52 protein-coding genes, 5 tRNA genes and 2 pseudogenes (1 of these 59 cut by a window edge) are annotated in these 56,935 nt (G+C 56.0%); 7 read left to right on the forward strand and 52 right to left on the reverse strand.

Annotated elements, in window-relative coordinates; translation table 11 throughout:
• Positions 1 to 78 precede the first annotated feature (78 nt).
• Entirely contained in the window at positions 79 to 1,026 is a 948-nt protein-coding gene (locus tag DWX39_RS00005) for a DUF6273 domain-containing protein (protein ID WP_147336352.1), read from the reverse strand.
• Positions 1,027 to 1,188: 162 nt separating this feature from the next.
• On the opposite strand from DWX39_RS00005, the gene DWX39_RS11290 reads away from it, so the two are divergent.
• Together DWX39_RS11290 and DWX39_RS11295 are read left to right on the forward strand one after the other, a co-directional pair.
• Positions 1,189 to 1,521, forward strand: a complete 333-nt coding sequence (locus DWX39_RS11290) for a DNA adenine methylase (protein ID WP_117758049.1) — start codon at positions 1,189 to 1,191, stop codon at positions 1,519 to 1,521.
• Positions 1,522 to 1,567: 46 nt separating this feature from the next.
• A pseudogene (locus DWX39_RS11295) lies at positions 1,568 to 2,056 on the forward strand (DNA adenine methylase); the annotation flags it as partial.
• A 521-nt stretch (positions 2,057 to 2,577) separates the two neighbouring features.
• Here the strand turns inward: DWX39_RS11295 and DWX39_RS00020 are convergent.
• The 20 genes from DWX39_RS00020 to DWX39_RS00115 form a co-directional block, all read right to left on the reverse strand.
• Positions 2,578 to 2,654, reverse strand: a tRNA-Pro gene (locus DWX39_RS00020).
• An 80-nt stretch (positions 2,655 to 2,734) separates the two neighbouring features.
• A complete protein-coding gene (gene coaBC / locus DWX39_RS00025) occupies positions 2,735 to 3,949 on the reverse strand; it encodes a bifunctional phosphopantothenoylcysteine decarboxylase/phosphopantothenate--cysteine ligase CoaBC (RefSeq protein WP_233508827.1) in 1,215 nt (404 codons plus the stop codon).
• A gap of 2 nt (positions 3,950 to 3,951) precedes the next feature.
• Positions 3,952 to 4,671: a zinc ribbon domain-containing protein gene (locus DWX39_RS00030; protein WP_117758051.1), complete on the reverse strand. Its 720-nt coding sequence runs from the start codon at positions 4,669 to 4,671 to the stop codon at positions 3,952 to 3,954.
• The gene (locus tag DWX39_RS00035) at positions 4,668 to 5,477 is read right to left on the reverse strand and encodes a Nif3-like dinuclear metal center hexameric protein (protein WP_117758052.1); all 810 of its coding nucleotides are present in this window, start codon (positions 5,475 to 5,477) and stop codon (positions 4,668 to 4,670) included. Before DWX39_RS00035 ends, DWX39_RS00030 begins: the two co-directional genes overlap by 4 nt.
• Positions 5,474 to 6,652: a cysteine desulfurase family protein gene (locus DWX39_RS00040; protein ID WP_117758053.1), complete on the reverse strand. Its 1,179-nt coding sequence runs from the start codon at positions 6,650 to 6,652 to the stop codon at positions 5,474 to 5,476. The genes DWX39_RS00035 and DWX39_RS00040 overlap by 4 nt, the downstream gene beginning before the upstream one ends.
• Positions 6,653 to 6,658: 6 nt before the next feature.
• A complete protein-coding gene (gene rpe / locus DWX39_RS00045; RefSeq protein ID WP_117758054.1) occupies positions 6,659 to 7,330 on the reverse strand; it encodes a ribulose-phosphate 3-epimerase in 672 nt (223 codons plus the stop codon).
• 18 nt (positions 7,331 to 7,348) lie between these two features.
• Positions 7,349 to 8,356 carry an NAD(P)H-dependent glycerol-3-phosphate dehydrogenase gene (locus tag DWX39_RS00050; RefSeq protein WP_117758055.1) on the reverse strand — a complete coding sequence of 336 codons (1,008 nt, stop codon included), beginning with the start codon at positions 8,354 to 8,356 and terminating at the stop codon, positions 7,349 to 7,351.
• Between the two features lie 9 nt (positions 8,357 to 8,365).
• Positions 8,366 to 9,049 (reverse strand): glycerol-3-phosphate 1-O-acyltransferase PlsY, encoded by a 684-nt coding sequence (gene plsY / locus DWX39_RS00055; protein ID WP_117758056.1) that lies wholly within the window; start codon positions 9,047 to 9,049, stop codon positions 8,366 to 8,368.
• Positions 9,042 to 10,376, reverse strand: coding sequence for a ribosome biogenesis GTPase Der (der, locus tag DWX39_RS00060; protein WP_117758057.1), 1,335 nt, complete (start codon positions 10,374 to 10,376; stop codon positions 9,042 to 9,044). Before der ends, plsY begins: the two co-directional genes overlap by 8 nt.
• Before the next feature lie 10 nt (positions 10,377 to 10,386).
• Positions 10,387 to 11,829 carry a DUF512 domain-containing protein gene (locus tag DWX39_RS00065; protein WP_117758058.1) on the reverse strand — a complete coding sequence of 481 codons (1,443 nt, stop codon included), beginning with the start codon at positions 11,827 to 11,829 and terminating at the stop codon, positions 10,387 to 10,389.
• 2 nt (positions 11,830 to 11,831) lie between these two features.
• On the reverse strand, positions 11,832 to 12,731 hold the full coding sequence (locus DWX39_RS00070) for a 4-hydroxy-3-methylbut-2-enyl diphosphate reductase (protein WP_117758059.1): 900 nt from the start codon (positions 12,729 to 12,731) through the stop codon (positions 11,832 to 11,834).
• 2 nt (positions 12,732 to 12,733) lie between these two features.
• The gene (locus DWX39_RS00075; protein ID WP_117758060.1) at positions 12,734 to 13,462 is read right to left on the reverse strand and encodes a lysophospholipid acyltransferase family protein; all 729 of its coding nucleotides are present in this window, start codon (positions 13,460 to 13,462) and stop codon (positions 12,734 to 12,736) included.
• Between the two features lie 3 nt (positions 13,463 to 13,465).
• Positions 13,466 to 14,152: a (d)CMP kinase gene (gene cmk, locus DWX39_RS00080; protein ID WP_117758061.1), complete on the reverse strand. Its 687-nt coding sequence runs from the start codon at positions 14,150 to 14,152 to the stop codon at positions 13,466 to 13,468.
• Between the two features lie 66 nt (positions 14,153 to 14,218).
• Entirely contained in the window at positions 14,219 to 15,184 is a 966-nt protein-coding gene (locus DWX39_RS00085; RefSeq protein ID WP_369832154.1) for a pseudouridine synthase, read from the reverse strand.
• Positions 15,171 to 15,899 carry an SMC-Scp complex subunit ScpB gene (gene scpB / locus DWX39_RS00090; RefSeq protein ID WP_117758063.1) on the reverse strand — a complete coding sequence of 243 codons (729 nt, stop codon included), beginning with the start codon at positions 15,897 to 15,899 and terminating at the stop codon, positions 15,171 to 15,173. The genes DWX39_RS00085 and scpB overlap by 14 nt, the downstream gene beginning before the upstream one ends.
• 11 nt (positions 15,900 to 15,910) lie before the next feature.
• Positions 15,911 to 16,723 carry a ScpA family protein gene (locus DWX39_RS00095; protein ID WP_117758064.1) on the reverse strand — a complete coding sequence of 271 codons (813 nt, stop codon included), beginning with the start codon at positions 16,721 to 16,723 and terminating at the stop codon, positions 15,911 to 15,913.
• Positions 16,724 to 16,807: 84 nt separating this feature from the next.
• Positions 16,808 to 17,491, reverse strand: coding sequence for a site-2 protease family protein (locus DWX39_RS00100; protein WP_117758065.1), 684 nt, complete (start codon positions 17,489 to 17,491; stop codon positions 16,808 to 16,810).
• 9 nt (positions 17,492 to 17,500) lie between these two features.
• Positions 17,501 to 17,797 carry a hypothetical protein gene (locus tag DWX39_RS00105; RefSeq protein ID WP_233508826.1) on the reverse strand — a complete coding sequence of 99 codons (297 nt, stop codon included), beginning with the start codon at positions 17,795 to 17,797 and terminating at the stop codon, positions 17,501 to 17,503.
• A complete protein-coding gene (locus DWX39_RS00110; protein WP_117758066.1) occupies positions 17,784 to 19,817 on the reverse strand; it encodes an ABC-F family ATP-binding cassette domain-containing protein in 2,034 nt (677 codons plus the stop codon). The genes DWX39_RS00105 and DWX39_RS00110 overlap by 14 nt, the downstream gene beginning before the upstream one ends.
• A 75-nt stretch (positions 19,818 to 19,892) precedes the next feature.
• Positions 19,893 to 19,965, reverse strand: a tRNA-Ala gene (locus DWX39_RS00115).
• A gap of 621 nt (positions 19,966 to 20,586) precedes the next feature.
• Here DWX39_RS00115 and DWX39_RS00120 point away from each other — a divergent pair.
• Positions 20,587 to 20,662, forward strand: a tRNA-Ile gene (locus DWX39_RS00120).
• A gap of 210 nt (positions 20,663 to 20,872) precedes the next feature.
• On the opposite strand, the gene DWX39_RS00125 is transcribed toward DWX39_RS00120, so the two are convergent.
• The 9 genes from DWX39_RS00125 to DWX39_RS00165 all read right to left on the reverse strand — a co-directional run bounded on the left by DWX39_RS00125 (position 20,873) and on the right by DWX39_RS00165 (position 26,544).
• Positions 20,873 to 20,945 (reverse strand) — tRNA-Ala (locus DWX39_RS00125).
• Positions 20,946 to 21,408: 463 nt separating this feature from the next.
• The gene (locus DWX39_RS00130; RefSeq protein WP_147336354.1) at positions 21,409 to 22,230 is read right to left on the reverse strand and encodes a hypothetical protein; all 822 of its coding nucleotides are present in this window, start codon (positions 22,228 to 22,230) and stop codon (positions 21,409 to 21,411) included.
• 722 nt (positions 22,231 to 22,952) lie between these two features.
• Positions 22,953 to 23,027: transfer RNA gene (locus DWX39_RS00135), tRNA-Val, on the reverse strand.
• Between the two features lie 138 nt (positions 23,028 to 23,165).
• The gene (locus DWX39_RS00140; RefSeq protein WP_117758068.1) at positions 23,166 to 23,954 is read right to left on the reverse strand and encodes a DUF3825 domain-containing protein; all 789 of its coding nucleotides are present in this window, start codon (positions 23,952 to 23,954) and stop codon (positions 23,166 to 23,168) included.
• A gap of 45 nt (positions 23,955 to 23,999) precedes the next feature.
• Positions 24,000 to 24,512 carry a Fic family protein gene (locus tag DWX39_RS00145; protein WP_158561588.1) on the reverse strand — a complete coding sequence of 171 codons (513 nt, stop codon included), beginning with the start codon at positions 24,510 to 24,512 and terminating at the stop codon, positions 24,000 to 24,002.
• Positions 24,512 to 24,697: a hypothetical protein gene (locus DWX39_RS00150; protein ID WP_117757177.1), complete on the reverse strand. Its 186-nt coding sequence runs from the start codon at positions 24,695 to 24,697 to the stop codon at positions 24,512 to 24,514. Before DWX39_RS00150 ends, DWX39_RS00145 begins: the two co-directional genes overlap by 1 nt.
• Before the next feature lie 11 nt (positions 24,698 to 24,708).
• Positions 24,709 to 25,398, reverse strand: coding sequence for a helix-turn-helix domain-containing protein (locus tag DWX39_RS00155; protein ID WP_099431747.1), 690 nt, complete (start codon positions 25,396 to 25,398; stop codon positions 24,709 to 24,711).
• On the reverse strand, positions 25,379 to 26,047 hold the full coding sequence (locus DWX39_RS00160) for a DUF3990 domain-containing protein (protein WP_117758070.1): 669 nt from the start codon (positions 26,045 to 26,047) through the stop codon (positions 25,379 to 25,381). The genes DWX39_RS00155 and DWX39_RS00160 overlap by 20 nt, the downstream gene beginning before the upstream one ends.
• Before the next feature lie 290 nt (positions 26,048 to 26,337).
• Positions 26,338 to 26,544 (reverse strand): nucleotidyltransferase family protein, encoded by a 207-nt coding sequence (locus DWX39_RS00165; RefSeq protein ID WP_117758071.1) that lies wholly within the window; start codon positions 26,542 to 26,544, stop codon positions 26,338 to 26,340.
• An 884-nt stretch (positions 26,545 to 27,428) separates the two neighbouring features.
• Between DWX39_RS00165 and DWX39_RS00170 the strand changes: the two genes are divergently transcribed.
• Positions 27,429 to 31,088, forward strand: a complete 3,660-nt coding sequence (locus DWX39_RS00170; RefSeq protein WP_117758072.1) for a hypothetical protein — start codon at positions 27,429 to 27,431, stop codon at positions 31,086 to 31,088.
• 433 nt (positions 31,089 to 31,521) lie between these two features.
• Here the strand turns inward: DWX39_RS00170 and DWX39_RS00175 are convergent, their stop codons facing one another.
• The 4 genes from DWX39_RS00175 to DWX39_RS00190 form a co-directional block, all read right to left on the reverse strand.
• A complete protein-coding gene (locus DWX39_RS00175; RefSeq protein ID WP_117758073.1) occupies positions 31,522 to 31,860 on the reverse strand; it encodes a hypothetical protein in 339 nt (112 codons plus the stop codon).
• Positions 31,861 to 31,949: 89 nt separating this feature from the next.
• Complete coding sequence (locus tag DWX39_RS11325) at positions 31,950 to 32,117, reverse strand: type II toxin-antitoxin system YafQ family toxin (protein WP_369832155.1); 168 nt, start codon at positions 32,115 to 32,117, stop codon at positions 31,950 to 31,952.
• Between the two features lie 128 nt (positions 32,118 to 32,245).
• Positions 32,246 to 32,521 (reverse strand): type II toxin-antitoxin system RelB/DinJ family antitoxin, encoded by a 276-nt coding sequence (locus DWX39_RS00185; protein ID WP_055310766.1) that lies wholly within the window; start codon positions 32,519 to 32,521, stop codon positions 32,246 to 32,248.
• Positions 32,522 to 32,729: 208 nt separating this feature from the next.
• Positions 32,730 to 33,815, reverse strand: coding sequence for a hypothetical protein (locus tag DWX39_RS00190; RefSeq protein ID WP_117758074.1), 1,086 nt, complete (start codon positions 33,813 to 33,815; stop codon positions 32,730 to 32,732).
• 537 nt (positions 33,816 to 34,352) lie between these two features.
• Here DWX39_RS00190 and DWX39_RS00195 point away from each other — a divergent pair.
• Positions 34,353 to 34,928, forward strand: coding sequence for a hypothetical protein (locus tag DWX39_RS00195; RefSeq protein WP_147336355.1), 576 nt, complete (start codon positions 34,353 to 34,355; stop codon positions 34,926 to 34,928).
• Between the two features lie 296 nt (positions 34,929 to 35,224).
• Here DWX39_RS00195 and DWX39_RS00200 read toward each other — a convergent pair whose 3' ends face one another.
• Genes DWX39_RS00200 through DWX39_RS00210 form a run of 3 tightly spaced genes read right to left on the reverse strand, consistent with a single transcriptional unit; the run spans position 35,225 to position 37,787 of the window.
• Positions 35,225 to 36,928 (reverse strand): DUF2326 domain-containing protein, encoded by a 1,704-nt coding sequence (locus DWX39_RS00200; RefSeq protein WP_117758076.1) that lies wholly within the window; start codon positions 36,926 to 36,928, stop codon positions 35,225 to 35,227.
• Positions 36,929 to 36,956: 28 nt separating this feature from the next.
• A complete protein-coding gene (locus DWX39_RS00205) occupies positions 36,957 to 37,202 on the reverse strand; it encodes an ABC-three component system middle component 6 (RefSeq protein ID WP_117758077.1) in 246 nt (81 codons plus the stop codon).
• 6 nt (positions 37,203 to 37,208) lie between these two features.
• Positions 37,209 to 37,787: a hypothetical protein gene (locus tag DWX39_RS00210; RefSeq protein WP_233508825.1), complete on the reverse strand. Its 579-nt coding sequence runs from the start codon at positions 37,785 to 37,787 to the stop codon at positions 37,209 to 37,211.
• A 982-nt stretch (positions 37,788 to 38,769) separates the two neighbouring features.
• Between DWX39_RS00210 and DWX39_RS00225 the strand changes: the two genes are divergently transcribed.
• On the forward strand, positions 38,770 to 39,006 hold the full coding sequence (locus tag DWX39_RS00225) for a hypothetical protein (protein WP_117758080.1): 237 nt from the start codon (positions 38,770 to 38,772) through the stop codon (positions 39,004 to 39,006).
• Positions 39,007 to 39,480: 474 nt separating this feature from the next.
• On the opposite strand, the gene DWX39_RS00230 is transcribed toward DWX39_RS00225, so the two are convergent.
• The 3 genes from DWX39_RS00230 to DWX39_RS00240 form a co-directional block, all read right to left on the reverse strand.
• Entirely contained in the window at positions 39,481 to 40,131 is a 651-nt protein-coding gene (locus tag DWX39_RS00230) for a hypothetical protein (protein WP_117758081.1), read from the reverse strand.
• A 224-nt stretch (positions 40,132 to 40,355) separates the two neighbouring features.
• Positions 40,356 to 41,183, reverse strand: coding sequence for a DUF2971 domain-containing protein (locus DWX39_RS00235; protein ID WP_117758082.1), 828 nt, complete (start codon positions 41,181 to 41,183; stop codon positions 40,356 to 40,358).
• Between the two features lie 243 nt (positions 41,184 to 41,426).
• On the reverse strand, positions 41,427 to 42,665 hold the full coding sequence (locus tag DWX39_RS00240; RefSeq protein WP_147336356.1) for a hypothetical protein: 1,239 nt from the start codon (positions 42,663 to 42,665) through the stop codon (positions 41,427 to 41,429).
• 336 nt (positions 42,666 to 43,001) lie between these two features.
• Here DWX39_RS00240 and DWX39_RS00245 point away from each other — a divergent pair.
• Positions 43,002 to 44,213, forward strand: a pseudogene (locus DWX39_RS00245) (IS256 family transposase).
• Positions 44,214 to 44,741: 528 nt separating this feature from the next.
• On the opposite strand, the gene DWX39_RS00250 reads toward DWX39_RS00245, so the two are convergent.
• The 12 genes from DWX39_RS00250 to DWX39_RS00305 all read right to left on the reverse strand — a co-directional run.
• Positions 44,742 to 46,121 carry a Gfo/Idh/MocA family oxidoreductase gene (locus DWX39_RS00250; RefSeq protein ID WP_117758084.1) on the reverse strand — a complete coding sequence of 460 codons (1,380 nt, stop codon included), beginning with the start codon at positions 46,119 to 46,121 and terminating at the stop codon, positions 44,742 to 44,744.
• Positions 46,122 to 46,123: 2 nt separating this feature from the next.
• Positions 46,124 to 47,185 (reverse strand): histidinol-phosphate transaminase, encoded by a 1,062-nt coding sequence (locus DWX39_RS00255; protein ID WP_117758085.1) that lies wholly within the window; start codon positions 47,183 to 47,185, stop codon positions 46,124 to 46,126.
• A gap of 110 nt (positions 47,186 to 47,295) precedes the next feature.
• Positions 47,296 to 48,006: an IspD/TarI family cytidylyltransferase gene (locus tag DWX39_RS00260; RefSeq protein ID WP_117758086.1), complete on the reverse strand. Its 711-nt coding sequence runs from the start codon at positions 48,004 to 48,006 to the stop codon at positions 47,296 to 47,298.
• A 2-nt stretch (positions 48,007 to 48,008) separates the two neighbouring features.
• A complete protein-coding gene (locus tag DWX39_RS00265) occupies positions 48,009 to 49,577 on the reverse strand; it encodes a phosphotransferase (RefSeq protein ID WP_158561589.1) in 1,569 nt (522 codons plus the stop codon).
• Entirely contained in the window at positions 49,570 to 50,790 is a 1,221-nt protein-coding gene (locus DWX39_RS00270; protein WP_158561590.1) for a CDP-glycerol glycerophosphotransferase family protein, read from the reverse strand. The genes DWX39_RS00265 and DWX39_RS00270 overlap by 8 nt, the downstream gene beginning before the upstream one ends.
• 5 nt (positions 50,791 to 50,795) lie before the next feature.
• Positions 50,796 to 52,211 (reverse strand): lipopolysaccharide biosynthesis protein, encoded by a 1,416-nt coding sequence (locus tag DWX39_RS00275; protein WP_117758089.1) that lies wholly within the window; start codon positions 52,209 to 52,211, stop codon positions 50,796 to 50,798.
• Positions 52,198 to 53,475 carry an O-antigen ligase family protein gene (locus DWX39_RS00280; RefSeq protein WP_147336358.1) on the reverse strand — a complete coding sequence of 426 codons (1,278 nt, stop codon included), beginning with the start codon at positions 53,473 to 53,475 and terminating at the stop codon, positions 52,198 to 52,200. Before DWX39_RS00280 ends, DWX39_RS00275 begins: the two co-directional genes overlap by 14 nt.
• 72 nt (positions 53,476 to 53,547) lie before the next feature.
• Complete coding sequence (locus tag DWX39_RS00285) at positions 53,548 to 54,156, reverse strand: DapH/DapD/GlmU-related protein (protein WP_117758091.1); 609 nt, start codon at positions 54,154 to 54,156, stop codon at positions 53,548 to 53,550.
• 15 nt (positions 54,157 to 54,171) lie between these two features.
• Positions 54,172 to 55,209: a glycosyltransferase family 2 protein gene (locus tag DWX39_RS00290; protein WP_117758092.1), complete on the reverse strand. Its 1,038-nt coding sequence runs from the start codon at positions 55,207 to 55,209 to the stop codon at positions 54,172 to 54,174.
• A 208-nt stretch (positions 55,210 to 55,417) separates the two neighbouring features.
• On the reverse strand, positions 55,418 to 55,714 hold the full coding sequence (locus tag DWX39_RS00295; protein ID WP_147336359.1) for a hypothetical protein: 297 nt from the start codon (positions 55,712 to 55,714) through the stop codon (positions 55,418 to 55,420).
• Positions 55,715 to 55,772: 58 nt separating this feature from the next.
• The gene (locus DWX39_RS00300) at positions 55,773 to 56,639 is read right to left on the reverse strand and encodes a phosphorylcholine transferase LicD (protein WP_117758094.1); all 867 of its coding nucleotides are present in this window, start codon (positions 56,637 to 56,639) and stop codon (positions 55,773 to 55,775) included.
• A gap of 1 nt (position 56,640) precedes the next feature.
• Positions 56,641 to 56,935, reverse strand: the 3' portion of a protein-coding gene (locus DWX39_RS00305; RefSeq protein ID WP_158561591.1) for a glycosyltransferase. 764 nt of this gene lie beyond the right edge of the window; only the last 295 of its 1,059 coding nucleotides appear in the window; its start codon lies off the right edge, out of view — the gene reads right to left on this strand; it ends in the stop codon at positions 56,641 to 56,643.

Genomic DNA, 56,935 nt, shown 5'->3' on the forward strand with positions numbered 1-56,935 from the left:
TCACCTATATGTCAATTATGGTCTAACAGAGCCAATAGAAAAGCCCGCACAGGCTACGCGGGCTTTTCACTAGACGGGCTAGAAACAGAAAGCGGGAAACAAGTGGAAGGCGTTCGCCGAGCCGTAGTAGCTGATCAAGGTGCCGCTATCGAGGACATAATAGAAGCTCGTGGATTTGTTCGGGTCAACAGAACGAGTCCAGTGATACTCGCTCGACGATGAAGCCTCGTAATGGTTCGACGTCGTCACGCGCTTGGATTTGTAGTACTCGTACTGGCTGCCATCGGACTGGAGGTCACCATAGATTTCCGCCGTCGAGAGCAGGAAGACCTTGTCGGTCGTGGCCGAGGGGGTGCCGGCGCTGCCGCCGCCCTTGTTATCGGTCATCTTCGTGACGGACTTCACCTTGGACTGGAGCTCGGAGGGCAAAAGCGCCCAGAGGTCGCCGGAGCTGAGGCGGCCGCGGAGCTCCGACTTCTCCCATCCGCCGGCGTTGGTAAGCTCGGCGTTCATACGCTGTCTGCCCATGGCATCGTTTGTCGCCTCGAACGTCAAACCGGCCTTGCCGGAGCCGTCCGCAAGGTCATCGTGGTTGATGCCAACTATACGGTACGCGAGCGTCTGACCGTTCGTCAGCTTGGTAGAGAATATCGTGCCTGCGTCCATGACCGCCTTGGCCTTGGAATACGCAGGCGAGGCCTCTCCCTTGGCGGCGATGTCTTTGGCGACTGCCTCCTGCTCATCCAGCGTCCAGTCCTTCGCGTCCTTGGCGATGGCCGCCTGGACGGTCGCGGAATCGGCCCCGCCGGACGCGCCGCCTCCCTCGGTGCCGCCTGTCGTCCCGCTGTTCACCGTGTTGCCCACCAGGTTGAACTGGTTGCGGATGGCCCCGACCACGCCGGGCCCCGCGAACACAATCACCAGACCGATCACCGCGATGATCAGGACGTACTCGATGATTGACTGTCCTCGGAGGCGGGTATTTCTAGGAGATACCCCCCCCCCGAAGGTTATTTGCCGCTGCATGCATAGGCGACACTCCCTTCGTATGGGGATTGATATTGCATGCAGGAAGTTACTATGGGCCAAACAGATTAGGGCATAACGTGCCGCAGCGGCATTAGTCAACTTTGGTTATCTGAACCGTGGGAAAGTCTCGGGACGTAGTTCCGTTGAGAGGACAATTCCATGGCTCAGTCCGCAGGTGCAGAAAACATGAAGGGCGCCGAGAAGGTCCACGTCCCGCCCATCAAGACACAGGGCATCAAGACGAAGCACGTCCCGTGGATCGCGCGGTGCGCCCCATCCGCTGCCTGGACGGTCTGGGTCGAGCCGTTCATGGGCTCGGGCGTCGTCGGCTTCAACCTCGCCCCGAGGCGGGCACTGTTCTCGGACACGAACGTCCATATCATCAACTTCTATCGGTCCATCCAGGACGGACAGCTCACCGCCGCCGGCTGTAGGAAGTTCCTTGAATCCGAAGGCGCACGCCTGAAATCGAGGGGGGGATTACTACTATGAGGTCCGCGACCGGTTCAACGAATCGCATGACCCATATGATTTCCTCTTCCTCAACCGGTCTTACTTCAACGGACTCATGAGGTTCAACCGCCAGCACCGCTACAACGTCCCATACGGGCATAAGGACGACCGATTCTCCAATGCGTACATAACGAAGATCGTGGACCAATTCGAACACGTACAGGGGAAAATCGCCAAAAGCGATTGGAAGTTCGCGGCCATGCGCTATGAGGATGCGATAGCCGCGGCTCCGAACGGTTCGTTCATCTACTGCGACCCGCCCTACATCGGACTCACAAGCACCTATTACGACTCCTGGGACGAGGAGAAGGAAACGAGGCTGCACGATTCGCTCATGGAAAGCGGCCACAAGTTTTTGGTCTCATCGTGGGGCAGCAGCGACTACCGGAGCAATGGTTTAATCGAGTCGCTCTGGGCGGATTGTCACGTCAGCTCCGCAAATCATGTCTATATCGTCAACGGGAAGCATAGGCCCGTGCTCGAGGTGCTCCTGACGAACTATACGGTGGAGTGAGGGCAGGTCGAAACATACGGATACCGATCAGCCATCCCCTGTCTCGGAGCCTCAGAGGCGATTTGAGGGACTGTTTGCTGTCTGGGGGTGTCCCATTGGGATGTCGGCTTGAAAAGGACCCTATTTAGGGTCCTGCTCGGTCATACCGATATCGGACACGGATGCAATCTGTGCGCCCGCGGCCATCTGCCGATGGCGCACGATTCGCGGGCTGGCTTGCACCGATTTTGGGGGCTTTCGGTTTGTGTCCACGGCGCAAGTAGCCGCAGTAGATTGGCGCAGGCAAATTGATTACGCATAAGTAGACCAGACAGACGAAATAGTTTGCGTATGCGGAATCAATAGATTCCGAAATATGGAATAGAAGTGGAGGGGGGATCCATTAAAATCACGATTCTACAAAACCGCAGGTAGATGGGCATGTCCTTATTAGCTAAAAAACAGCCGTTGATTCTTTTTTGATTACCTTGTTGATTCCTGATAAAAAAGGTCAGGCACTAGGTGCCTGACCTGCAAACTTCTGGTCGGGACGACTGGATTCGAACCAGCGACCCCTTGACCCCCAGTCAAGTGCGCTACCAAGCTGCGCCACGTCCCGAAGCTTTTGTTTGTTGCTCTGCTCTCGCTCGCAACAGGGAGTATATTAACCCGAAACTTTGTCCTTGTGCAAGAACTTTTTTACAAATTTTGAAGCAAGTCCAAAATTGTATCTGCGAGCTGGGGTTTTGTTAGTACGGGTAGTTCTTGCGTACCCGCTATACTCACGATCCAAGCCTTGTTGGTGTCGGTTCCAAAGCCCGAATCGGCGCGTGAGACATCGTTGGCAATAATGGCATCGCAGCCTTTGCGGGTCAATTTGCGCTCGGCGTACTCGACGACGTTATCAGTCTCGGCTGCAAAGCCGATTACGAGGCGATCGCCCTTTTGGCGTGAAAGTTCGGCCAAGATGTCAACGGTCTCGACGAGCTCGATTCGATCCAGGCGCTCGTTGGCCTTTTTGAGCTTATGGTTGGCAGGGGCCGCGGGGGTGTAGTCGGCGACGGCCGCAGCGCAAATGGCAGCGTCGGCCGTCTGGAAGGCGTTTAACGCCGCCTGCAGCATTTCAGCGGCGGTCTGCACGCGCACGCACTCCACGCCGTGGGGAACGTCGAGCGATGTCGGTCCCAGCACGAGCGTGACGGCGGCACCGCGACGTGCGGCCTCCCCCGCCAGGGCGATACCCATCTTGCCCGAAGAACGGTTGCCAATGAATCGCACCGGGTCGATCGGCTCGTGCGTGGGGCCGGCGGTGATGACGATGCGCTTGCCCGTCAGGTCTTGCGGCACGGGATTGAGCACCTCGCAGACGGCCTCGACGATGTCCTCGGGTTCGCTCATGCGGCCCGTGTCCACGTCGCCGCAGGCAAGGTAGCCACTGCCGGGTCCCACCACGTGGACGCCGCGCTCGCACAGCGTGGCCATATTGGCCTGCGTGGCCGACGCCTTCCACATGCCATTGTTCATGGCCGGCGCGATAACGACGGGCCGCGGTGTCGCAAGCAGCGTTGTGGAGATGAGGTCATCGGCGATGCCGTTGGCCATCTTGGCGATGATATTGGCCGTCGCGGGCGCCACGACCACCAAGTCGGGCTCCTGCGCCAGCGAGATATGGTGGATGGGGTCAGAAGGGTCGTCGAATAGCCCAACCGCGACCGGCTCATTGGTGAGCGCGCGGAAGGTGAGCGGCTCCACGAACTCAGTGGCATGCTCGCTCATGACGACCTTGACGTGCGCGCCGCGCTTTTGCAGCAGGCGCACGATATTGCACGACTTATAGGCGGCGATCCCGCCGGTAATGCCCAGCAGGATCGTTTTTCCCTCAAGTTGCATTGAATTGTTGGATGCCGCCGTCATCGCTAGGCTTCCTTGCTCGGGAGCACCAGGAGGCGGTGGCAGTACGGACAGTGCGTAATCTCGCTACCGTCGTGGTTGAGGTCGCTCATGGACGATGCCTGCAGCGCGGTGTGGCAGACCGTGGGGATGTTGCCCTGGATGGTCTCGACGGCCAAGCCGCGGAACTGCTTGAGCAGACGCTCGTAGTCGGTGAGCACGTCGGCCGGCAGCGTGGCGGCAAGAGCGGTGCGCTCCTTAGTGGCGGCTTCGATCTGAGCCTGCAGGTCGGCAGCCTTGGCGCGGGCGGCCTTGGTATCGGCCTTCACGCCCTCCTCGAACTTGGCGATGATGGCCTGCGCGCGGGTCTCGCGGTCGAGCGCCTCTTTGTGGGCGACAACGACATCCTTGCGGGTGTGCTCAATCTTGTCCAGGCGCTTGGCCAGGGTGGCGAGCTCGTTTTCCAGGTCCTGTACCTCGCGGTAGTCGGAGCCGTCAACGTGGCGCTTCTTAGCGGCCTCGATGGCGTTATTGGTCTGGATCTCGGTGGTGTTGAGATCGTCGAGCTCAATATCCAGGTCCTTGCGTTGGGCGTAGAGCTTGGTCATTTCGGCCTTGAGCTTAACGTAGGTCTTGCGCTTGGAAGCGAGCTCCTTGAGCTCCGGCATATTGGCAAGTTCGCTCTTGTTGCGGGCGAGCTCCAAATCGATCTGTTGCAGCTTGAGTAGCGTAGCGCCGGCGCTCATAAGTTCTCTCCTTTTGTCACAGTCCACCATTGGCAAGGGTTCAGTATTTTAATCGCATGACGGGGGTCGACCCCGGCGTCAACTGCAGAGTTCATCAATATATCAACGAACGGCTCCTCGGAGCGGTCGTGGCCGAGCAAGATCACCGGCAGCCCGCGCAAGGCAAGGTCCTGTGCCACGTGGTAGCCCGCCTCGCCCGTCACGATGACATCCGCACCGGCGGCGATGGCAAGCTCGCCAAAGTCACCCAGCGAACCGCCCAAAATTGCGATGGTGCGGCACGGGTGATCGGCCTCGCCCCACACGCGCGGGTCGCTGCCAAACGCCGCTGCGGCGCGTGCGGCAAGGTTGCGCAGGCTGCAGGGGTCGTGGAGGGTCGCGAGTGCGCCCAGTCCGCAGGCCTCGGGGTCGTCCACGTGCTCCAACGAGCTTGCGGGCGCGGCGTCCAAAAGCCTACTTAGGCAGATACGTGCCTCGTGCGAGCGGTCCAGGTTGGTGTGGAGCGAGATAATGCTCACGCCGCAACGGGCTGCCTCGTAGAGCGCCGCGCTGCATTGGGGGCGCGTCGCGCCGGGCGGGCAAAACGCCTCGGGCGCCTTGATATAGATGGGATGATGCGTCAGCAGCACGTTGGCTCCGGCCTCCTGGGCGCGGTGCACATTGGCTTCGGTCGCATCGAGTGCGCAGGCAACACCGGTAATCTCCGCGGCAGGGTCGCCGACGGAGAGTCCTACATGGTCCCAACTCTCGGCATTGGTCTTGGGATAGCGTGCCAGCAGCGCGCGCTCAAGCTCGGCGACGATCATACGGCACCCACGATCGAGAGCAGCGTTTGGGCGAACTCGTCCAGATCGCTCGGATTTACGCGGTCATCAAAGGAAATGCGCAATGCTCCCAATGCCTGCTCGCGACCGATGCCCATCGCGCTCATAACGTGGCTGGGGTCCATACTACCGCTCGAGCATGCCGAGCCTGCCGATACCTCAAAGCCGGCGGCGTCGAGCTTGATGATGAGCTCCTCGGAGTCCATGCCGTCAATGTAGATCGAAACCATACCCGGCAGACGATCGGCCTGCGCGTAGTCGCCCATCGTGGCGTGAATGCGAGGATGGGCCGTAAGCGTGGCATAGAGCTTGTCGGAAAGGGTTTGCAGCGTCGCACGCTCCTGGGCCACATGGGGCGCCAGCGTGCGGGCGGCAGCGGCAAAAGCCAGCTGTGTACGCAGGTCCTGCGTGCCCGCGCGACGTCCGGCTTCCTGTCCACCGCCAAAAATGCGGGGGCGCAGTGGCGTGCGGGTCTTAAGGTAGAGAGCGCCGGAAGCCACGGGGCCGCCGATCTTGTGCGCGGCAACGGTCATAGCGTCGACGCCCAGCTCGGTGACATCGAGCGGAATATGCAAGTAGCCCTGGATGGCATCGGTGTGGAACAGGGCGCCTGCGGTATGCGCGGCCGAGGCAAGCTCGCGGATAGGTTGTACCACGCCGGTCTCGTTGTTGGCGGCCATGATGCTTACGAGCGCCACGTCGTCGCCGAGCAGCTCGATGAGCGCGGCAGGTTCAATGTAGCCCGCACGGCAGGGTTGCACCAGATCGACGGTAAAGCCGGCGGCGCGCAGCAGCGGCAGGTTGTCCAGAATCGAATCGTGCTCGATGGCAGATACGATCACACGGTTACGCTTGCGATCGCGCTGACGAGCGCCCTCGGCAAGACCGAGCAGCGCCAGCTGGTTGGCCTCGGTGCCGCCGTTGGTAAGGATGATCTCGGACGGGCGAACGCGTGCGCCAAAGCTGCGGGCGATCTCGCGACGGGCGACTTCCAGGCGTGCGGCGGCCTTGCGGCCAAGTGAGTGCAGCGAGTTGGGGTTGACGCCGGCGAGCTCGCTATCATCGTACTCACGCTGCGCAAGGAGCGCCTCGGCGCGCATGGGCGTCGAGGCGGCATAGTCAAGATTCACGGGTATGCGGTTTTGACCTGCGGTCATAAGGGTTTATGCCTCCTGTGCGGCCTCATTGCCCAGCTTCTGCAGCAGCGCAACCTCGGCGGCGGGATCTTCGGACTTAAAAACGGCGGAGCCGGCTACGAGCACGTTGGCGCCGGCCTTGACGACCTCGGCGATGTTCTTGGAAGAAATACCGCCATCGACCTCGATCAGGGGCGACACGCTGTGACGCTCACACATGGCCGTAAGCTCGTGCAGCTTAGGCAGCGTGCCCGGGATAAAGCTCTGGCCGCCAAAGCCCGGGTTCACACTCATGAGCAGCACCATATCGACGACGTCGATGATGCTCTCGAGCACGCACACGGGGGTGGCGGGGTTGAGCACCACGCCGGCCTTGACGCCGCGCTGCTGCAGATGGGTGAGCGTGCGGTGCAGGTGCGTGGAAGCCTCGTAGTGCACGGTGATCATGTCGGCACCGGCGTCGGCGTACCAATCGACCGTCTCGTCGGGGTTCGACACCATCAGGTGCGCGTCGACCGGCACGTCGGTGGAGCGCTTGACGGCCTTGAGGATGTCAACGCCAAAGGTGAGGTTGCCGGTAAAGTGGCCGTCCATTACGTCGAAGTGCACGTAGTCGGCACCGGCGATCTTGTCGAGTTCGCCCTTGAGGTTGGCCATGTCGGCCGAGAGGACGGACGGAGCGATTTTAATGGAACCCATGGTAGTAGCCTTTCTGCACTAGTCGGTGAGTCCGTAGAACTCTTGGGAGGGTACGCGGTCGGTAAGAATCTCGAGCGCCCTATCCAACGTAACACCGTTGTAGAGCGTTTGCTCCACGGCAAAGGTGAGCGGAATGTCTACGCCCAGTGAACGGGCAAGCTCACTGACGCTGCGGGCCGCGACGGCGCCCTCGACCACCATATGCGTACGTGCCTGGTACTCGTCGAGCGAGACGCCGTGGGCAAACTCGTAGCCAAAGGTGCGGTTGCGCGAATGCTCGGAGGTGCAGGTGGCAATGAGGTCACCCATGCCAGCAAGACCCATGCAGGTCATGGCTTGACCGCCGCGGGCGTGCACCAGACGGCTGATCTCGGCCAGGCCGCGCGTCATGATAAGGGCAAGCGTGTTGTCGCCCGCACCAGAACCGGCGGAAATGCCGCACACGATGGCGATGACGTTTTTCATGGCGCCGCAAACCTCGACGCCGGTCATGTCCTGCGACAGGTAGATGCGGAAGGCCGTGGATAGGAGCAGGTCCTTAAAGGTCTCCCCTACCTGCGGATCTTTGCTGGCGATGACGGCGGCAGAGAGCCCACCGCGGCAAATCTCCTCGGCATGGTTGGGGCCCGAGAGGGCCGCCACACGCCGCTCGTTGCCGATCTCGCTGGCAATGACCTCGCTCATGAGCAGGCCAGACTCGGGCTCAATGCCCTTGGTGAGGCAGAGCACCGGGGTGTCGGTGGCGATACAAGGTGCCGCCTGATGGCATACGCTGCGCAGGTGCGTGGAGGGCACGGCAAAGATGATGGCCTCGACGCCGTCGAGCGCCTGGGCCAGATCCGTCGTGGCGACGACGTTTTCCGGCAGCACGTAATCCACCAGATACCGGGGGTTGCGATGCTCGCCGTTAATGCCGGCGGCCGTCTGCTCGCTATGGGCCCACATGGTCACGCGCTCGGCTCGCGCGGCGGCAAGGCCGGCGACGGCGGTTCCCCAGGAGCCGGAGCCAATCAGCGCAACATTCATGACTCTCTCCTACTTATCGTCGGGCTCGGTGACGCGCTTGGTAAACGAGAGCTTGGACTCCTTACCAGTCATGAGCTTTTGGATATTCGCGCGATGGGCCCACACCACGGTGATGCCGATCATCGCCATGCAAAACTTAAGTCCCAGGCTGCTGTACGGAAAGACAGCGCAGACGGCGATGGGAAGACCGATGGCCGCGGCAAGCGAGCCCACCGACACAAACTTGGTGATGGCGACGGCCACGATAAACATGCCCAGCAGCGAAAGTCCGATGGGCCAGTACCAGGCGAGGATGACGCCCAAGCCCACGGCGATACCCTTGCCGCCATGGAAGTTGAGGTAGGGCGAGAAGATGTGCCCCCACACCGCAGCCAGGCAAATGACGCCGAGCATCCAGTCGCCGGGGGCTCCAGGCGCCATGATGCTCACAGGGAAGCCATAGCCCACGCCCGCGATAAGCGGACGGGCGATAAGGACGCATATGGCGCCCTTAAGACAGTCGAGCAGCAGCGTGAGCGCAGCCACCTTGGGGCCGGCTACGCGCAGGGCGTTGGTGGTGCCGATGTTGCCGGAACCCGCCTTGCGAATATCGGTGTGGTTAAACACGCGGCCCAGGATCAAGCCAAACGGAATCGCTCCGATAAAGAACGAGACCACGGCGCAGATGGCGGTCAGCAGAATCGGATTATGCATCCTTTTGCTCCTTCTTCCTAAAGAAGAGTCGAATGGGCGTGCCGGAAAAATCGAAAGTCGAGCGCATGCGGTTTTCCACATAGCGCTGGTAGGTGTCGTTGACCAGGTCGCTATGGTTGACGAAGAACGTGAACGTCGGCGGGTTGACGCCCGTCTGGGTCACGTAGTGCATGCGCAGGCGGCGCTTGCCGTCCACCACGGTATGACCGAACTCGCGCAGGTCGGTGAGGAACGTGTTGAGGCGCGAGGTGCTGATCTTCTGCGAGCGCGTCTTTTCGGCGGCGTCGACCATCGCCCAGATCTTCTCGACGCTGCGGCCAGTGAGGGCAGAGATGCGCAGGTACTGGGCCCAGGGAGCCATGACGCCCAGACGGCGGTCGATGGTCTCCATGCAGGCCTCGCGCTTGCGGTCATCGTCGAGCAGGTCCCACTTGTTGAGCAGCACCACGATGGCGCAGCCGCGCTCGATGGCCAAGCCCATGACCTTCTGGTCCTGCTCGGTGACGCCCACGGAGGCGTCGACGACGAGCAGCGCCACGTCGGCGCGGTCGATGGCGCGCAGACCGCGGACCATGGAGTAGTACTCGATGTTCTCGTACACGGTGCTCTTCTTGCGGATGCCCGCGGTATCGACCATGCGGTAGTGCTTGCCGTTGCGCTCGACGACCGTGTCGATGGCATCGCGCGTGGTGCCGGCAATGTTGGACACGATGGAGCGGTCGGCGCCCAGGATGCGGTTGAACAGCGAGGACTTACCGGCATTGGGGCGGCCGATGATGGCCACGTTCAGCGCATCGGGGAACTCGTCGGCGACTTCATCCTCTTCCTCGGGAAGCAGGGCCACGATATCGTCGAGCAGGTCGCCCGTGCCATGACCATGCAGGGCCGAGAGCGGCGTGGGCTCACCGATGCCGAGCGAATAGAACTCCCAGATGCTGTCGTTCTCGCGATCGGGGTTGTCGAGCTTGTTCACCAGCAGAAAGACCGGCTTGTCGCAGCGCTTGAGCATGCGGGCGACAGACTCGTCCTCCTCGGTGACACCGGTGCGGCCGTCGACCACAAACAGGATGACGGCGGCTTCCTCGGCGGCGGCGAGCGCCTGGTCGCGGATGGACGTGGCAAAGACGTCGTCGCTCTTGAGCGGCTCGATACCGCCCGTGTCGACGATGGTGAACTCGCGGCCGTTCCAATCGGCGGTATGGTACGAGCGGTCGCGCGTGACGCCGCGGGACTCGTGGACGATGGCGTCCGAGGTCTGGGCCAGGCGGTTAACGAGCGTGGACTTGCCCACGTTGGGGCGTCCGACGACGGCGACGATAGGTTTCATCTGCTCTCCTTTAATGGGTAGGGTCAGTGGAAGTGTTAGAGTCCGCGGGCACAATGCCAAGGATGTGCTCCAGGGTATCGAGCAGCTCATGCGGCATGGTCGACACCACATGAACCTCGGCGCCGCGACTGGTAAGGCTTGCGAGTAAATCGTCACGATGATACTCGTCAAGCGTCATGCCGTCAGCGTTGAACATGAGCTTAGGCACAAAGAGCATAACCCCCGACAGGTCTTGTGGCAGCTGCTCCAGAATGTCACACGCGACGATGAGGCCGGTCACGTCCACGTTGCCGCCAAAGTAGCGGTTCTTGATGGCCGTGACAGTGCCGCCGAGACCATGCGGCGACTCCACAAAGCGCGCCACGGTGTCGCGCGCGCTGGCGCCGGAGAGGCACAGCAGGTGCTGGCTGCGGGCGGCGATGGCCTCGCGGACGCGGGCCAGTCGCTCGGCATCGGTAGCCAGCACGTCGTCGGTCTCGTCCAGATACGAGCGGATCATGCCGATGCCGTCGTAGTACTGCGGGTAACCGTCGTAAAAGTCCGCCTCGGGAGGATCGATGCCGGCGTCCAGATAGAACTCGTCGCTCATCTGGAAGGTGTGGCGGCCAAAGCGCTCGTAGGCGCGGTCCTGGAACGGTCGGATCATGGCAATGGTCTCGCGCGCTAGCTCGGGCTTGTCGCTGTATGACCAGCTAAAGCGGTTTTGGTGCTTGGTAAAGCCGAGCGGCACGATGCCCAGGCTTGTGATTTGCTCGTGCTCCTCGCAAAAGCGCAGGGTCTTTTCCAGCTCCTCGCCGTCGTTCATGCCGGGGCACAACACGATCTGCGCGTGAATCTCGATGCCGGCGGCCATGATGGCTTCGAGTACGTCCATGCCGCGCTGGGCGTTGCGGCCCATCATGCGGCGGCGGACGTCGGGGCTTACGGCATGGACCGACACGTTCATGGGGCTCATGTTGCGTTGGATGACGTTTTGAACATCTTTGTCGGTGAGGTTCGTGAGCGTGACGAAGTTGCCCTGTAAAAAGCTTAGGCGATAGTCGTCGTCGCGAATATAGAGCGTGGAGCGGCCGCCCTTGGGGAGCATCGTCATAAAGCAGAACACGCAGGCATTGACGCAGGTACGCATGCCGTCGAAGATGGGGCCATCGAACTCCAGACCCCAGTCCTCGCCGGGAAAACGGTCGAGCTCGACGGGGTTGACGGTGTTGTCGCGCGGGTCGAATACCTCCAGCTCGACGGTGTCGTCGTCTGCCTCCCAGAGCCACACGATCATATCGGTCAGCTGCTCGCCGTTGACCGTGAGCACGCGCATGCCCGGCTCGATACCCACATCCCACGCGGGTGATTCGGGACGCACGTTCTTTACGAGCGCGCCCTCACCCGGCTCGGGGTCGCGGCTGCGCCCGTAATCGGCCACCTCGGAGGCGTATGCGGGTACGGTCTGGTCCATGGTTAGCGGCAAAGCTCCTTGATGCGCGTGACGGCGCGTTCGATGTGTTCTTGTGGGGTGGAGGCTCCGGCGGTGATGCCGATGTGGTGAGCGCCGGTAAACCACGCGGTCTGGAGCTCGGAAGCTTCCTCGATGTGATGCGTGCGCTCGCAGGCATCGGCGCAGATCTGTGCCAAGCGGCGGGTGTTGCCCGAGTTCTTGCCGCCCACGACGACCATGCAGTCGCAGCGGTTGGCAAGGGCGGCGGCTGCCTGCTGTCGCTCGCTCGTGGCGGCGCAGATGGTGTTGATCACGCGCAGTTCCTGCACGCGTGGGGTGATGGAGGCCACAACCTCGGCCAGGTTCTGCGCGGTCTGGGTGGTCTGCACAACCAGACCTACCTTGCCCTTGAGCGACAGCTCGTCGGCGTCGGCGGCACAGCTCACGACCTGTGCGTCATCGCCGGCATGGCCCAGGATGCCCTCAACCTCGGGGTGACCCGGCTCACCCACGACGATCACGCGGTAGCCCTCGCGCACCAGGCGCTCGGCCGCCACATGGACCTTCTTCACGTAGGGGCAGGTGGCGTCGACCACGGTAAGGCCGCGCCCGCGAGCGGCATCGATGACCTGCGGCACCACGCCGTGCGCGCGAATGATCACGGTTCCCGATGCGGCGTCGTCCAGGGTCTCTGCCAGACCGATGCCCGCCTCGGCGAGCTCGCGTACCACGATGGGGTTATGGATGAGCGGCCCCAAGGTGTGGACCTGAGCGCTCTCCCCTGCTTGCGGCGCGGCGGCCAGCGCCATATCGAGCGCACGCTGTACGCCATAGCAAGTGCCGGCGTGGGCGGCGATCTCGATGGTAGGCGCGGTTGCCTGGTCGAACGCAGTCGCGGCGGTGTTCGTCACGTTCTCGTTCATGGCTAGAACCTGCCCGGATGCTCGGCGCACAGATCGTCTCGCATGGAGTAGACGCGGTTCATGGCCTCGGACTCAAACCATTCCAGGCGCTCCGTGCGCTTAAGCCCGGCCGGTGCGTCGGAAAGCGAGATGGCCTTGCCGGCGCGGATCCAGCACTTCTTGGGACGCATGAGCTTTTTGCCCGCGGGCGTGATGTCGGACCAACCGCAGATGGCGAGCGGGTTGACGGGCGCCTTGCCCATCTGGGCGATGAGCGCAAAACCGCCGTGGACCTCGGGCTTGATCTCGCGCGAGCGGATGCGCGTGCCCTCGGGGAAGATCAGGACGTCCTCGCCGCGTTGCAGCGCATGCTGGGCGGCGCGCAGGCACTTCATATCGGCAGTACCACGCTCCACGGGGATGCCGCCAACGCGGCTAAAGGCCCAGCGCACAATCTTGCTCTTGGCGAACTCGGACTTAAAGATGGGACGAATGCGGCGCCCCCCAAAGAACAGCGCCGTCTCCACGGCCAAGAGCTCGGCCATCGAGGTATGGTTGCAGATGACCACGCTTCCGCGGCCGTCCTTGCGCTCAAACAGCAGATTGGCATCCTCGACCTTCCAATGCCACATGAGCTTGGAGAAGGCCCAAAGGATGGCCATGACTACGACGACGGTGCCGCGGATGAGCGCTGGGAACTCTGCATAAGGAGCGTTGTAATAATCCTCGGGCGTCTGCTTAAACAGGCGCATGGCCTACCTCCTTTGGTTGATGAGGTCCTCGATGATCGAGACGACCTCGTCGATGGTGTGGGCGGTGGAGTCGACGTGCACGGCGTCCTCGGCGGGAACGAGCGGCGCGACCTCGCGGCTGCTGTCGAGCTTATCGCGCTGTTTGAGGGCGTCGAGGGTCTCGTCGACCTCGGCCTCGAGCTGCTCGGTAGTGAGCGGCTGGGCGTCGTTTTGGTGGCGCTGCAACACGCGGCGACAGGCGCGCTCGCGCGGGTCGGCGGTCAGGAATATCTTGACCTGCGCGTTGGGGAACACGACGGTTCCGATGTCGCGACCTTCGGCGACGATATCGCGGTCCTCGGCGGCGCGGCGCTGGTGGATGAGCATGGCCGCGCGTACGCCCGGGTAGGCCGAGACTTTGGACACGTTGGCGTCGACCTGCGGGGTGCGGATGGCAGCTGAGGCGTCCTGGCCGTCGATGGTCAGGCGCGTGTCCTCGCCGGTGCCGTTGGTAAAGCGAATCTCGATCTGCTCGGCGAGGGCGTCGATGGCCGCCTCGTCGTCCAGATCGATGCCGCGGTCGAGCGCGGCGAAGGTGACGGCGCGATACATGGCGCCTGTGTCGAGCTTATTAAAGCCCAGCTGGCGGGCGATCTCCTTGGCGATGGTGGACTTGCCGGAACCGGCGGGGCCGTCGATGGCGACGATCATGCAATGCTTCCTTTCGATGGTTGACGTGCTGCTATGGTTCGCGGGCGCTGGGGCGCGGCGGGTTGCCTAGCCCGTGTAGCGCTCGCGGTAGGTGTTGCGCTTGGGTGCGGAGCCGTGGCTGCCGTGGTGACGCGTGCGGGCCGCGGGCGTGTCCTGGGGCTTGCCGCCGTTGCGCATGGCGCTCGCCTGCTTGGGCGGGATGCCGCCCGCTTTAAGGATCTGCACCTCGCGGTCGGTGAGCTCGCGCCACGAGCCCTTGGCCACGTCCTTGAGCTCCAGGCCGGCAAAGTTGCAGCGATGCAGACGGATTACAGGATGGTGGATCTTGCTCAGCATGCGCTTGACCTGGTTCTTGCGTCCCTCGCGGATGATGACCTCCACGGCGGTGGTACCGGGCTTTACGCCCTGGGGAGCTACGGCCTCGGCCTCGCGTGCGGTGATGACGCGGCAGATTGCCGGCTGGCACAGGCCGTCGTCGAGCTCGATGCCACGGCGGAGCGGCGTGAGATCGCGGTCTGTCAGCTGCCCGTCCACGAGCGCCTGGTAGGTCTTGTAGACGTGCTTGCTGGGGTGCAGCAGGTCCTGCGACAGGTCGCCGTCGGTGGTAAAGAGCAAAAGGCCCGTGGTATCGCGGTCCAGGCGACCCACCGGGAACAGACCCGGAAATCGGTCGCGGGGAACCAGATCTGCCACGCAGGGGCGCTCCTGCGGATCGCTCATGGTGGTGAGGTAGCCGGTCGGCTTGTAGAGCATCAGGTACACGGCGCCCTGGTTGAGCTTGACAGGCATGCCGTCGACCTCGATATGGTCGCGATCGACGTCGACCTTGGTGCCCAGTTCGGTCGCGACCTGGCCGTTGACGGTCACGCGGCCGGCGGTCATCAGGTCCTCCGAGCCGCGGCGGCTCGCCACGCCCGCGCGAGCCAAAAAGCGCTGTAGGCGCATCGTGTGTGGGTAGACGGGCTGTGCGTCGGTTGCGGGTGCTGCGTTGCCCATGGCACGCGTCTCCCCTACTTCGTTAGTCCTCGTCATGCAAATCCTCCGAGGTCTCGTCGACGGCCAGGGTCTCCAAGTCCTCGACTGCCTCAACATCTTCAACATCGGTATCGAGCAGTTCGCGCTCTTCGTCCAGGTCCTCAGCCTGCTCTTCGAGCGTGGACTGAATACTGCGGCCGCTCAGGCGCTCGCGGATAAACTGACGCGACTGTTCGTCGGGGGCAAACTGCTCCAGGTCGGGCAGGTCGCGGGTGGAGCGCAGACCGAACTTTTCCAAGAAGGCGTTGGTCGTGCCGTAGATGATGGCTTGACCGCGCTGGGGGTCGCGGCCGAGCTCGCGCACCAGACCCTTGTCGACGAGCGACGCGATGACGCCATCGGAGTTGACGCCGCGGATACCCTTGACCACCTCGCGCGTCACAGGCTGGTGGTATGCGATGACGGCCAGGGTTTCGAGCGCCGCTTGCGACAGCTTTTGCGTGTCCCAGCTCAACACATAGGCCTCGACTACGTCGTGATAGGCGGGGTGCGTAAACAGGCGCCAGCCGCCGGCGACCTCGCGCAGCTGAAAGCCGCGGTTGGCCTCCTCGTACTCAACCTTGAGCTCGGCGAGCAGCGACGCGCACTCGCCGGGGGCGATATCCAGCGCGCCTGCCAGCGCGGGCGCGCTCACCGGGTCGCTCGACACCAGCAGAAGCGCCTCGAGGGCGCCTTTGAGGCTGTTTGCCTCCAGCGTGGAAAGGGTTGACATGATTGCGGCTCCTATTCGGTGAGCTCGGGGCCCTCGCCGGGCACGTATGCCTCGGCGCCCTCGACTCGGTTGATGCAGATGGTTCCAAAGATCTCGTCCTGGCTCAGCGTGAGCGAGCCGCGCTTGGCGAGCTCAAGCATAGCTAGGAAGGTGACGACGAGCTGCTCGGTGGTAGCATCGCCGTCCAGTAGCTCGCGGAAGGTGCAGGTTTGGTGCGCCATGGTAAAGCGGTCGACTGAGGCCACGGTCAGGTCGAGCGGCACGCGATGCGGCGCCACGTGCTCGGCTTCCAGCAGGAAGGTCTGGCGCTTGCCATCCAGGTCGGCACAGATAACGGCCAGGCCGCGCAGGGTGATGCCAGCCAGGTAGTCGGGCATAAGGCCTAGGAACTCGGGGTCGGGGCCGGCCACGCGCGGATGCATGCGGCTTTCGGCCTGCATGCGCGCACCGAGGGCCGCAGCCGCGCCCTTAAACTGTTTGTAGGCAATCAGGCGCTGGATCAGGACCTCGCGCAGGGCGTCGCCGTCGAGCGCGCTAAGTTCCTCGAGGTCTTCGTCGAACTCGTCATCGTCGTCATCGGCTTTGCGCGGGGCCTCCTGCGGCACCAGAGAGGCAGCCTTGATGTCCAAAAGGGTTGCCGCGACCAGCAAAAAGTCGCTCGCCACGTCCAAGTCCAGCGCCTCGATGCGCTCGGCCTCGGCAAGGTACTGCTCGGCCACCTCGCTTATGGAGATGGCGCCGATATCTACTTTTTGGCGGGTTACCAGCTGCAGCAGCAGGTCGAACGGTCCGCTGTAGACCTGCGTCGACACGCGATACGACATCTTCGACCTCCTTTGACGGCGCCTTCGCGGCGCGGTTTGGGTGCATGTTACGACCGTTTTGCACGGTCGACCTGTAAGTTTACCTTAGATGCCGGCGATTGCGAAGTTGAGCAGCTGCTCAGCGAGCGGATACACGGTAACGTCGAAATAGCGGCCGATTACGTCGATGCCGGTCCACATGGGCAACAGGTACAGAACCAGGATGAGGATGGGCATAGCGTATTGCTGCAGACGGTAATAGTTGTTGAGTGCCTTGCCCTTGAGGAAGGGCACGATGATCGACGAGCCATCGAGCGGCGGAATCGGGATGAGGTTAAAGAACGCGAGCGATAGGTTGACCACGATAAAGGTGGCGCCGAAGTTCATGATCTGTGACGCCAGGGCAAAGGACATGCCGGTATAGAGGCTGCCATATGCCGCCTGCATGAGGGCGGCAGCGAGGCACGCGAGGGCGATGTTCGATGCGGGGCCGGCAACGCTCACCAGGACCTCGTCGCGCTTGGGGTGCTTGAGGTTGTTGAGGTAGACAGGCACCGGCTTGGCAAAGGCGAACACCGGGCCTCCGGCGGCGAGCATGAGCAGCGGCAGGATGATGGTGCCAAACGGGTCGATGTGGTTGAGTGGGTTGAGCGAGACGCGTCCGCGCGAACGGGCCGTCTTATCGCCGAGTGCCCAGGCCGCGGCGGCGTGCGCGCTCTCGTGGATCACAATGCCCACGATGACGGCGACGGCGCTGGCGAGCAGGTTCATGAGGTAGCTGCTGGACATGGCGCTCCCCTAGCGGACGCTGCGCGAGGCGCGCGTGAGCAGGTAGTCGGCTACAAACAGAATTACGGCAACGATGGCATAATCCAGGCGGAACACGCCGCCAAAAGGCGACGTGATGACGCCGTAGCCGGCGATGGCGCTCGGAAGCGAGCGCGAAAGCTCAACGACAAAACCCACGATCTGCAGCTTGGCGGTGAGGCCGCTAAAGCACAGCAGCACGGTCATCGCGCTCATAAAAATGCCGCAGATGCGACAGGCGATGGCGATGATGCTCATCGCCACGGCGGCGGCCTTACGAGAGTTCACGCGCGATCTCCTCTTCGATCTGAGTGGAAAGCTCCAGCCATTCGTCCTCGAGCTTGGGTAGCTCTTGCTTAAGGCCGTTATATTCCCCCAGCGCGGTGTTGAACTTGTCCTGATCGGCATAAAGCTCTTCGCTTGCCATCAATTCCATAAGCTCGTCATAGCGGGCACGCTTTTTGTCGAGCTCCGTCTCGATCTTCTTGAGCTGGTTACGCACGCCCTTGAGCTTTTTGTTGAGCGCAGCGCGGGCCTGGGCCTCGGCGCGCTTTTGCTCCTTGGTCTTTTTGCCTTCGGCAGGCTTGGAAGCGGTGGCGGGGGTGTCGGGCTGGGCCGCGGTGACCTTAGCGGACTTGGTCGCGGCCGGCGCACTCTCCCCTGCCGCTTCGGCGGCGGCGCGGGCCGCGAGGTCCTCGCGCTTGTAGAGGTAGTAGTCGTAGTCGCCGTCGTAGACCGTGACCTTGCCGTCGCGGATGTCGATCACGCGGTTGGCCACGGCGCGCACCAGGTGCTCGTCGTGGCTGATCAGCACGATGGTGCCGGGGAAGTTTTGCAGGGCGTTCTCGAGCATGTCCACCGAGTCGATGTCCAGGTGGTTGGTGGGCTCGTCCAGGCACAGGAGCGCCTCGGGGGCCACGAGCATCTTTGCCAGGGCCAGACGCGCCTTTTCTCCGCCGGAAAGGACGCGTACCTGCTTTTCGATTGCGTCGTTGTCGCTAAACAGGAAGGCACCCAGCAGGCTGCGCTGCTGCGGCATAGTCCACTTGGGCGTGACGGTGTCGATCTCTTGCAGGACGGTATTGGACTCGGTCATGCCTTCGAGTGCGTGCTGGGCGTAGTAAGCCACGCCCACGTTGGTGCCCAGATCGCGGGTGCCGGTGGTGGGCGCCTCCAGGCCGGCGAGGATCTTCATAAGCGTGGACTTGCCGGCGCCGTTAGGGCCGACGAGCGCCACATGCTCGCCGCGGTAGAGCTTGAGGTCGATATCGCTGTAGATGTGCTTGTCGCCGTAGGACTTGGATACACCCTCGAGGCCCACGACCATGTCACCGGAGCGCGGCGGGTCGGGGAACTTAAAGTCGATGTGCTTGTGGCCCTCGGGCAGGATGACGAGCTCCTTTTTGATCTGCTCGATCTTGCGGATGCGCTCCTGCGCCTGGGCGGCCTTAGTGGGCTTGTAGCGGAACTTGTCGACGAAGACCTGCATATGGGCGATGTCGCGCTCCTGGGCGGCGCGCTTGGCGCGCATCTGCTCCAGGTTGTCCTCGCGCTGCTTGAGGTAGCTGCTGTAGTTGCCGGTGTAGGTGGTCACGCGGCGGTTCTCGAGGGCGGCGACGTGGTCGACGCAGGCGTCCATGAAGGCGCGGTCGTGGCTGACGATGAGGACGGCGCCGTCGTAGTTGGCGATAAAGCCGCGCAGCCACTGGACGCTTTCGAGGTCCAGGTGGTTGGTGGGCTCGTCCAGCAGCAGCAGGTCGGGGTGGCGCAGGAAGAGCTTGGCGAGCGCGATGCGCATCTGCCAGCCGCCCGAGAACTCGGAGCATGGGCGCTCAAAGTCGGTGACCTTAAAGCCCAGGCCGGAAAGGATTTTGCGGGCGTTGCTCTCGAGCTCGTAGCCGCCCAGGTGCTCAAAGCGGTCCTGGACCTGGCCGTACTCGTTAAGGAGTGCGTCGACGTCCTTGCCCTGCTCGGAGAGCTCGGTGATCTGGGCCTGCAGCTCGTTAGCGCGCTCGCCCATGCGGCGGATTTCCTTGGCGGCGGCCATGACCTCGGCAAGGATGGTGGTGTCCTTGTGCTCCAGATTAGTTTCCTGCTCTAGGTAGCCCACCTGGCAGTCCTTGGCGTACTGGACCTGGCCGGCGTCGGGGCTGTCGATGCCCATGATGATTTTGAGCATGGTGGTTTTGCCGGCGCCGTTTGGGCCCACGAGCGCGAAGCGCTCGCCGGGGTTGATCTGGAAGGACGCGCCGCTAAAGAGGACGCGCGCGCCGAAGCTTTTTTCGATCTTGTCGACCAGGAGGATCATGGTGCCGCCTTTGACCTTGTGTGCCTATATGAAAAAAGGCCCCAACTTGCGTTGGAGCCTCATTCAATGCTCGGGTGGAGACGAGGGGGATCGAACCCCTGACCTCTTGACTGCCAGTCAAGCGCTCTCCCAGCTGAGCTACGCCCCCGTGCAAAAAATTACTATACGGGAACTCGGACGGCGATGCAAGGACAATTTTGAAAAAAAACTTTCGCGAGTGCCGGCGCGCTCGGGACCGCGCCAACCCGCGGGGCGCCTGGCCCCCGCACGGCCCGTACGCCGGCCGACTTGGCGCGTGGAACACGACGCACCCCGTTCAACAGGGTTTTCCGTGCGCCTCCAGTCCCATTATCGGGTCCGATTGCGAAGCGCCCCTCCCCAGCGCCCCAGAACCATGCCGGTTTACTACGATAAATCAGAAATGTCCGACCATACACGCCTTTTCGTGCAACTGGCGGGCTACCTACCTGCGGTTTTGCAAACGGAGAACACACGGTGCTCGGGGGGTCGCCGATTCGTCGTAGTAAACCGGCATGGTTTTGAAATGGCATCAGGTTGATTTCACGCAAAAGTGTGTTGGAGCCCTGAATTAAAGGCCTTAACTTATTTAGATCGCTTCTATTCTGCGACGCGCCTAGATTAGCTGTTGTTTAGCATCGGACTTGATCTTGCGTTGTGCGACTTGCTCGTGCATGGTAGTATTTCACAACGTGAAGCGAAGAAATTAGGTCTGAGTTGCCTTTGTTAGAATTGCATTCACCGTTCATAAGGGCTCTTGGCGCAACGGTTAGCGCAGGGGACTCATAATCCCTGGGTTCTGGGTTCGAATCCCGGAGGGCCCACCAGAATCGTTCGAGGCCGGGCATGCTGCCCGGCCTCTTTACATTACGGTGATACTAAATTTTTCCCTACATAGACGTGAAACACTTTTAATCATTCCTCTTTGCAATTTAGGATAGATTTTCGCCAAGCAGCCACTGGGCAAAAGCATATTATTGGCCAATCAAAATGAAAAAAGGCCCCAACTTGCGTTGGAGCCTCATTCAATGCTCGGGTGGAGACGAGGGGGATCGAACCCCTGACCTCTTGACTGCCAGTCAAGCGCTCTCCCAGCTGAGCTACGCCCCCGTGCGTTGAAGTACTATACGGGAACTCCCCCGCCGATGCAAGGACAATTTTGGACAATTTTGCGTCGCGTGGAACGGGCGCGGGGCCGAGAGGACCCACGGTACCCGACATAGTCCGCGGGGCTCGGCATGTCGCCCCAGGTGCCGCCGGCCAGACCAAAGCGATCCGCGGTGCTTCCGGGGACCTGAGCCCTTCCGCACGCCTTCGGACCATTTTCGGAACCGTGCGTAGCTCGCCCAAGCTGGTCGCTTCATAAACGGACCGGTTTACTACGCCGATTCCCGGATTACTGACCTCACGCCTACTTTTGCAAAACGGGCAGGCGATCTACCTGCGGTTTTACGAGCGGCGAATTCGGTGTGCTCAACTACTCCCAATCCAACGTAGTAAACCGGCGTGGTTGTAAAATGGCATTTAATTACTGGCAGCATTTAAAGTATTAAAAATGCTCAGTTGGGCATTATTACTTACCAATATCAAGCCAATTGCACAGAACGTTGGCCCGCAATCTGGTCTCAGCGCATCTCATCGCTTCGGTTTTTGGCTTGTAGCGCAACTCTAATCGCTCACACACACTGTGGATGATGGCATCAAGTTGATCGTGATCATTGAGCATGTCATGGGTTACAAGAAATACGTCGTATCCCATGCTTTGCAATGCTGTCATTCGGGTGGCATCGTGGTCAAGCACGGCGCCCGACCCATGGATAACCTCTCCTTGAAGTTCGATAATCACAGCCTTCATTGTTATTGGATTTACGATGACGATATCGCCGTAACAGATTTTCTGGCCTGCGATTTTCCGAGCTGAATTCGACAGCGGTGTTAAGTCGTTGACGAATATGTTTTTAAACTCCGCTCCGCCGGCACGCCTCGGATGACTTAGCAACATGATTCCAGCAACTTCTAGCGGGGATGCAGCAATACCTATTACCTGCTGTGCGGCTTCGTAGAATTGCTTTCCCCACATCTCGCTTTTAACCTTCGCTGCAAATCTATGCAGTTCTTCTATTTCAATAAGAGGCTTTCTCATCCAGAGCGATGTGCCCTTTCCGCTAGCATTATTTCCGGATCCGTCATCCTGCTGCCCACTTTGATCATTCTCGCTGTCCTTCTGGTGCGCCCGAGCATAGACTCGCTTCCATGGGGCCTCGTCTTGGGTTTCGTCTAGTTCAAACAGACTTTCTATGGTGTACTGCTCCTCATTTGGTTTTGCCTGCTCAAGTGCCATATCGACCGTGGGCGATGGTTTAAAAATCGAGAACCACCCGCAGAACTCGTACATAGCAAGAACTAGATCGCATGAAGACACGCTTCGAGTCATGGTGAATAGCGTATTAAGAGGGTCTGTGACGCTAAAGCCCATACCCGTGTCGATGGAAACCTTCTCTGTATAGGCTATAGGCGCTGTTCCATCGGATGGTCCGTCTTGTCTCGGAATGCAGGTTACTTCGTGTTGATGCTGCTGTGATGACTGGCGTCTTGAGGACGTCGGTCACGAAAGGGGCTTGGGATAGGGCTCGCCAGCCGTCTTCGGCGTTGGGTAAGCGCGGGTAGAGGTCGCGCACCTGCGGTGGGCAGCGCCAGTAGCGGAATGCGGTGTTTGCGCAGACAATTTCGTCCATTTGCGTCCCCCTGATATCGGCCGTAGGCCGTGCGAATTGCGGGCATGGCCGATTATCTACCGGGGCATCATGCGGGTAAGTACCGGAAGCAAACCAAAAGCTTGACGAGTTCTGCCGAAAAACCGTCGTGTGATAGAAATCCGCTGGAAGGCGCTCTGTGCATATGGTCCCTGTCTCCACATTAGAGCTCGGATCACAGGGGGAATTCAATGATAATTCGCATGCGTTTTATACAGAACGGGCAATGTCGTCAGCAAAAAGGGTGCGATAAAAATGACGCCTTAGACGACTACGATTTGATTTTGGTGTCAGTTTTGGTGTCACCCTTGGTGTCAAAATAAAAAAAGGTCAGAGGCTTAACACCTCTGACCTGTGCTTTAGATGGTGGGCGATACAAGATTCGAACTTGTGACCCCATCCGTGTGAAGGATATGCTCTACCCCTGAGCCAATCGCCCGTCGCCTTTCGGCAACAGAGATACTATCATAGCCGCGCGTGGTTTACCAAGAACTTTTTGCCCCCGATTATAAATTCGTGGGCGCAAACCGCACCACCACAATCGGGGCAGCCGACAAACCACCGGCTAAACCGACCTTTATCGCTTGATCCAAGAGGTCTCGGGGCGGCAAATGAGTCGAGCGTTGTTGTAGGCCATGTCGAGTGTGAGGCGGGTGCGTGCTGCGTAGAAACCGTCCTCGCGCTGGATGGTCAGCGCCAGTTCGGGCTTGTCGCCGGTCAGGTACAGCGGCAGCAGCAGCTGGATCCGACCGCCGTAGAACTGCGGCACGGCGAGCGTGTAGTTGGCTGCGGCGCGGCGGGCGGCCTCGACGACAGCTCCCTCAAAGGCGCGGCGCAGCAGCAGCGAGCTGCCCTCCCCCATCAGGCTGGCGGGAATACGCGTAAGGTTTTCCTCGTCGCCCAGAATGTGGTCGATGTTGGAGCGGATGGGCAGGCGGTAGTCAAAGACCAGCTCGGAGGGGTCCTCGGCAAAGCGCACGCGGCACGGCAGGTACTCAAACGAGACCAGCATGGGGTCGCTTTCCTTAAAGAAGCCCTTCAAAAACCAGCGCTGGCGCGCGTCGGGCTTGGTGTTGGGCTCAAACAGGCCGTAGATGGTCTCGTAGCGGCGCGTGTACAAGCCGGTATTGAACAGGCAGCGGTCGTCGTCGAACACCAGCGGCAGGTTGGACGGCGCGGTCTGGTTTACGTCGCGCTCGGTCAGGAACACCGCGCGGCTAAACGAAAACGACAGGTAGTTTTTGAGGATGCGATTGCCGGGACCCCAGTCCTCGGGGTCGGCGAGGTCGACCAAGCGGTCGTAGCAGGGCTCGGGGCAAAACGCGAAGTCGTACACATTGCTGCACAGAGTGCTGGGGATCTCCATGTGGTGTCCAATCAATTCATTAACCGGCGTGCGGATGCTTAGATTCTATACGAGCGACAGATCGCCCGTGCCCGCAACGAATCCGCAGCGCAGCTCTTCGGCTAGCTCGCTGTTCGTGCGGCGACTGGAAACGAGGTCCTGGATCCAGGCGTAGTACTGGTTGTCTTTTGGTTCGGGGCTGTCAGACAGCACGACCGGAGTGCCTGCGAACCTTAAGACGGACAACGCAAAGACAAGGCTGGTTCGTTTGTTACCGTCTTCAAAGATGTGGTCCTTGACCATGTGCTCGGCAACGTAGGTGACCTGGTCAAAGATGTCTGCGAAGCGATCGGCCGGCGATTGGCCGAATATCGTACAGAATGCACCCGCAAGCACGGACTCGACGCGCCCAAGCTCAAGCGCGGCCCGGTCGCCTGTGGCGTCGGTTGTATAGCAGCGCCCGACCGTTATCAGCGTGCTGTGCAGGCGCATCACGGCCGCGGCCATATCTTCGAGCGAACCGGCATCATCGAGCACGAGCGGCGCGAACGGATGCGCTCCCCGCTTCGTGTCCGCCATCATGAGTTCTCCAAGAGCCTGAGCGCGTTGGGCATGTTCGAAATGGTCAGCCGAATAGCTTCGTCGATTGACGTGGTGCCGCCGAGCAAAATCGGTGATGCTGAATTTGCCACGTGCGCAGTTGAATGATCTTCTTGAGCAACGCAATCAGCGCCGTCATCTTGTTGAACATAGCTCCAAGGCATGTCTGACTCCTCTATAGCTTTACAGACGAAATAGCCTGCGAGTCGTACTCCAGAGCAATCGGTTGCCAGACGAGGTCTTCGATGGTGCAGTTTAGGGTGTCTGCAAGCGCCAATGCCGAGGAAACCGAGGCGCGGCGTAGGTCGAGCTGGTTCTGCTCGTAGAGTTGTATGGCGCGAAGCTTAACCCCCGATTGGGCGGCGAGCTGTTTTTGCGTTAGTCCGGCAGCCTTTCGTGCCGCCTTGAGGCCCTTTTTGTCTGCCTGGGCGTTGTTCCATTTTTCGATGACAATCTGGGCGAATTTATCTTCGGAGGCCTCGTGGAGCGGATGGTACGAGCCGATGATCCAATCGAGCGGAGCGACTTCGAGTAGCTTATTAAAGCCCAAGCTGCTCATCCATTGCGTATAGGCCATAACCCACCCCGCCCAATACTGAGGCGAACGGTCGAACGGATAGGTCTCCCTACATCTGACGGGGGTCAGTCCCGCATGGGCGATAATATCGCGCGCGAGCTCGTCGCCCGCCATGCCGCAGACGACGCGAGGCATACCGCGCTCAAACTGTTTCATCTCAAGAGCGTTCGACATGATCGCCGTCAACTCGGCTGGAGTCAGCCCTTGGTCACAGAGAGCAAAATCGACCGCCTCGCCCAGCGTTCTCATTGCATCCTCGAGATACATCTCACTGTAGGCGTGGGTCATCGCCCGCCATCCCCTCTCGAATGATATCGACGATACGTATTCCCTCAAACGGGCTTTCGGCAAGGAGCTCCCGATACTGCGCCCTTGCCGCTTCATCTCGTTCCTTGGCCAATGGACCATACAGAGCTTGCTGCGCACGTTCAAATCCAGCAAAACGAATGCTCTTAAACGCACGCTCGCTTTTGAGCACAATCTGCTCCCCCAGGTTACCGAGCCTCATAGATCGTCCAAGCTGATCGACGGTGATCGTATTGTTTACAAAAGCTCTGGCATAGCTAAAGTACGAGTCGTCCGCACGCCACCCCCTTATTACGTCGCAAGTGCTCGTCCGAGGTAGAAAGTGATCATGGAGATATTCGCACGCCCCCGCGGCAATGGCGGTATCTTTGCGAAAAGAACGATGCTCAACGAGCAACGCTATCCAATGCAGGACGCAATATTGCGGCGATAGCAAGTCGAGAACTTTGAGATCGGCTATATCGAGTTCATAGCGATTCGCAAAGCCATCGGCATCGCGCGAGCATGCCCATTCCCTTGCAAGGTCGAGGCTCTCTGTGCAATAGAATCCCTGTCCATAGTCGTTATGGATTTTCCCCAGGCCAAGCTGGGGAGTCTCAATGATTTTCTGAGAACCATGCCACAGTTCCACGCGAGTCTCCTAACAGGTATCGCTCTAGCGATAGTATAACATACTATCGCTAGAGCGATACCTGTATTCAAATAGCAAGAGGGTGTCTGGAACCGAGTTTGAGTTCAATACTGGCTTCTAAGGCTCGCCGAGTCCGGAAGTATGCGACATAATTCAGACTTGCTGATCACGCCGGAGCACACTAACGCCTCGTCCTGCTTACAGAGCTTCATAGACACGCACATCATCTTGCTCGATACTTTTACGGAAGGGCAGCGCATGTGCTCTGGTGGGTTGGTGACGATATCAACCTATCGTCTAAGTTCCTTCTCGAGCTCATGGGAGAGTTCGTACAGCGTGCCGAACGTCATAGTGTTGCCGCATACTAGGCGCAAGTCAATATCGCTATCGGGCGTTTGCTCGCCTCGGGCAAACGAACCAAATAAATATGCTTCGCTGACGTCGTATTGAGCCAGCACGCGGGAGGCGACGGTGGATACGTCTGTAGGCGAAATCATAAGTATATTACCGTTCAACAGTAGAGCGTCAGGGGGCCAGCGCCGATACCCCCGGTCCGGCTTTTTGCCGTTCTGAAAGCTCAAAGATAAGCGGGGCGATTGATCTAACGAACTCGGTCAAGAAATTGAGGTCATCAACAGTAAATCCCTCGACGGTGAACCACTTGACCGTAGGCAAGTAGCATTCAGCGTGGTCAAAGCTAAAATCAACCGGACGCTCGACGGCTACACGAAGGGTCCCGTCATCTCGTGTTTCTGAGTAGGCAAACTGAGTGCCGTCGTCTAGCTGAACATAGCTCTATAGCATTGCTACCTCGTTTACGACTTTTAGAGTTAAAAGCCTGCCCCTAACGCTGGATGAATCGCACTAGTTACCCGACCCAAATACGTCATCTACAAGATCAGGCAAGTCTGTCCATACTTGATAGGCGACAACGTTGTCCGGATTCATTTCTCTTGCACGACGTTTATTATCCGTATTGTGCTTTGCGGCATTGGTCAAAGCTTGGTCCTTTTGCCATCAATCATTTCAAGATTTACAGACTTGAACTTAGGCATAGACGACCTCTTGGGTCGGTGGTCTTTAATGCGCCTAGGTCCGTTCTTTGTATTCCTGGCCAGCCCGTTATTCAGCATATAGCTCAGTATTCTCTTATGGCTTCTACTATCGTTGCCGTTTGAGAAAAAGCAACAGTCGGTTTGTTTCCGCCATGCAGCGTTGAGCGTTTCCGGATTTGAGAATTTGGCCACTACGACGACGATAACAAGAACGGTCGTTCCAACAGTGTCGTCCATGACGGCGATTTTGATAGAAGGGAAATCGTTTGTTGCTTTTAATGATATCCATGTTAAAAGTAACGTAGTCAACGAATAGGGAGAATTAAATGAGCGTGAACAAAGACGGCGGGATTTCAAATATCCAATCACTTTATTGCCAGGGATGCATCGAGGCTGCGGAGAAGATCATTTCTTACATCAGCCAGTTTGATATCGAAAGCGTTGCTTGCGCCGTATTCTGTATCAATTCCTGGCATGAGAACAGATCTTGTCAAACTAATGCATACGCACTCAACGCTGCATTACTCGCTGTCAGCGATTTTGGGACAAATCAAATCGCAGACTACGAAGAGTTCTCAAAATTTTTCACTCATGTTAAGAATACTCTTCCAACGCCAACCATATTTGAGGATGAGATCGTACCAATAATGGGACAAACCTTGATTCATTTTAAGGGTAAATGGAGGAAGGCGTTACACGGCTGTGGAGCTACGCTCGAATATCCAAGGCTTTGCTTCGCCGATGCCATTATTGATGAACCTCGTGAAATTAAAGAGTTTAATGAGTTGCTTGATTATGTCGACGCCATGTCTCAAGCGTTGGGAGGTGGAGGATGGGAGGGATCAAACTCGATTCCCGATGAAATGAAAATTCCGCCTTATGAATACTGGCACCAGACGTATAAATGGATGAATGCTAACCCTATTAGTCCCATTTCAGCCAACACCATAGCGGCAATACAAAAGTCGACAGACTATATTGAAAACAAGTGCTTTGTGATGAACGGTAGTAAACCGATTCCTTTATTCTGCCCTTCAATTCTCCAAGATTATATATCTCATATTATTAAGGATAAGCAGGCGGATGAGTATCGAAATGCCATTGATATCACCCTACTGAATCAGGCCCGATTCAATTATGACTCGGTTGAACAAAGGGGCAGCTCCGTTCTGACTTTCCCCCTCTTTAAATTAAACGGAGAGCCTATTGAAAGATGCCCAGCTACATTTTTAATCATCGACGGAGAAAACAGACTAGCGCTTTTTTACAATGCTGCCTGCGTCTGTAGTGATAGCGGGCTGGTGAATCTCAGGTCTCTCTTTAGCCAGGAAGAGAATGCTCTTGAGATTTTAGATTATCTCAAACACAATGGGCAGCGAAGAAAGCTCGTAGTCAGCCGGCCGAACACTCTCGAGTTCACGGTTGTTGCATATCACGATAATGTTGACATGAATTTAGGCTTCCGGACTGAGATGAGATCTGAAGTTGCCGACTATGACTGTGGCGCAGCGGATCTCATGGCCATCCTGATGGCTGCCAATAGCGCTAGCGAAATCTGCTCATTTTTCCATTCCGTAGCAACGTCTCCGACAACGTTGCTGAGTCCTTTTGTTGCGGCGAGCGATTATTTTATCGTTTGGATGGCCAACAATCGGCAAATTCTGGATGGCGTAGAGGACCGAGATGCAGGAATAACATTGGCCTTGGACTACAACGAAACTGACGGTTTTTTTGCAGAATATTTTCGCAATAGTGTTATAGATTTCCCCTTTGATCGTTGCGGAAAGTGGATTTTGGGCTCTCCGTATGCGTTCACCTTTAGAAAAAATGAGCGCGGCTTTATTGAGATCATAGGCAAAAGTGACCACCAGAGCTTTGGATTGACAAAGCGGCTTCTGGACATGAATGGCGAACCGTGCTTCATTCACTTGGGAGCGTCTATAGAGAGCGCAAGGGATGTGCCTCCCATGAATCTTGAGCAGGGTGCCTCCGTGCTGCCCCTGTTTGAGGATTTATTGATGTGTCTAGTATTGGATGCTGAGCCTGAGATTGCATCGCTGATTTCAGGAAAAGGTTATCTCGAACTTATCTATGTTATGCCCGGAGGTGCCGCGGCAAATTCTCTGCCCACGGTAGACGAACAGTTGGGTATTAAAGCGTTTTATACCGAAATGAAACACAGCACGGTGTTCTACAGCGTTGATAGTGAAATATTCATAAATGCCATTTCAAGAGCTCAAGACAGAAGCACTGAAATGCACTTTGCTTGGGGTATTCTTTCACCTGTCAGATGTAGCTATTCAGACGCCATGGATTCATTGGCACAAAAGTTAACGCATCTTGCACAAGGCCAAAAGATGGTAGATGCGGAAAGCCTTGCTCTTCCCTATATCTGGAGATATGGGATTGAAAAACCAGCTCTGACCGAGACCTCCAAAGTCGCTGCCTTAAAAGCAGTGGCGTATGCAATTGACGATGAAAACGTTAAATCCGGGCGCTATTTTGGATCCGCTGCAAATGATGTGATTAGAAAATTCCAGAAAGCGCTAAGCACGACATTTGAAAATAGGCTAATGCAATTCGATAGAAAGGATTTGCTGAAAAAATTCTACGACATCCTAGCGAATTCATCTCATACCTTCTATGTCAACACGGTTAGGTATGGCTCTTTTTCGAATCTGCAAGATGAAGAAGAGAAGAGGGTTTACGCAACGATTTTTGAACAAAGAGAAGATTCACGGTATGAGATTCGGGCTGCCAGGTTTTCAGTCGAGACGTTGCTTACCCTCTCTTCTCATGGAAGTCGAATCGCTAATTCAGACGAGGTTGCAAAACTTGTAGCTATTGGCGGCCAACTTCTCTCGGCATCTGAAGTTGCTGACATGCTAATGTTTGAGCCTAAGGGAATGGGTGTGGAAATTGCTGAAAACTGCGTCGCCACTTTAATTGAGGATGAAGGAATTCTTGAGGAAGCTCGCGCTCTTAAAAGCCGCCAACTCCGCGATGAGGGTCACGCTGGGTCAAATTCTACGGATGATGCGAAATATATCCAATTGGCTAAAGATGCTTTTGAGGAAGACACGGGCGTATCTTTCAATTGTTTTCTCGATGTTCTCAATAGTCTTGCGCTCGGCTGCCCTTCGAATTTTGAAGGGGATTACGCCTCGTCTAATGTCTTATCTATTGAAAGCTCGTCTTTGGCCAATTTCGTCAAACAAGATCTTTTGAACAACTATACCGATGAAACGATTGGCGATGCTCTTGATTTCCTCACGCTTGATAATGAAAAGTTAAAAGAGATAGACGGCAAGTCATACGATTATCTGCCTTTTGGTAATACAAAAAATCGCTTAAATAGACTTGAGCTGAAGCCCATTATCAATGATGACGGACAGTTTGTGTATTCACCGATTTGCATGGGTCTGCTTAAAGAACGATGGGTTCGTGGCTTAGCGGAAAGATTTTTGCCAGCGAAGCTCGCGTTTCCGTCATTAAATAAAGTTATGGAAAGCTGGAAGCATCTTTATGAAAAGGCGCTTGAATCAGATGTTCAGGATTGCTTTCTTAAGGCTGGGTTCCTACGCAAGCATGTCTATAGAGGAGTTGATCTTTGCAAGAAGGGGGACCATCCGCAATATCTTGGGGATTACGATGGCCTAGCGTATGCCCCAGTAACAGAAACGGTGTGGGTTATCGAGTGTAAAGAATTCGAGAAAATAGAATCCGCTTTTGATTACATGCAGCTTCAGCAGCGATGGTTTGGAAAAGAAGGGAAGCTGCTTAAATATGAGCGGCGGATAAAATATCTGCAGGAACATCTAGTAGAAGTGGCTGCAGATTTGGGCTTCAACCACACTGGAAAACTGCGAATACGCGCTTACCTTGTGAGCAATAAGCTATTCATGAACGTTCTTGGGCAGTCAAATTTTCAAGTTATTACGTTATCCGAACTTGGGTCTCTACTTGAGAATGAAAATGGAGCGTAAATAACCCGGATTCGTAGCCCGTGGGCTTGGTATTCGAATGAGGACAAGCGCCTGGATTGTGTCTCAGCAGCAATATGCGTTACCTAGAAGCGCTAATCTCAGTAGGAATAACATGGAGGGCGCGATAATCCAGTTGCTGTCACTGGTCTTTGGGAGCGCTGCCGTAGTCTTGGTAGCGGACTTGGGCTTGGATGGCGTGGACGCCTTGGTCATGGTCACCGTCGTTTTGGTGCCCGTTGTCGTGGTTGTCTTTAACGTGGAGGCCGCGGGCTTCACTGCAGGATCCGCACCGGGTTGTGCCGCAGCAGGGTCGGTAAAACCGGCAGGCTCACCCGTCCCACCGACAGGCACGTCGTTCCCGTCGGTCTCCCCCGCCGGCGTCGTGGCACCCTCGGGTTCAATCAACACATGCGCAGCCGACAGGTGTCACAAACTACGCGAACACAAGCGATCCGCTCGTGCACGCGACTCCGCTATCGGCACCGATCGCATCAAGCCACGAGACTTCGACGGAAAGCCGACAGCCAGCTGCGCCATCGCCAAGGCCTGCCTTCTGCAGACACACACCATAAACGCGCACGCCCACTCCGGGGCCGGCGCCGATGGCCGCGCCCGCGTAGCCGTTAAGCTCCAGATGGTCGGCATCGGCCCAGGCCCAGCCAGGGCCCGACACGCCAGGCTCGTAGTACGTCGCGCCCGCGATGATGAGGCTCTCCGCGCCCGCGGAATAAGAAGGCCCGCCCAGCAAAACGCATAGGCAGGCAATCGTCATTGCGCAGCAACATTTCCAACAAGATAGAACAAATTGGATGCCATTAGGTTGAAATCCGGATAGTTTTGGTGGTTTCGATATTAAGGGAATTATCGGAACAGCTCATCATGGCTGCCGGTGCGTTCAAAGAAAGCTACCTCTTCGTTTGATGACCATATAACAAGCCAGTCGCCAGAGTTTGCTACGTGACATTCGTTTCGCCCTGCCCAGTTGCCGCTTAGCCTGTGCATATTATGACGTCGCTTTAATATGTCCATTGACTCAGGTGTATTCTATAGCACCAGGTCAATTAGCTTTTGAAGCTCAGATAAATCCCATTTACGGCGCTTTGCTTTTTTCTTTAAATCTCGGGAGAAGGCTGCAGAGAACTCTGCGGTTAACGTGCTCATTGTGCCATCGCAGCAGCGATCAGATCGGCGCCATTGTCAAACCGTCCTTTTTTGCCAGATGCAAGAAAAGCGTCCCCCTCGCGAATGGCCTCAAGGCTTTCGGCATTGGGCTCCTCAGGGGCAAAAGTCAACGGGATGCGATGGGTGTTGACCATTTGCTTGAAGAACGCACGCGTCACGGACGACAAATCAAGTCCATAGTAATCAGCCACTTCCGCCGCCTCGCGTTTGAGGTCGTCGTCAACCCTGATGGTTAATGTTGAGCTTGCCATTTTTAGACCTTCCAATTGCGTGAGTGTACCCTTAGTATAACGCACATACAATAGTAGATTATGTAATTACAAGTAATTAACTATGCATTTGAGTTGTATGGCACGTAAGAATTTGCATGCGCGAAAATAGCAACGCTCCCTTTTCAGAAGCGTTGCCCTCAAAGCTTCAACAGAGTTCTTGTATTGCAGCTAAGTGCGTTGCGCCGCCTCAGCAGCGATATGCGGCGGCTAGAAGCGTTGTTCCAAGCAAGAAAAACGTAAAGGAGGCTGCGATCCAGTTGCTGTCGCCGGTCTTGGGGAGTGTCACAGTGGCAGCCTTGGGCTTGGGGACTTTGGCGACCGTGGTCTTGGTTACTGTCGTTGTTGTCTTGGTTGTTGTGGCCGCGGGTTTCAGCGCGGGATTTGCCGTGGACCCTGCGGTGGGCTGTCCGGCAGCGGGGCCTGCATCGGCGGGAGACTTGTCCGCGCTATCGCCAGGCACATCGACCCCGTCCGTCTCCCCCGCCGGAGGTGTGGCACCCTCGGGCTCAACCACCACACGCGGTGCCACCGCACCAGAGGCATCCACCACGCTACTGGCGCCAAAGGCCCCGCCAGCGGGCGTCACAAACCGTGCGGATGCAAACGACCCGCCCGTGCACGCAACGCCGCCATCGGCACCGGCCGCATCAAGCCAGGAGGCGTCGACGGAAAGCCGGCAGTCGGCCGCGCCATCGCCAAGCCCCGCGTCCTGCAGATACACGCCGTAGGCGCGCACGCCCGCTCCGGACCCGGCGCCCGCGGCAACGATGCGCCCGCCGCCGCGCACGGTCATGTCGCCCGCGATCACGCCGGCGACCGCCTCGTCCGTAATATCGGCCCCGTCCGCCCGGGCATCGACGGTGCAGCCGTCCACCACGAGCGCCTGCGAGACGTGGATCCCGCACTGCGAGCCCGTCGCCGTCAGGGTCCCGGTACCGCGAAGCGTCAGGTTGCCCCACACCTCCATGCCGCACAGCGTGATGTCCGCATCTGGCGCATGCGACTCCGTCACGGAGTTTTGCCCGGTAAGCGTCAGCACCAGGTCGCCTTCGGCGCCGATGGCCTCGCCCGCGTAGCCGTTAAGCTCTAGGTGGTCGGCATCGGTCCAGGTCCAGCCGGGTCCCGACACGCCCGGCTCGTAGTACGTCGCGCCTGCGATGATGAGGCTCTCCGCGCCCGCGGCATAAGAAGGCCCGCCCAGCAAAACGCATAGGCAGGCCATGGCAACAATCGCAATGTAATGACGGCTGGTGTAGGACTCGGCAGCAAACATACCCGCTCCGATCTTCGCAGGAGCCAATAGAATGTGCACCAGAAAATGCCCTGGTAGCAGCAGTTATTAGTTTAACGAGATCTAGCCGCAAACAAAGAAAATGCCCCTAAGCAGCGCCAATAATTAGGTGTAAATCGTTTTGCCAGTCGGTGAAAGGAGGGGCCATCTTGAGACTGAGTGCTTCGCGTGTATGTGGATGATCACATGCTCATCGCAAGACATCTTCTGTGACCTATTCCATGTTGGGCGGGTTGGCGGACTAGCAACGGACGGAGAATGGGGCTGCCATCTGATTTAATTGAAGATGTAACAGCATCAATATCGAACTTAAACAACGGAGAAGCACTAAATCGGAAACTGTTCTTGGCACAGTAATAAAGTAATAATTAGGTTCTTAACGACCAGCTGAAGAGAGCGGCGTCAAATTAATGAGTGAGGCAAAGTATGAAAAGCAGAACCATTGATCCTGAATTCGTGTCGAACAAAGAGTACTTTGACGCGAGCTCGGCTCTAATAGAAAACTTAAAGAAGCGTCGAATGGCTGAAAATAAATCAGTCATACCATTCATGAATGGGGATTTTACAGGGTGGGACCTATATTTAGCAGGAACCTGTGAATACAGTATGCGTATAGTTGACGGCCTAATATCAATGCTCCAAGCGCGTAATTTCGTTTGCGCGGCCCAGCTCCTAAGAGCCCAGATTGGCGTATGTATGAGAACATTGGCGCTTTTGGTATGCGAGGATATTGATGCTTTTATCAAAACTTTTTTAAGTAATGGACAAATACGCAAGCTTAAAGACCGCGATGGTAAAAAGCTAACAGACGCAAGACTAAAGGAGCTATTAAACCAATTTGACCCCACCGTTGCAGACAGCTATGACGAAGCATCAGGGATGACACATTATTCGGCTGCGGTGGTTAACGCTATGGCGATTTCCACTGGTGACGAGGTTGAATTTAATTTAGGAATGATCCCAAACGAAGAAATCAACTTTTCGTTGCTTAATTGCGGAGAGTTATGCATTCGTTACCTGGACTTACATTTATCAATGTTAAAGAAAATCATAGAGTCCGATGAATGGTATTACAGCCGTACAGAGATTGATTAACCTATGAGAATGTGATAAACCAGTTCGCTCGTAAGATGAGTAGGGCGTGGCGTAGCACTAAGTTCAGTATTGGAGACACCTAGGAAATATGGTTAAGACAAGAAAGCCGTGAGCACCGAGGCTCCGTCGGCTTTAGCCTGTCGTAGCCGCCCATTGCGAATCGTTGATCAGCCGTATTACAGATTTCTTGACGCCAGACGGGCTCGCTTCGGTTTGGGCGCTAAACCAACTATCTCGAAACTGCCCATGGCATGCAACGCTCACAACCTGTTTTAGCTTGCTGGCAGCGCCGCCGCTCATTCCAGAACATGATCCCGTTCGTTAGCTTCGATTGTTGGACCCTGGAACAGTCTGTCCTGCTTCGACAGTTCGAGGATACACATTGAATCCTGCGCATCTTGGGGTATCTGCGAAGAGTCAAGTTTCTCCTTGAGCACGGCAATAATAAACTGGCAGTTTATGCCATTTGCTATGTCGACAATTTTCTTCAGGTCTTCACCTTCGACGTTCTCGACGACGTCTTGGACCACGAATCGAGGCGCCTCTATCCTGTTGGCGATTGCGAACTCCTGATACGATAGGTCATAGACCGCCAAAAGGGACTTGCGCGTGCCGGTGCTTGATCCGTTGAGGTCGGTTATGGCCACCGGGAACTTATTCGTAGCGGTCGAATAAGTCAATATGGGCCTCTCCCCGTTAACGTCGTTTGCCATTTGTGTGAAGTAGCTATTGAAGGAGTTCATCATGTCCTGATGGCTCGAGACTGAGGACTCTCGTTCCTCACCGCCCTCGGAGAGATTTGCAATTTGACTTTCCAGCGTCTTTATACGTTTGTCGTAGCCATGCAACGTGCTAAGAACCTCGGAGTTTCTGCCCATCTCTTGGCGCAGGCGCATGCACTCTTCAAGAAGAGCTTCGTACTCGGTCATCGCCTCGCCATCAAGGAGCGAGAGATAGCGCGAGTTCTCAGCCGAGAAGTCTAAGAGCTTGGCCTGGACGCTTGCTCTTTCTAATTCAAGTTCAGCTCCGACCTCCAGGAAGTAGGCTATCTCGTTCTCGCAAAGCGCACGATTGAACTCGACCATGTCTTCAAACGTCTTATTCACCGAGGGAATCAGGAAGCATACCTCATCGTAGAAGTTACGCGAAAGCGATAGGTCTGCCTGCTTTGCCACTTCCTTTTTTGCACGCTCGATTGACTCGGCGTTGCGCCTCATCTTGAATTCAATCTCGGCCAAATCGGAGCGGAGTTCGGCATACAGGCTCCTTGCTTCCTCGATTGCATCCCTGTTTGCCTTGAACTCATCGGCATCAAGAATATCGTCAAGCCTGGACTCTACGCGCTGGCACTCGCGCTCCAGTGCCACGCCCACTTGAGCAAGTTGCTCCTCGTCGACGATGTCGGCAAGGCGCCTGTACTGCTTGGAAGATTCCTTAAGCTTGTTTAACTCCCTGTTAAGTTCCGCTAACCTTGCGTCAAGCTCAGAGTCCGAGATGTCGAATAGGTAATTGTAGACAGCCCTATAATCGGCGATAGAGGCCCTAGGCAACGTTCTAAGGAATGAATAATCGTCCCCGCTTAGTGAAACGCGAACGAAGGATTTGATGAGTTGGCGGAACGTGGGCCTACTAGAGCCCACTGCAAATAGGTTATCACCTAACAGCTCCCTGTATTTGGTCGCACTTACTTTCTCGCCGTCGAAGAAATACCGACCTCTCGGGAATAGCTCCACCATAAGCTCGACGCTATGGTTAGAAGGCATCTCGAGTGAGTTCACGAGGGTCATTTCGCCTACAACACGCTTTTCCTTGATGATGTCTCGCAACTCTTCATTGACGCTATTCGTCTCATCGTCCTTGTAGAGGCGGTCTCTACCGTTTGCACCGAGCAGCACGTCTATAAGCTTGAGGAACGTCGTCTTGCCAACCTTGTTATGTCTGTCTGATTCGAAAGCATCGACGATTAGGTTGGCCCCTTTGTGGAATACGATCTCACGCATGACACGACCATTTGTTGAATTCCGAAGTCTAACCGACCCTATGAACACGGAGCCTCCCCTCCTCTGTAGCCTCCACGCCTGCAACGAGGAACAAGAAATCGATGGCCATTAGAAAGAACTCGTAGGGAACCGCACCGCATCGTGCGGAATCGCAGATCCATCTGTATAAGTCGATCGATCCAGTTTCACCTGCAACGGAAATCCTCGAGTACGCCATAGCGGCAATGTAGTACACCGTCTTCACGGGGTCATTGTTCCTATCGATGAGAAGCACGACTCCCTATCCCTCTTCCCTTTCAGGTTTCACCAACACGATGCACCGCGAGACCCCACATGCCACAAGCGCTATGCAAAAGCTCTCGACGTCCTCCGTAGAATGGGTGTGAGCATCGTACTCCATATCATGTACGAGAGCATCCACGAGACGCTCTTTTATAGCGTCAAGCTGCGCATCCCCATTACCGACAACGAGTTCGCCGTCATCGTCGTAATCGGCAACGTCGTAGAATAAGTCGCCGAGTTTCTTAATTATCTTTTCGCTGTCGGGGAATTCCTTCATGGCTTCGCGAACCATGGCGTAATCGCCCGAATGGTTGCGTATAACATTCATGTATTTGCTTGCGTTGTTGAAACGTAATTTTTCATTCATGCGAATGGGGGCATCGAGCGAGAGCTCTGAATCAGCTTGCAGCGGCCCATTGTAAACGAGGGCGAGCAGATCATGTACCACGCTGTGGGTGAGCCCTTCCCTGTCGCAATGCCATACCATGATATTCTGGGTGTTGTTGTCACCCACGATTTGACCCGTCCCAACCCCCAACGAAGAAAGCTCGGTTGAACGAGAGTTACCAATTTGCATGCAGGTTCGCCTTGTTCTCCGAGCCCATGATTTGGCCGTTGCCGATACCGGAGGCATTCATAGTACTGCTCTGGAAAGAATCCCGCATCTTCTTGATATCTGACTTGACGGAGAGAGATATGACGGTAGCGACAATCGACACGACTGAGGCAACTATCCCAAGGATAAGGTTTAGCGTTTCCATTCTTTGACGATCCTTTTAGCCAAATGGGTCAAGCCTTACTTGCCTTCATGATGGGAGTTTCGGCGAGGACAAAAACGAACTCGCAGCCTCACATATTCGGCAGATGACAGGCCCTGCTTTTCACCAAGCATGTTAATCTTTGTTGACGAATTTCACAACTATAGCCAAGGCGCAGAGAAAAGTTGCGACGGTGGCAATCCTGCGTTTCCAATCCCACATGACAGCTAGGTCGCGCCTGATATACCCTTCGTCGATAGTGTCGGTGACGACCTAGGGAGCAGGGACTGATCTCATAACTGCCTTAGCGCTTGATAATTACTAAATCGGACAGCTTGGATATCGGGTGTTGATTCGGGGACCGCAAGGTCCCCGAATGCTATGCTCTTCCCAGCCAAACAGAGAATTTGCCCGAGCGCCCACCTGGTTTTTTGTTTGGCGACAATCCCTCCGGGTGGGCGTTCGGACGGATGGGGCAGATCCATATGGGAAGCGCGAACCCCTTTAGGGCGCTCGTGGCGGGCCTGACCTCCGACGACTTCCTGATGCTCAGAGAAGACGTCGACGAGAGGCACTGCCGCGACGAGGTCGGTGTCGGCACGCTCGCCGAGGCCGCAGCAGCCTATCGACCGGACCAGAAATGCCCGGGGTGCGGCGCTCTCGGCGCCCGGAGGGACGGCTCTATCGCTGTCGGCGTTCCGAAGTGGCGCTGCCGCTGCTGCGGTAGGAGGCTCAACTCCCTCACGGGCACCGTCCTCGAACACTGCCTGAACGCCGCTCCCCGTCTGGGTCTCCTTCATCATGCTCATGCGCCCCATCGTCCCCGTCGAGTGCGCGGCCGAGCTGTGCGGCGTCAGCCACAAGACGGACTTCGAGTGGCGGTACCGCGCGCTCGCCACGATAACCGGCTGCCAGGACCGGTTTGTACTGTGCGACACCTTCTGGATTGACGAGACCCACATGAACGACACAGACCCCTCCAAGGGTTACGAACAGGTGCATAAGCGTGGTCTATCCCGACAAAAGCCGTTCGTCTGAGTCGCCTTCGATGTCCATAAGAACCCTGTCGCGGTCGTCCTCGGCCACGGGAAGCCCAGCTCGGCGCGCGCAAGGAAAGCCATGGGCATCAGAATGTTGCCCGGGTCGCTGTCCATCCACGACCTTGAGTAGGCGCACAACGCGTTGGTCAGGGACGGCGGGCTCGAGAGCAAGGCACACAGGGCCGACGTGAACGACCCGGTCTACCTAGAGCGGATGGAGATGGCGAACGACCTGTGCTCTTGGCTCAAGCGCTACCTTTGGCGCTTCACGGGGATGTCGCCGCGGAACCTGCAGGCCTAGCTCGACTGGTACGTCTACCCCTTCCGGGTCAACCAGGCCAGGGACAGATGGAACCCGACCGAAAGGGCGGTGCGCCATATCCCGATAGCCGACGCGACTTACCGCAGCTTGGGGTAGGTGCGGTAAGTCGCGTTATCTAACCCATTGCATTACTAATCATCCCGTAATCCATCAATTCACCCAGCACCACATGGGGCCTGTTAATTTTATTTGGTGCTGAATCGCACCTCGTATGTTTTGCTGACATAGAGTCTTGTATGAATCGGCAAGAGCATTTTCTTTCTCAAAGAGATCTTTCCGTTGATCGGGCTCATGTAACTTTTCAGAAGACTGTTCAAGCGTCCATTGATATTCCCTTGCATTCTGGAGCATCTTAGTAAATAGAATCTGATACTGATACATTGAAAGCAAAAGGGATTGATAAGCTTCTATGAATTCGGCAATTGCCTCTCCACTCTTTCCCTTGAAGCAAAATCTCGCCTCCATGGCGAGCGATCTCATTTCATCAAGTTTTAAATGCAATTTGAGTTGAAGGTCGGCATCTAACACCTTATTAATTGAGGCTGAAATTGATTGCAGGTACGTGGTGTTAGTCAGCCATACAAATAGTAGGTCGATAGCCATTTGCGGTTCGTCATCATGTTCCAAGTTCTTCGCGTTTTTTGCGTAAACACTTATGAATTTATCGACGGTTATCCATATATTTAAACGTCGATTGAATAGAGACTGTTTATTACTGAGACGAGCTTGGTAACAAGAAATGAGCAATGCGATGATTGCCACAATCGCTGAGATGTACTCAGGTAGATTCCTTAGGTCCATTGTCTCCTCCTCCCTTGACACGTACTGCAGTGGATGATGTCTCCAGTTAAACAGTTGTCCACTTACACCTTCATCCTTGAAGTTCATCTGGAACAGCTTTCGAGTCTAATTTCAGTATTGGCCCTATTCTTGTTGCCACGGTTACTAACAATCGGTAATGAAAGCCGGCGTATCTTGCCATAGACAAACGCGGGGATATCTTTGGGTTACGCGTGGTTGTCGACTCAAGAAAGTTCAATCGAGCTCTCTGCAACCTCAATACCGGGTGCGTATTTCTCTATCAACGCGTTCAGAATCACGCGGTTGCCAGGTGTCATTTTTGGAGAAGAAACGATCTTCATTGATGAAAAAGCTTCATCGGAGATAGCAAGATCGTAAAAGGGCGGGATTCCGGGGTCGCATTTATCGAGCACGACATCAGTTGCTCTGAGAATCTGATCTAACCGAACGTTTATTACGGAATCGATACCTATGGGAACAGCCGTCAAGATATAGCGCCATTCTTTCTGATACGACCATGCAGTTGTTTTGTGAACTCCAAGTGCATTTAAATCAGCTACGAGTCCGCCGTTTTCAAATACGTTAATTACCTTTGGAAACAAAAGAGACTCATCATTTGTGTATTCAACCTCATGAAGAATCTCACGATCACGAGCCGTTTCAAAAAAGTGGTAATTCTTATCCCAAAAGTCCTCGAGGGGCAGATGAAGGCCATCAAATGAACCACCAGGGGCGTTCAAAACCGCTTCACTTGATAACATATGGAGGCTCTCATTTGAAACAGAATACTGCTTAAACGGATAGCTCTTCATCTGGATTCTTACTCCACATTCAGCTCCAGCATACTCGCGCCACATGGGGATGCTCTCCTCATCAGAAGAGGTCCAACAACTGACGAGTTTCATTTTTCCAAGATTTTGAGAGTCTGCTGAACGCTGTTCTTGTGGGTCGTCAACCTTATCTAACCGGCTGAACCTGATAGTTCGATTATGCAGAATCAAGGCCAGCGTATCTAGGCTTGCATAATGATAGAGAACGGCGGGTGCTTCCATGTTTGGCTCCTAGCTATAACAATGAGTCCATATCACTGTTCATCAAAATTTATAGACGCGATCGTCGACGCTCCAATGCCAATTAAGGCGGCGCACCTTAATCCTTGCCTTGCGAGTGCAAACGCGGAGATGGCCAGAGATGACCGTCGCTGGCATATCGCTTTCACACCCACAGCTCGATGATTGACGCACATGTGCACCACGATTTACGCCGTGCATGCACATCAGCGTTAAGCCCAATCGTTACCACAGCCCACTTCCAATGAAATGGAATAAGACACTACGAAATACCATAATTTCCCGAGCCATCAAAATGCAATCGCGAACCATTTCAAGCAAATAGGTGTTGCCTCGAGAATCGTTGGTCCCATCCTCACGCAAAGTGCGAATGAATTGAGTCGCGCAGTCGAAATCCGTCCGATTATGACTAAATGCATTGCGCAGAACGGGATTCCAACACTGCTTGATAAGGCCAGTAAATGAGCCCGTACCGACAGCGTTGAATCGCTTTGCCTTAGGGGCTACAGAAAGTTTGTCGAACGACTTTGCACCTAGGTCTACGCCTTTGGGCATGACATCGAACGCCCCGTTACATTCGATGTTGTCGAGCCCGATAAGCAGAACAAGCAGGCTGCCAATAAGCTCATATTCCCGACAATAAAGCTTCTCAATATCACTAGGAGTGCAGCAGAACGTACCGTACTTTTCCAAGTCATAGGCGTCTCCCGCCATAAGAAAAGTAAAACCGTTGAGGAGAACCGGATAAGATTCGGCTACGGAATCAAGAACTTCGTTGATTTCAGCAAGCAGCGACTTGGCAGTCATATTGGTTTTAAGGTAGTAACCTGCTAGGCCGGAAAGCGCCTCTGCCTCTAGACCAGAAACGAGTTTTTCGCATTCAACAGCGCGCTCATGCGCGTCGCTCCCTGCAATCATGGGGAGACCGAGCCAAGACATTCTCGCGATTCGGCTCAGCAAGGAAAAGTGTCGATTGTCCTCGCCTAACAGTTTGCGCTCGAATTCCGAAAGAACCTTATCCGCATAATCGTCATGCCCATCGCAATACAGTTGAAGAGCGGTCCTCAGGGTAGGCCAGTCTTCGCGGTAATAATGAAGACAATAAACCATATCGCTCACGTACTCGCTGAGTTCATCAAACGGAATCAGCCCAGAGGCTCTGATAAAGGGGCTTGTCATGCAGGCACAATTTTCTACAGATAATTTATATGACGGAAGCTCACCAGATAACTCCACCATAACTCTGGCGCAATCTAAATCTCCACCCATGGAGGCTACCGTGCCAGGGTCGAGATTAAAATCAATCAAAGCGCAGCTCGGGTCAAGGTGAACCGCTCCGTCGATGCGGTTCCGGCACTGCGGACACAAGTATCTAACCGGATAGTCATTAACAAATCCAGCCTGGACGCGCACACGATGCACGCATCCACATACTCCGCAAGTGACAAAGAAGTTCTTAACCACAAAGACCCCTATTCAACCTCGCTGATCGCGCGAATCAGAATTAATCATCCGATGTTAAATCTGATGCAAAGGCTATAGAAGAGAATTACTAAATCTCCTCGTATCTCCCGCGAACATTCTCGAAATCATGCTGTCATCCTTATTCTGATCGCGTCGGAAATGTTGGTGTAAGGGCGGCACCCCAGCGCCCGTTTAACGAAGAACGGCCTTCGTCCTAGAATCTGAAATCACCACAACAACAGGTTCTAGGAAAGGACGATGACCGCTATGGAAATCTTATCAGACCCGACGCCGGACATGCTCGTCATGCCCCGTTTCGACGACGGCGCCATCGACATGCAGGAGCTGCTTCGCAGGCTCGCCAAGCAGGTCGTGAACGCCGTGATGGACGCCGAGGCCGACCAGCTGTGCGGTGGCGGGGCGAACAGCCGAAACGGCTACCGGGAGAGGGTCCTCGCCACCTGCGTCGGCACGCTGACGCTGCGCATCCCGAAGCTCCGCACCGGCAGCTTCTTCCCGGACGACGCGCTCGAGCGCTACCAGCGCGTGGACTGCGCCCTCGTCGCCGCCGTCGCCGAGATGTACGCCACCGGCACGAGCACCCGCAAGGTGCAGAGGGTGGCCGAGAAGATGGGCGTCTCCAGACTCTCGAAGGACCAGGTGAGCGCCATCGCCTCGAGCCTGGACGCAGACATCGAGGAGCTCCGCGCAAGGCCCCTCGACGGCTCGCCGGTGCCCTACGTCTGGCTCGATGCGACCTACGTCAAGTGCCGCCGCGAGGGGCGCGTCGCCTCCACCGCCGTGGTCACCGCCATCGGCTGCGATGCGGACGGCTGGAGGCGCGTCCTGGGCGTCGACGTGGTGGACACCGAGTCATACGTCTCGTGGCCCGCCTTCCTCAGGAAGCTCCGCGACCGCGGCGTTGGCGGCGTGGAGCTCGTCGTCTCGGACGCCCACCCGGGTCTCGTCCGCGCGCTCGGCGAGGTCTTCCAGGGCGCCGCATGGCAGCGCTGCGCCGTCCACCTCATGCGCGGCTGCATGCGTGAGGCGGGCTCCCGGCGGCCGAGGCGCCGCGTGGGCAGGATCGTCTCGCAGGTGTTCCGCGGGCGCGGCGCCGCCACCGTGACCGCCATGTACCACGCGGTGTGCGACATGCTGGAAGGGTGCTGCCCGAGGGTGGCGGCGATCCTCGAGGAGGCCGAGCCGGACGCCCTGGCATAGCTCGACTTTCCGCCGTCGCACTGGAAGCGCCTGCGCGCCAACAACGTCCAGGAACGGACGAACCGCGAGATAAAGCGCAGATCGAGGGTGGTGCAGGCGTTCCCCTCGACGGCATCGCTGGCGCGTCTGGCCGGCGCGGTCATGTGCGAGCAGGACGAGATGTGGCAGGAGTCGAGGTACTTCTCGGAGGCAAAGATGGGCGGGCTCTACGACGAGGGCCGCACGCGCGGGATCGACGGGACGGTCGACTGGGCGCGGCTGGAGGCGGAGGCCAGGAAGATGATCGAATCGGGCCTCGAGCTTGCGGACAGGATCGAGGCGGCATAGGATATCAACCGTGTTCCAGGTTCCAGGACGCCGAGCCGACTCGCTTCTGATCGGGCGCTACACCAACTTTCGCGACACTACCGTCTCTGCTGAAAAACTGATGGACCTGCCAATAGATTTTGCTCTTGATATAAGGAAATTCAGATTGTTAGTTACGTTAAAAACAGTGCAGATACTCGTGAACTATCGCTGTCGAATCAGTCCTTTCACTATGACAAGAGTTATGCAGCGCTTGCGGCGAACTATGGGATACCTTCTAGAAGGGGGAATGACCGCTTTCCCAGTTGATGACTAGGCGATGATAAATCGGAAATATCATAGAGCATAGAATGATAGGAAGAGATCTTTCAATAGAGGTAGGGGTGCCTCAGCTTTTGCCGAGACACCCCTACTGAATGACAGCTGAAGCATCTTGAATTAGGTTCAGGTCATCGACACTCTCTACCATCGCATGACATTATCGAAAATGCCAACGAATATCATTGTGCTCTGTATTGTTTATTAGTAAAAAACTAAAGGCGAAAGCTATCATGCAACTTCTAGATACTTTACGCTCTCGCCGCGTTCGAATGCGCCTATAACTTCACAGGTGGCTTTGGTGATATCGCGATCAATGCCGCCTTCGCGGCGAAGTGCCTCTTCACCTGTGATGCCCTTTTCGACATCGGCGATCATTCTTAGGAAAGAAACCCATTCAAAGCGAATACCTTCCCCGTCTAGCTGATAGAAATAACGTCTGTTATCGGCTGGGTTCTCGTAACGGATTTCGAAATAATCAGTCTTCCACCAGGGCGCAGGAACATATATGTAGCCCTTTGTGCCCGATACAACTAGACTGCCCTCAGACTTAGCGCCTGAGCCGACCTTTGCTGTTGCCACGGCGTTTGGAAACTCAACGTCAAGCCTCGAGAACTCATCGAAAGTCTTGTCGTGTTTCTCGCACAAGGACGAAATGCGCACCGAGTTAGGTTTAGTACCTAGTATCTGGAAGATTGGCAATAAGGCCGTCGGCCCCCATGCCGTCATGCTGCTCCAAGCAGTGTCGCGACGCGTATCAAAAGGAGCGCGATTGGTCTTAAGATTGGTTATAGTGGCATCGACCGAAACGACCTCACCAATACGTCCACCGGTGACCAACAACAGCATGCGTGCGTAGGCGGTTGAGTATGCCGTGCGCAGCGAGTCCATCAACACAAGGCCTCGGTCGTCGGCTAATGCGAAAAGCTCGCTGCATTCCTTAGCGCTCTTTGCGATAGGCGCTTCGCACATCACATGCTTGCCGGCATTTAAGGCTCGTTTCACCTGTTCATAATGCCGATCAGGATGCGAGTGAATATACACAATGTCAACCGCATTTAATAACTTACCGTAATCATCCGTTACAAGCTTGGCTCCGAGTGGACCCTCATCTAGCAAGCTGCGATCTTCAACACAAATGCCGACAACCTCGAGACCATTTACCAAACCGCATTCAGTAAAAACGCGATTCATATAGTCGGTATATCCAACTAAACCGCAGCGTAGTTTAACTGAACTTCGGATTTCCGTAGAAGAGACACCACTGGTGCGCTCGAGGTACACAACTTTGCAGTACTCATTCAGATAATCGAATTGGCCCTCCCAATCTGATCCCACAGTAAAGATATCGACTCCATAGCGCTTGATGTCGTCGATTTTCTGGCCTTCGTACTCTTCGACGACAATCTTGTCCGCAAGCCCGGTTGAACGCACTGCTGCAATACGCTCTTCAAGCGATTGTTGAACGTTAATCTTGCCGCGTTGTTTGTCAAAGTCATCCGACGTAACGCCAACGATTAGATAGTCACCTAAGGCCTTAGCACGCTCCAACAGGCGGACATGCCCGTGATGAAGATGGTCGTAGGTTCCGTAGGTAATGACCTTAGTCATGGCTAGGCCTTGTCCAACTCAATCAGCGCTTCCATGAATCGCTCCATCGAACGCTTAGGACCAGTGGTAACCCTCAGGCAGCTGCCAAAAGCGCCAATACCGTCATATTCCTTAATGAGGATGCCCTTCTCGGCCTTCATACGGCGAACGATTTCAGAAGCATCGCTAAACGGCTTAATGAACATAAAATTGCCTTCGCTGCTTCGATATTCATAGCCATTACTGTCAAGTTGCTCAACGAGCCACTGCTTGCCGGCAAGCTGATTCTCGATCATGGAATCGAGCATGCCTTCGGTTTCCATGATTTTCTTTGCGAAGAGCATGGCAAACATATTTACATTGTGGGGAGTATTCAGCTTCTGTACGAGGGAAACTCCCTCAGGCCATCCTGCTACATAGCCTAAACGAGCTCCAGCAAGCGAGAATAGCTTCGAGAAAGTACGAGTTACAAATACATGTTCATGGGTAAGGGCGTAATTAATGGAAGTCTCGGGGCAGAAATAATGGTATGCCTCGTCAACGAGGACAGTAATCTGACGGCGTTCCGCTTCCTCGAAAAAGCGCGTCATCTCGGTCTCGCTCCAAGCATTGCCCATGGGGTTATTCGGATTAACAAGAATTAGCAGCTGCGTGTCATCGCTGATTTTGGAAATCACATCATCAACCGTGATGGTTAGGTCATCCCTGTAAGGAACCGGCACAAAATTGCGCCCATACATCTTCGAGTACACTTCGAACATCGCATAAGAGGGCGATACACAAACGATCTCGCCGCTAGGTGCAGTGAAGGCCTCAATGATGTTGCGAATACCCTCGGAAGACCCGTTAACAAGCGACAGATGCTCGATGTCCGTACCAAGTCTTCCAGCAAGGAATTCAGTAAACTCAAGTGTCTCCGGGTACTGGGCTACCATTTCAGGCGTCACCCCCGAAAGAACCCCGTCGATGAACTCTTGAGATAGTCCCTCGGGGTTCTCGTTCAGATCAAGTCTGAGGTAACCCTCGCGCTTGTTCTGGTCAAAGATGCGATGAAGGTTCACGAGCCTCTCGTTAACGTAGTACACACTTACTCCTTTGTTTTAAGGTCATGAATTTTAAAGCTTCAAGAAAACCCATTGAAATCGTACGCTCAATAAAATCTGCACATACTGGCCAAGACGGGCAAGGAAGGGAATCACTCCAGATCATCCGCAGCCAGAATCCATCCTTTGAACAGCCTCAGATCCTCGGCCGTCGTGATCTTGATGTTCGCGGTCGAGCCCTTGGAGAACCATACGCGCTCCCCCATCGCGAACATCAGGCTCGTGGTGTGCGGTTCCACCTTCTCCAGAAGCCCGCGGCGGGCGCCCTCCTCGTAGACCCACTTGGCGTATCCGTAGCGCAGCGCCTGCGGGGAGTTCAGGCACATAACCTCGTCGCGGTCCACGAACCCGCTCGTTCCCTCGCCGTCGCCCGGGGTCGCGGTCAGGTACACCTGGCTGTGCGCGGGGCTGGCGTTGCCGTGCAGCCCGCAGACGCGTATCGCGTCGGAGATGACCTCGTCGGAGACGAACGGGCTGGCGCCGTAGTGGACGAGCACCTGGTCGTCGTCGGAGATCTCGCCCTCGAGGTTCCTGAGGCCGCTGATGACGGAGTCCTGGAACTCCCTGCCGCCCTCGGCCACCCAACGGACCTTGTCGAAGCCGCCGGCGTCGCAGATGGCGCGCAGCTCGTCCTCGTAGCCCTTGCGGCAGACCACCTCTATCGCGTCGACCTCGGGGTGGTTCTGGAACCTCTCGATGGTGTAGGACAGCACGGGGCGCCCCAGGACCTCTATGAACTGCTTGGGCACGTCGGCGCCCACCCGGGTGCCGCGGCCGCCTGCTAGTATTATCGCTACGTTCATCTCTAATTATCTCCATACATCTCGAGTGCAAGCGGGAGGTAGAGGTTGAGGGCGCGCCAGCTCCGCAGCATGAAGAAGCCGTCCTCGCCCAGCGTGTCCTTGAACAGGCACCAGCACACCCAGTACCAGGAGCACAGCGCGAACACGCCGTAGGCGTGGCGCCTCTCCCCGGGGCTCGGCTCGCGACCGAAGTACAGCGCCAGGATCTCGTCGCCCTTCTCGCGCGAGAGCCCGTCGCGCACCACCATGGTCGCCAGGTCGTTCATCGGGTCGTTCATGCCAGCGTACTCCCAGTCGATCATGCACAGGCCCCCGTCGCCGACGATCCAGTTGACCGCGTACGTGTCGTTGTGGCAGAGCACCTTCGGCCACTCGTCGAGCTCCACGTGGTGCCAAACCCGGCCCAGGCGGCGCCTCAGGCCGGCGAGGCGCCCCACGGCCTCGCCCTTCCTCGGGGAGGCGAGCTCGAGCAGGCGGTCGCCCTCGGAGAGGAGGTCGACCGCGAGCGCGCAGGAGGCGCCGCTCTCGTGGAACGCGCGGATTTGCCCCACGCCCGCCGCGAGGTCCGCGGGGTCCTCGTAGTCGAAGGACCGCGACGAGGGCACGAAGCGCGAGAGCTTCCAGCCCTCGGGGCTGATGTCGATGACGGAGGGGTCGATGCCCAGCTCCATAGCCGTGCGCTCGGCCACCACCTCGGCGTCGCGGTCGACCAGGGCGGAAGAGCTCACGCCCGGGTGCCTGTTGACGTACTTCTGGTGCCTGAGGTGGAACGAGAACGAGACGTTCGTCAGGCCCGCGTTCAGCGGCTTGATGTGGGTTATTTCCTCGGGCGCGCACGAGAGCAGGCGGCAGATGTTGGCGATTGCGGCGGGGCTCACGTTCGCGAGCACGCCGTCCTCGCCGAGCTCCTCCATGCTGTCGAACTCGAGCATGCCCTCGGGGGCGTCGACGGCGAAGAGCGGCAGCTCGTCGGCATGCCGGCCCCAGAACTGCTCCCACAGGAGGCCCTTGACGCCGATGTACCCGCGCTCGCGGTCGTAGAGCCCGAAGAACCGCTCCGCCCACTCGGGCGCGATATATGCCGCGCCCACCATGCAAGTGCCCGAGGGGGCTCCGCAGCGGAGGTTCGCCAGCCGCCCGTCGTCGCAGACGTCCGCGACGAGCTCGCGCGTGGCGTCTTCCTGCTCGCGCGCCATGCGCACGGAGCGGTCCCCGCCGCCGAAGCCGACGAACGGGTTCTCAGCGTACCAGTGGTCGGCGCAGCACAGGAAGGAGCCGCCCAGGCGGTCGCGAACGATGTCCAGGCTCGAGAGGTTCGACTCGTCTGCCCAGCGGGTGCTCACCACCAGGTCGACGCCGAACCTGTCCTCGAGATAGAAGAATTGCTCCTTCTCGTAGCCCACAACCACTGTGATGTCCTCGACGCCAGCTTCACGAAGCTGGCGGATTTGCCGCTCGATGAGTACCTCGCCCTTATATTCGAAAAGCCCCTTGGGCTTGTCGTACAGCGGCGGGAAAAACTGGGACGACTTGCCGGCAGCAAGGATAATGGACTTGTTGATCTTAACCACGACCAATCACCTCTTCAACGGTCACACCCGGGATAGCCAAGGAATTGATGATTTTGGCAATCGCCTCGTCGCCGCGCCCGTCGTCCTCTAGACCGATCATCTTTGAAAATCGCTCAACATCACGCTTGTGCTCGTCTTCGCTATATCTCAGGATTTCCGAAAGCAGCTCCTCCTCATTTTGAGCAACGGGGAAAGGGCGATCCTGCAGGGAGTAATAGAAGCCTCTGTCATCGCTATAAGAAGCAACATCAGGGGCATAAATGAATCCAGGCCTGCCCGTAAGCATAAAATCCTCCATGATAGATGAGTAATCGGTCAGAAGCACATCCGTAGCTGAAAGAAGCTCCTGGGCGTCTTTGTAGAAGCTGGCATCTGTATACTTTTGCAAGAAATCGGGCCTGTGCAATTTTGCAATATTCGGATGCAAGCGATAAGCAAATGTAAACTTACGTCCGAACCTTTCGCTTAGCGCATGAATTAAAGCATCATAGTTAAAGCGGTAGGCATCCATCTCTTCGTTACGCCTGAAAGTGGGAGCATAGACGCAAAGTAATTCATCCTCAGGAATTCCCAGAATATTACGGACTTTTCTTCGAGCTATGTCATCACCTAGAACCAAAGGCCTGTTCCTGGGATTACCGCACCTAACAATAGGCCCGCTGTACCAAAACGCCCTCCGATAGACATCCTCATAGAGGCGATTGTCTGCGAACATCAGGTCCGTATCATTTCCATCTCGCTTGGCATCGCGAACATATTCATAGGGAAGGTGCTCGGCAACGTCCCCCTCAACGCGTTTAGGCGAAAGATAAGCATGCCAGGTCTGAATGTAGATTTGATCTTTCCTTTTTGGAACGTACTTCGATCGACGGCAATTGTCTATCCAGAATCTTGCAGTCGACAACTCGTAACGAGCTTGATGGCTCCCGTAGGCAACTTGGCGAACGTAAGAAGGAATATCGTCTTGAGGTTCGTTCAATAGAAGAACGAGGTCGAATTTACCAGGATAAAGTCTATTCAACGCCTCGGAAATATATTTCGGATTGCATAAGTAGCCACGGCCCATGTTGCATATAAGAACTACTTTTCGATAATCGATCTCAGCCTTGCGAGAAAGTCGAACTCCGTCGAGCCGTTTCGGTGCCTCGGGAATATCTTTAATACTAAACCAAATTGGCTTAGCCGTATTTTTTATGACTTCAGTTAAAGGCATTACCATCACCTAACTCCTTTTATCGAAAACAACTTCTTCATCACATCGGCAAGGTCCTTCGCGTAGAGAACTAGGACGGCGATAAAAAGTGCGAACAAGAGCGCATACATACCTATCTCATCAGTAATTAAAAGAAGGGTGAGGGACTGAGCTATCAAAAGAGCGTAAGTAGCGACATCGCGCACGAGATTGATGCGGATCCTCACGTAGCACTTGGCACGAACGAGTCTGAGAATCCAAACTTCCACATAGCAAATAGTTGTGGAAATAGCGGCTGCCATAGGACCAAAGAAAGGAACGAAAATGAGGTTCAGCACAAGATTGGTGATAGCTCCGGCAGCAGAAGATGTTGCAAAGCTCTTGGTGTCTTTCACAGCGGTGAAAAAACCGCCGAGATAGTTTGAGAGAGCGCCGAAGATAATCGCAATCGTCAGCCAGGGGACGTACTGCCAAGCAACGAAAAAATCGTTCGCATAAAGAAAGCGGGCAAACACCTTATCTAAAACGATGATCGCAGAACAGACAATGGTGAGCATACAGTTGTATATTGAATACGTCTGGGCAAAGAACCCATTGCTGTCATCAGGGTCGTAGTCTTTTACGACCGAGAGGGTCCAGGCTTGACTGAAGATATTTTGTAAGATGCTCAGAATCGAAGGAATCTTGGAGGCGACTGAGTAGATACCATTTGCCGCCAAGCCACAGAAGAATATGACAACGTAGCGGTCAGAGACACTTGTCACCCACCAGGCAATGCTGTTGGCAGCAAGTGGGAGCGAATAGACAATAAGCTCTTTAGTCTCTACTTTATATGCAGAAAAGAGCCGTATATGTTTTAGGATTCCCGTCTTGATAACAAGGAAAATAAATTGACTAAGTGGGCCAAGGATATTTGCAAGAAAATAGCCATCAAGCCCCATGTTAAGGGGAACGAGCAAGACGACGTTAAGCAGAATCGTAATGAACGATCCGAGGACACCAGAGATGGATAAATCGGCAATTTTATCAACTCCACGCGCATAAAAGAGCAATAGTCCTGAAAAGGCCTGCGACGCGAACATCAATAGAAAGTAAAAAGAATACAAAGGAGTGAGCTCAAATAGGGCAGTCCGGTTAACGATTAACAGCCCCACCATTACGAGAGCGGTTCCTAAGAGGGTGCACCTGAATCCAACCGTCGCAACGCCATCTTTGTCATAGTCCCTATCCAAAGAGAATCTAAGCACGCCCTCTTGAATATTTAAAGTAACAATTGGCAGTAGAACCCCGACAGTTGTATAGAAGACGTCATAGGTACCGTACTCTCCAGTCGTTAGGACGCTTGTATATAACGGAACCAGGAAAAAACTCAGCAATTTGGTAGCAAAATTACTGATTGTGAGAAGCCCAACGTTTTTTAACAGATATTTATACCGTCCCATTTTCGCCCCCCTCTTCTAAAGAGGAGCGTGATTTCAACCATACAACCATGGGGATTGCGGCGAACAAGAGCTGCGACCCGTAATAAATATCGACGTTGTCCGTAAAAAATAGGACGAACATGAATAAGGTGATCAGAACATACGCGTTGAAGGTTTCCTCGCCGCACACCTTGTGAATCCAAGCCGGGAGATAGACAAGAAAATATCCGAGCCAGCAAAGAAATCCGAAAAAACCAATTTCATAGTAATACTTAAGGATGTCGCAATGGACTCCACCGACATGCAGGTAAGAATAAGTTGTCGTAAACAAATGCGTAAGCGAGTTGACACCCGCACCGATATAGAGAGGGCTAAACACACTATTGTCAACGGTGACCTGCCAATAGTAATTTCTACCCATTACATTTAGAGAGTGACCCGACATCCAGCTAGAGATGAAGCCGTTATACAACAGCACGACAAAGACGAAACAGCAGACTGCCAGCAAAAACAAACCAGCCGAGTAAATCTGCGCCCCGGCTTTCTTCCCTAAATGACTATGAATAACGTGGGCCACAACAACCACGACGATCGCAAGAAGGACAATTCGCTTAAAACCCATGAAGCACATTGTAAGAGACGCAATTGTTTTGATTCCCCTCCCCCGTTCGCAATCGATCAAGAGGTAATAAACCGACAAGAAGGCAGCAGTGAAGGTAAACTGATGCGTTTCGAATGGGTTGAACGCCAAAGAATTAAACATAGCTTCAATGGGTGCGACTAGACAACCAATACCCGCAATCATGCACGTATACGGAACAACAAAAAGAAACGAGACGAGGCATGAATAAAAGACAAGATCGATGGTCTTTTTGCCATAAAGATAAACAGACGCGATTGGGAGTGCAACAGCAATGAACTGATTGAAACCCCCTGGGTGCCCCGAGGATGATAGGCCCGTAACAAATAGAAAGTAGGAATACAGCAGAATCAGCATTTTTGGCAGTGCGAACCTTATTCCAAGTGGCTTAAGCCCTCGGTTGAGAGGGCCGCTAGTAGAAACGGTCCTTGATAAAGCAACGACGATCCAAAAAACGGATATCCCGTATACGACAACATTCGGGATGTCGTAACCCGCTACCTGAGTGTTAAGCGCGATGCCCATGCTGACGATGAATGCGAATTCATCGACGGTCAGACGGACACTCATTTTCCGCACCGATTTATCTATTGACATTTCATCCTTTCTGAAAGCGCGGGATGATCGTGCTTTATTTACAGTCATCGATGAAGTCGTTGTAATCCTTGTATTGTTTAGCGCTCTTCATCCACTTTAGGCTCTCATCCCACGTCCCCATCAAGCTCGCCTGCGACTCATGCACACCGCAGAGATGCTCGGGGTCTGCGAATAGCGGGAAGTACTCACGAATCTCCTCGGGCTTGGGATTGCGGCCCCACCTTGAACGGAATCTCCGCACGTATTCCTTGGCTTCCTCGACCTGCGCTGCGGCTCTCTTCTCCCGATAGTGTTCCAATGAGCAGATTCGCCGAGCGGGCACCCCCCCCAAACAGAATTGCCCTCGACATGACCGCTCACCACAGCATGGGCGCCGATAATCACGTTGTCCTCGATAGTCGTGCCGCAAAGGATGGTGGCGCCCCACCCGACGAAGACGTTGTTGCCGATGGTGACCGGTTTCTCGTTGCCCAGAATTTCGCCCGTCTTGCCCTTGACTACTGACCAGCCGTAGTCATGGGTAAGGATAGTAATGGGCCCCGTGAGGTTAACGTGGTCGCCGATTGTCAGAAGATGCGGGTCGGTGATGTCGACGCGCGTGTCGCCGGGGCAATGGAACGTGACGTCCTCACCAATAGTGACGCCGCATGAACGTAGGTACTTCAAATACCCCTCGTTATTCACGAGGAGCTTGTTGTAAACCTTCCTCACCACGTCTCTCAAAGCCATGTTTGCGTCTCCAATCTAGATGACCCCCTGAACCGCAGCCATGTAGAGAACGTTTACGGCCTGGTGCCTTAGCAACTGCACGAAGGCCTTCTGCTTAAAGCCGAGTCTCTCGCATGGGTAGTCATTAATCACTTTCAGCAGACGTTCGTCGACCGCCATAGTGCGTATGGCACGGCAGGCGTCGCGGCGGCTCTTACCGCTTACGCGAGGCACTTCCTGCGAAATGCACATCTTCATATTGATAAACAGGGTCTTTTTTAACCTCAAAACGCATTCCGCCTCCGAAGGCGAGCCTGCCACAAGTCGAAGGGCGTAGTCGTAGAAGAACAGACAAGCGTCGAAGCGATCCGGTCTATAAGAAGTGGTGAGTGAGGAGAGATTCGTGCGGTACGAATATCCCACGCAACTCGTCGTCACCACCTTGTTGCAAGTCCGGAGGTACCTGTATTTAAAGACGAAGTCTTCGCTGATTACCTCGCGCTCTGAGGGAAAGCGCAGAGCATGTTCGTCTATGTTCGACTTTGCGAATATAGACGAACATGCCGACATTGGAATCGAGTCGGACGCCTCGGGCGCGCTGCCGCACACGCGGGGGACGAGCCTCTTCGCCAGTCTTTCACCTTCCCACACGGCATCCTCGAGCTTAAACTCGAACTGAGGGTTTCCCTCTCCGTCGCGCTTGGTGAACCCACCAAGAACACAATCCGCTCCTGTGTCCTCGATGGCGCGGGCGAACGTCTCGACCATGTCGGACTCGAGCCAGTCGTCGGAATCAACGAACATAACATGTGTGGTCTCTGGAAGCAGATTATCGAGTCCCGTGTTACGCGCGAAACCAAGCCCTGCGTTCTCCTTATGCACTGTTCGCACGCGATCGTTCTCAAAGGAGAGTCGATCACACAGCTCGCCCGACCCGTCGGTCGACCCGTCGTCGATGAGCAGTACCTCGAACACCGAGTACGACTGTTCCAGAATGGAGCGGACACACCGTTTAAGATAGCGTCTAACGTTGTACACGGGCACGATTAGGGTTAATTTCAGATTTTGATCCACGTTTAAATAGGCCTTCTAGTCGTATCTCTTAATCAACCGAGCGGGCGCCCCGGCGTACAGAGCGCCCGCTTCGTTAAGGTCGCGCGTGACAACAGAGTTCGCTGAAACAAGAGAGCAACACGCAATCGTGCAGCCGCGCGTAACGACCGTATTAGCGCAAAGCCAACAACGATGACCGATCGAAACCGGCGCGTGGAGTAACTTCGAGCTAACCCCCCCTGCGATCGAATTCGTGGTCGTGGTCATAAATCTGGACATTAGGACCAAGGAGCGTGTCTGCACCGATGCGGGCGGATTCGACTACCGTCACTCGGCAGCCCTCGTTCATGTAGACGCCGTCTTCCAGTACTAAAGTTGCGCCTTTATTGACCTGTACGATGCATTCAGGGCTCAAATAAACGCCCGCACCGATGCTGAGGGAGGCGCCCTCGCCCAAAATCAACCGTGTGCCCTTGCCCAGGTACAATGGTTTGCCTGAGGCGATCTTGAGCCGATTTCCGGCCACAATGCGCACCCTTAGCACCCGTAGGGCGGAGGCGCCCCATTTAAGAGCCTTAGCAATCCTATTCATCGGTGCTTCCGCTGCTCGTAGGGTCGAAGTTGTTGGAAGCGCTGACACGCCAGGCCTTCAACTCATGCGCAATACGTTTGTCGGCAGGCGGAAGTGACATATAGTCCCCGTACATTATCGAGAGATAGCGGTCCGCATCCTCAAAGCCAAAGAACTGTTCATTTTCGAATTCGTATTCAACCAAGTTGCTAAACAGGCTTGCTGGGAAAACCTCCAGCGACTGACTGACCGCCCAAGCTAGATTGGCAGCAGTGCCGATAGTCGAAAAGCAACCGTTATCCGTCATCGTTCTTAGCTTACCGAGAGCCCACTGTTGCAGAGGGGTGTGCCTGGCAAGCGTGCCGAAGACGGTTTTGAAGCAGCCAGCAACTCCTGGCTGTCCCGAGCTCCATCTTGATGCTTGGAACAGGTACTTATATCGAACTGCTGCATCCCAGGCCTTGCTGGCTTCGGCTTCACTTTCGAAAGAAACAATCGGAAAGATATCGATCCACACATATTCGCGGATTCCCTCTGCAATGAATGCAGACTTTACTTCAATGCTGGTATCAACCAGTTTTTCAAAAGGAATCGCAGCAGAAACTTTAGAGTTCAGCTGGCTGGCAAGCTTGACATGTGATAACTCTGCTCCAGCACGTGAACCGAAACTTTTTAGAAATTTCCTATAATCCTCAACAGGCATAACGACATCGATATCGTCATCCCAGGGAATGAACCCCTTGTGCCTAACCGCACCGAGCAGAGTTCCGGAGCCCATTGAGTATCGTAGATTGTTCTCTCGGCAGTAGGAGTCGAAAATGCGAAGGAGACGTAGTTCGGCATCTTTCACCTCTTGCATGGATAAATATTCAGTCGGCATATTACGCCCCTTTAGTCATATATCTATAGCGATCAGAGAGCTGCTTGTAGAGCGACCGCGTGGTGTAACCCGCTTTATCGAGAAACGGAACGTAGTCGACCTTGGCGGTAATTTCCCTTTTGCCGGCGCAGGCTTCCAGCAAATCGGCCCACTCCTTGTCGGAAAGCGAAAGCCCTGCTCGCTTGAGAAGGCCCGTCAGATCGGCCTCCTGGGTAACCGCGTCAGAGCTGAGGATGGGCAGTCCATTTGCCTGGGCCTCAATGAAGGCAATCGGGAGCCCCTCGTGGAAAGAGGGG

The organism is Collinsella sp. AF19-1LB (assembly GCF_003459655.1).
Lineage (GTDB): Bacteria > Actinomycetota > Coriobacteriia > Coriobacteriales > Coriobacteriaceae > Collinsella.

What these genes read in the sequence shown, in the direction of transcription:
- DWX39_RS00065 (WP_117758058.1), bottom strand. Translation starts at nt 11,829, where the DNA reads ATGGACCAGACCGTACCCGCATACGCCTCCGAGGTGGCCGATTACGGG.
- DWX39_RS11325 (WP_369832155.1), bottom strand. Translation starts at nt 32,117, where the DNA reads ATGGACATATTAAAGCGACGTCATAATATGCACAGGCTAAGCGGCAAC.
- DWX39_RS00185 (WP_055310766.1), bottom strand. Translation starts at nt 32,521, where the DNA reads ATGGCAAGCTCAACATTAACCATCAGGGTTGACGACGACCTCAAACGC.
- DWX39_RS00300 (WP_117758094.1), bottom strand. Translation starts at nt 56,639, where the DNA reads ATGCCGACTGAATATTTATCCATGCAAGAGGTGAAAGATGCCGAACTA.
- coaBC (WP_233508827.1), bottom strand. Translation starts at nt 3,949, where the DNA reads ATGACGGCGGCATCCAACAATTCAATGCAACTTGAGGGAAAAACGATC.
- DWX39_RS00175 (WP_117758073.1), bottom strand. Translation starts at nt 31,860, where the DNA reads ATGACGATTGCCTGCCTATGCGTTTTGCTGGGCGGGCCTTCTTATTCC.
- DWX39_RS00225 (WP_117758080.1), top strand. Translation starts at nt 38,770, where the DNA reads ATGCTCATGCGCCCCATCGTCCCCGTCGAGTGCGCGGCCGAGCTGTGC.
- DWX39_RS00030 (WP_117758051.1), bottom strand. Translation starts at nt 4,671, where the DNA reads ATGAGCGCCGGCGCTACGCTACTCAAGCTGCAACAGATCGATTTGGAG.
- DWX39_RS00250 (WP_117758084.1), bottom strand. Translation starts at nt 46,121, where the DNA reads ATGACTAAGGTCATTACCTACGGAACCTACGACCATCTTCATCACGGG.
- DWX39_RS00275 (WP_117758089.1), bottom strand. Translation starts at nt 52,211, where the DNA reads ATGGGACGGTATAAATATCTGTTAAAAAACGTTGGGCTTCTCACAATC.
- DWX39_RS00200 (WP_117758076.1), bottom strand. Translation starts at nt 36,928, where the DNA reads ATGCGTGAGATCGTATTCCACAAAGGGGCCAACCTAATCGTCGATGCT.
- DWX39_RS00095 (WP_117758064.1), bottom strand. Translation starts at nt 16,723, where the DNA reads ATGTCGTATCGCGTGTCGACGCAGGTCTACAGCGGACCGTTCGACCTG.
- DWX39_RS00145 (WP_158561588.1), bottom strand. Translation starts at nt 24,512, where the DNA reads ATGGCGGACACGAAGCGGGGAGCGCATCCGTTCGCGCCGCTCGTGCTC.
- DWX39_RS00140 (WP_117758068.1), bottom strand. Translation starts at nt 23,954, where the DNA reads ATGGAGATCCCCAGCACTCTGTGCAGCAATGTGTACGACTTCGCGTTT.
- DWX39_RS00075 (WP_117758060.1), bottom strand. Translation starts at nt 13,462, where the DNA reads ATGCGCCTGTTTAAGCAGACGCCCGAGGATTATTACAACGCTCCTTAT.
- DWX39_RS11290 (WP_117758049.1), top strand. Translation starts at nt 1,189, where the DNA reads ATGGCTCAGTCCGCAGGTGCAGAAAACATGAAGGGCGCCGAGAAGGTC.
- DWX39_RS00235 (WP_117758082.1), bottom strand. Translation starts at nt 41,183, where the DNA reads ATGGAAGCACCCGCCGTTCTCTATCATTATGCAAGCCTAGATACGCTG.
- DWX39_RS00005 (WP_147336352.1), bottom strand. Translation starts at nt 1,026, where the DNA reads ATGCAGCGGCAAATAACCTTCGGGGGGGGGGTATCTCCTAGAAATACC.
- DWX39_RS00050 (WP_117758055.1), bottom strand. Translation starts at nt 8,356, where the DNA reads ATGAATGTTGCGCTGATTGGCTCCGGCTCCTGGGGAACCGCCGTCGCC.
- DWX39_RS00155 (WP_099431747.1), bottom strand. Translation starts at nt 25,398, where the DNA reads ATGACCCACGCCTACAGTGAGATGTATCTCGAGGATGCAATGAGAACG.
- plsY (WP_117758056.1), bottom strand. Translation starts at nt 9,049, where the DNA reads ATGCATAATCCGATTCTGCTGACCGCCATCTGCGCCGTGGTCTCGTTC.
- der (WP_117758057.1), bottom strand. Translation starts at nt 10,376, where the DNA reads ATGAAACCTATCGTCGCCGTCGTCGGACGCCCCAACGTGGGCAAGTCC.
- DWX39_RS00195 (WP_147336355.1), top strand. Translation starts at nt 34,353, where the DNA reads ATGGCTGAAAATAAATCAGTCATACCATTCATGAATGGGGATTTTACA.
- DWX39_RS00210 (WP_233508825.1), bottom strand. Translation starts at nt 37,787, where the DNA reads ATGCAAATTGGTAACTCTCGTTCAACCGAGCTTTCTTCGTTGGGGGTT.
- DWX39_RS00280 (WP_147336358.1), bottom strand. Translation starts at nt 53,475, where the DNA reads ATGACTGTAAATAAAGCACGATCATCCCGCGCTTTCAGAAAGGATGAA.
- cmk (WP_117758061.1), bottom strand. Translation starts at nt 14,152, where the DNA reads ATGATCGTCGCCATCGACGGCCCCGCCGGTTCCGGCAAGTCCACCATC.
- DWX39_RS00190 (WP_117758074.1), bottom strand. Translation starts at nt 33,815, where the DNA reads ATGTTTGCTGCCGAGTCCTACACCAGCCGTCATTACATTGCGATTGTT.
- DWX39_RS00130 (WP_147336354.1), bottom strand. Translation starts at nt 22,230, where the DNA reads ATGTACGAGTTCTGCGGGTGGTTCTCGATTTTTAAACCATCGCCCACG.
- DWX39_RS00260 (WP_117758086.1), bottom strand. Translation starts at nt 48,006, where the DNA reads ATGAACGTAGCGATAATACTAGCAGGCGGCCGCGGCACCCGGGTGGGC.
- DWX39_RS00100 (WP_117758065.1), bottom strand. Translation starts at nt 17,491, where the DNA reads ATGTCCAGCAGCTACCTCATGAACCTGCTCGCCAGCGCCGTCGCCGTC.
- DWX39_RS00035 (WP_117758052.1), bottom strand. Translation starts at nt 5,477, where the DNA reads ATGATCGTCGCCGAGCTTGAGCGCGCGCTGCTGGCACGCTATCCCAAG.
- DWX39_RS00165 (WP_117758071.1), bottom strand. Translation starts at nt 26,544, where the DNA reads ATGATTTCGCCTACAGACGTATCCACCGTCGCCTCCCGCGTGCTGGCT.
- DWX39_RS00285 (WP_117758091.1), bottom strand. Translation starts at nt 54,156, where the DNA reads ATGGCTTTGAGAGACGTGGTGAGGAAGGTTTACAACAAGCTCCTCGTG.
- rpe (WP_117758054.1), bottom strand. Translation starts at nt 7,330, where the DNA reads ATGGGTTCCATTAAAATCGCTCCGTCCGTCCTCTCGGCCGACATGGCC.
- DWX39_RS00085 (WP_369832154.1), bottom strand. Translation starts at nt 15,184, where the DNA reads ATGACGAGGACTAACGAAGTAGGGGAGACGCGTGCCATGGGCAACGCA.
- DWX39_RS00040 (WP_117758053.1), bottom strand. Translation starts at nt 6,652, where the DNA reads ATGACCGCAGGTCAAAACCGCATACCCGTGAATCTTGACTATGCCGCC.
- DWX39_RS00070 (WP_117758059.1), bottom strand. Translation starts at nt 12,731, where the DNA reads ATGAACGAGAACGTGACGAACACCGCCGCGACTGCGTTCGACCAGGCA.
- DWX39_RS00230 (WP_117758081.1), bottom strand. Translation starts at nt 40,131, where the DNA reads ATGGACCTAAGGAATCTACCTGAGTACATCTCAGCGATTGTGGCAATC.
- DWX39_RS00170 (WP_117758072.1), top strand. Translation starts at nt 27,429, where the DNA reads ATGAGCGTGAACAAAGACGGCGGGATTTCAAATATCCAATCACTTTAT.
- DWX39_RS00110 (WP_117758066.1), bottom strand. Translation starts at nt 19,817, where the DNA reads ATGATCCTCCTGGTCGACAAGATCGAAAAAAGCTTCGGCGCGCGCGTC.
- scpB (WP_117758063.1), bottom strand. Translation starts at nt 15,899, where the DNA reads ATGTCAACCCTTTCCACGCTGGAGGCAAACAGCCTCAAAGGCGCCCTC.
- DWX39_RS00270 (WP_158561590.1), bottom strand. Translation starts at nt 50,790, where the DNA reads ATGCCTTTAACTGAAGTCATAAAAAATACGGCTAAGCCAATTTGGTTT.
- DWX39_RS00150 (WP_117757177.1), bottom strand. Translation starts at nt 24,697, where the DNA reads ATGCCTTGGAGCTATGTTCAACAAGATGACGGCGCTGATTGCGTTGCT.